54 protein-coding genes and 1 pseudogene (1 of these 55 running past the window's edge) are annotated in these 57,671 nt (G+C 56.6%); 47 read left to right on the forward strand and 8 right to left on the reverse strand.

Annotated features, from left to right (window positions below; translation table 11 throughout):
- Positions 1–244 precede the first annotated feature (244 nt).
- The 14 genes from C7459_RS03875 (at position 245) to C7459_RS03940 (ending at position 16,148) form a co-directional block, all read left to right on the forward strand.
- Positions 245–2,596 (forward strand): M4 family metallopeptidase, encoded by a 2,352-nt coding sequence (locus tag C7459_RS03875; RefSeq protein ID WP_109686557.1) that lies wholly within the window; start codon positions 245–247, stop codon positions 2,594–2,596.
- 264 nt (positions 2,597–2,860) lie between these two features.
- The gene (locus tag C7459_RS03880) at positions 2,861–4,528 is read left to right on the forward strand and encodes a ribonuclease J (RefSeq protein WP_109686559.1); all 1,668 of its coding nucleotides are present in this window, start codon (positions 2,861–2,863) and stop codon (positions 4,526–4,528) included.
- A gap of 110 nt (positions 4,529–4,638) precedes the next feature.
- On the forward strand, positions 4,639–5,430 hold the full coding sequence (locus tag C7459_RS03885) for a ClpP family protease (RefSeq protein ID WP_425450715.1): 792 nt from the start codon (positions 4,639–4,641) through the stop codon (positions 5,428–5,430).
- Positions 5,430–5,648, forward strand: a complete 219-nt coding sequence (locus C7459_RS03890) for a YlzJ-like family protein (RefSeq protein WP_109686561.1) — start codon at positions 5,430–5,432, stop codon at positions 5,646–5,648. Before C7459_RS03885 ends, C7459_RS03890 begins: the two co-directional genes overlap by 1 nt.
- A 25-nt stretch (positions 5,649–5,673) precedes the next feature.
- Entirely contained in the window at positions 5,674–5,889 is a 216-nt protein-coding gene (locus C7459_RS03895) for a hypothetical protein (RefSeq protein ID WP_109686563.1), read from the forward strand.
- Positions 5,890–6,013: 124 nt separating this feature from the next.
- Positions 6,014–8,650, forward strand: coding sequence for a DNA translocase FtsK (locus C7459_RS03900; RefSeq protein ID WP_245884384.1), 2,637 nt, complete (start codon positions 6,014–6,016; stop codon positions 8,648–8,650).
- Positions 8,651–8,842: 192 nt separating this feature from the next.
- On the forward strand, positions 8,843–9,532 hold the full coding sequence (locus tag C7459_RS03905; RefSeq protein ID WP_109687057.1) for a GntR family transcriptional regulator: 690 nt from the start codon (positions 8,843–8,845) through the stop codon (positions 9,530–9,532).
- Between the two features lie 124 nt (positions 9,533–9,656).
- Positions 9,657–10,718 (forward strand): BMP family lipoprotein, encoded by a 1,062-nt coding sequence (locus C7459_RS03910; RefSeq protein ID WP_109686565.1) that lies wholly within the window; start codon positions 9,657–9,659, stop codon positions 10,716–10,718.
- A gap of 81 nt (positions 10,719–10,799) precedes the next feature.
- Positions 10,800–12,317, forward strand: coding sequence for an ABC transporter ATP-binding protein (locus C7459_RS03915; RefSeq protein ID WP_109686567.1), 1,518 nt, complete (start codon positions 10,800–10,802; stop codon positions 12,315–12,317).
- 14 nt (positions 12,318–12,331) lie between these two features.
- Positions 12,332–13,381 carry an ABC transporter permease gene (locus C7459_RS03920; RefSeq protein ID WP_109687059.1) on the forward strand — a complete coding sequence of 350 codons (1,050 nt, stop codon included), beginning with the start codon at positions 12,332–12,334 and terminating at the stop codon, positions 13,379–13,381.
- A 4-nt stretch (positions 13,382–13,385) separates the two neighbouring features.
- On the forward strand, positions 13,386–14,354 hold the full coding sequence (locus tag C7459_RS03925; RefSeq protein ID WP_109686568.1) for an ABC transporter permease: 969 nt from the start codon (positions 13,386–13,388) through the stop codon (positions 14,352–14,354).
- 130 nt (positions 14,355–14,484) lie between these two features.
- Entirely contained in the window at positions 14,485–15,570 is a 1,086-nt protein-coding gene (locus C7459_RS03930; RefSeq protein WP_109686571.1) for an HD-GYP domain-containing protein, read from the forward strand.
- 62 nt (positions 15,571–15,632) lie between these two features.
- Entirely contained in the window at positions 15,633–15,836 is a 204-nt protein-coding gene (locus C7459_RS03935; protein ID WP_170119247.1) for a helix-turn-helix domain-containing protein, read from the forward strand.
- A gap of 126 nt (positions 15,837–15,962) precedes the next feature.
- The gene (locus C7459_RS03940; RefSeq protein ID WP_109686574.1) at positions 15,963–16,148 is read left to right on the forward strand and encodes a hypothetical protein; all 186 of its coding nucleotides are present in this window, start codon (positions 15,963–15,965) and stop codon (positions 16,146–16,148) included.
- Between the two features lie 163 nt (positions 16,149–16,311).
- Here C7459_RS03940 and C7459_RS03945 read toward each other — a convergent pair whose 3' ends face one another.
- The 3 genes from C7459_RS03945 to C7459_RS03955 form a co-directional block, all read right to left on the reverse strand.
- Positions 16,312–16,662: a hypothetical protein gene (locus C7459_RS03945; protein ID WP_109686576.1), complete on the reverse strand. Its 351-nt coding sequence runs from the start codon at positions 16,660–16,662 to the stop codon at positions 16,312–16,314.
- Between the two features lie 224 nt (positions 16,663–16,886).
- On the reverse strand, positions 16,887–17,858 hold the full coding sequence (locus C7459_RS24075; RefSeq protein ID WP_342766655.1) for a peptidylprolyl isomerase: 972 nt from the start codon (positions 17,856–17,858) through the stop codon (positions 16,887–16,889).
- A gap of 252 nt (positions 17,859–18,110) precedes the next feature.
- Positions 18,111–19,346, reverse strand: coding sequence for an MFS transporter (locus C7459_RS03955; RefSeq protein WP_170119248.1), 1,236 nt, complete (start codon positions 19,344–19,346; stop codon positions 18,111–18,113).
- Between the two features lie 190 nt (positions 19,347–19,536).
- Here C7459_RS03955 and C7459_RS03960 point away from each other — a divergent pair, with 190 nt between their 5' ends.
- The 3 genes from C7459_RS03960 to C7459_RS03970 are packed head-to-tail and all read left to right on the forward strand — an operon-like array spanning position 19,537 to position 22,220.
- Entirely contained in the window at positions 19,537–20,550 is a 1,014-nt protein-coding gene (locus C7459_RS03960; RefSeq protein WP_109686580.1) for a type 1 periplasmic-binding domain-containing protein, read from the forward strand.
- Positions 20,551–20,588: 38 nt separating this feature from the next.
- Positions 20,589–21,362 carry a DUF3388 domain-containing protein gene (locus tag C7459_RS03965; RefSeq protein WP_245884386.1) on the forward strand — a complete coding sequence of 258 codons (774 nt, stop codon included), beginning with the start codon at positions 20,589–20,591 and terminating at the stop codon, positions 21,360–21,362.
- Positions 21,363–21,398: 36 nt separating this feature from the next.
- Positions 21,399–22,220 carry a helix-turn-helix domain-containing protein gene (locus C7459_RS03970; RefSeq protein WP_170119249.1) on the forward strand — a complete coding sequence of 274 codons (822 nt, stop codon included), beginning with the start codon at positions 21,399–21,401 and terminating at the stop codon, positions 22,218–22,220.
- 37 nt (positions 22,221–22,257) lie between these two features.
- Here C7459_RS03970 and C7459_RS03975 read toward each other — a convergent pair whose 3' ends face one another.
- Both C7459_RS03975 and C7459_RS03980 read right to left on the reverse strand, forming a co-directional pair.
- Positions 22,258–22,623 (reverse strand): hypothetical protein, encoded by a 366-nt coding sequence (locus tag C7459_RS03975; protein ID WP_109686584.1) that lies wholly within the window; start codon positions 22,621–22,623, stop codon positions 22,258–22,260.
- Entirely contained in the window at positions 22,620–22,976 is a 357-nt protein-coding gene (locus C7459_RS03980) for a YhjD family protein (protein ID WP_109686586.1), read from the reverse strand. The genes C7459_RS03975 and C7459_RS03980 overlap by 4 nt, the downstream gene beginning before the upstream one ends.
- A 160-nt stretch (positions 22,977–23,136) precedes the next feature.
- Between C7459_RS03980 and C7459_RS03985 the strand changes: the two genes are divergently transcribed.
- The 18 genes and pseudogenes from C7459_RS03985 (at position 23,137) to C7459_RS04070 (ending at position 40,608) form a co-directional block, all read left to right on the forward strand.
- Positions 23,137–23,628 (forward strand): YajQ family cyclic di-GMP-binding protein, encoded by a 492-nt coding sequence (locus tag C7459_RS03985; protein WP_109686588.1) that lies wholly within the window; start codon positions 23,137–23,139, stop codon positions 23,626–23,628.
- 140 nt (positions 23,629–23,768) lie between these two features.
- Positions 23,769–25,115 (forward strand): 30S ribosomal protein S12 methylthiotransferase RimO, encoded by a 1,347-nt coding sequence (rimO, locus tag C7459_RS03990; protein WP_109686590.1) that lies wholly within the window; start codon positions 23,769–23,771, stop codon positions 25,113–25,115.
- A 1-nt stretch (position 25,116) separates the two neighbouring features.
- Positions 25,117–25,698, forward strand: a complete 582-nt coding sequence (gene pgsA / locus C7459_RS03995) for a CDP-diacylglycerol--glycerol-3-phosphate 3-phosphatidyltransferase (protein ID WP_109686592.1) — start codon at positions 25,117–25,119, stop codon at positions 25,696–25,698.
- A gap of 64 nt (positions 25,699–25,762) precedes the next feature.
- Positions 25,763–27,016 (forward strand): competence/damage-inducible protein A, encoded by a 1,254-nt coding sequence (locus tag C7459_RS04000; RefSeq protein ID WP_245884387.1) that lies wholly within the window; start codon positions 25,763–25,765, stop codon positions 27,014–27,016.
- A gap of 10 nt (positions 27,017–27,026) precedes the next feature.
- Complete coding sequence (locus C7459_RS04005) at positions 27,027–28,610, forward strand: DEAD/DEAH box helicase (protein WP_109686594.1); 1,584 nt, start codon at positions 27,027–27,029, stop codon at positions 28,608–28,610.
- A 100-nt stretch (positions 28,611–28,710) separates the two neighbouring features.
- Positions 28,711–29,427 carry a metallophosphoesterase family protein gene (locus C7459_RS04010; RefSeq protein ID WP_109686596.1) on the forward strand — a complete coding sequence of 239 codons (717 nt, stop codon included), beginning with the start codon at positions 28,711–28,713 and terminating at the stop codon, positions 29,425–29,427.
- A gap of 53 nt (positions 29,428–29,480) precedes the next feature.
- Complete coding sequence (locus tag C7459_RS04015; RefSeq protein WP_146200939.1) at positions 29,481–30,494, forward strand: hypothetical protein; 1,014 nt, start codon at positions 29,481–29,483, stop codon at positions 30,492–30,494.
- Between the two features lie 194 nt (positions 30,495–30,688).
- Entirely contained in the window at positions 30,689–31,729 is a 1,041-nt protein-coding gene (gene recA / locus C7459_RS04020) for a recombinase RecA (protein ID WP_109687068.1), read from the forward strand.
- 15 nt (positions 31,730–31,744) lie between these two features.
- Positions 31,745–32,575 carry a regulatory protein RecX gene (locus C7459_RS04025; protein WP_109686600.1) on the forward strand — a complete coding sequence of 277 codons (831 nt, stop codon included), beginning with the start codon at positions 31,745–31,747 and terminating at the stop codon, positions 32,573–32,575.
- A 129-nt stretch (positions 32,576–32,704) separates the two neighbouring features.
- On the forward strand, positions 32,705–34,246 hold the full coding sequence (gene rny, locus C7459_RS04030; protein WP_109686602.1) for a ribonuclease Y: 1,542 nt from the start codon (positions 32,705–32,707) through the stop codon (positions 34,244–34,246).
- Positions 34,247–34,369: 123 nt separating this feature from the next.
- A complete protein-coding gene (locus C7459_RS04035) occupies positions 34,370–34,876 on the forward strand; it encodes a hypothetical protein (protein ID WP_146200940.1) in 507 nt (168 codons plus the stop codon).
- Between the two features lie 18 nt (positions 34,877–34,894).
- Entirely contained in the window at positions 34,895–35,692 is a 798-nt protein-coding gene (locus tag C7459_RS04040; protein ID WP_109686606.1) for a TIGR00282 family metallophosphoesterase, read from the forward strand.
- 136 nt (positions 35,693–35,828) lie between these two features.
- Complete coding sequence (spoVS, locus tag C7459_RS04045) at positions 35,829–36,089, forward strand: stage V sporulation protein SpoVS (protein ID WP_109686608.1); 261 nt, start codon at positions 35,829–35,831, stop codon at positions 36,087–36,089.
- 115 nt (positions 36,090–36,204) lie between these two features.
- Positions 36,205–37,146 carry a dipeptidase gene (locus C7459_RS04050; protein WP_109686610.1) on the forward strand — a complete coding sequence of 314 codons (942 nt, stop codon included), beginning with the start codon at positions 36,205–36,207 and terminating at the stop codon, positions 37,144–37,146.
- Positions 37,147–37,158: 12 nt separating this feature from the next.
- On the forward strand, positions 37,159–37,992 hold the full coding sequence (locus C7459_RS04055; protein ID WP_109686612.1) for a PHP domain-containing protein: 834 nt from the start codon (positions 37,159–37,161) through the stop codon (positions 37,990–37,992).
- 121 nt (positions 37,993–38,113) lie between these two features.
- Positions 38,114–38,677 (forward strand): annotated as a pseudogene (pduL, locus tag C7459_RS04060) (phosphate propanoyltransferase); the annotation flags it as partial.
- A gap of 111 nt (positions 38,678–38,788) precedes the next feature.
- Positions 38,789–39,868 (forward strand): tRNA 2-selenouridine(34) synthase MnmH, encoded by a 1,080-nt coding sequence (mnmH, locus tag C7459_RS04065; RefSeq protein ID WP_109686616.1) that lies wholly within the window; start codon positions 38,789–38,791, stop codon positions 39,866–39,868.
- A complete protein-coding gene (locus C7459_RS04070) occupies positions 39,865–40,608 on the forward strand; it encodes an MBL fold metallo-hydrolase (protein WP_109686618.1) in 744 nt (247 codons plus the stop codon). Before mnmH ends, C7459_RS04070 begins: the two co-directional genes overlap by 4 nt.
- Positions 40,609–40,698: 90 nt before the next feature.
- Here the strand turns inward: C7459_RS04070 and C7459_RS04075 are convergent, their stop codons facing one another.
- Positions 40,699–40,887, reverse strand: a complete 189-nt coding sequence (locus C7459_RS04075) for a hypothetical protein (protein WP_109686620.1) — start codon at positions 40,885–40,887, stop codon at positions 40,699–40,701.
- A 133-nt stretch (positions 40,888–41,020) separates the two neighbouring features.
- On the opposite strand from C7459_RS04075, the gene C7459_RS04080 reads away from it, so the two are divergent.
- From C7459_RS04080 to C7459_RS04100, 5 genes are all read left to right on the forward strand, one after another.
- Positions 41,021–41,881: a GNAT family N-acetyltransferase gene (locus C7459_RS04080; RefSeq protein ID WP_109686622.1), complete on the forward strand. Its 861-nt coding sequence runs from the start codon at positions 41,021–41,023 to the stop codon at positions 41,879–41,881.
- A 118-nt stretch (positions 41,882–41,999) separates the two neighbouring features.
- Complete coding sequence (locus C7459_RS04085; RefSeq protein WP_109686624.1) at positions 42,000–43,946, forward strand: IucA/IucC family protein; 1,947 nt, start codon at positions 42,000–42,002, stop codon at positions 43,944–43,946.
- Positions 43,943–45,997, forward strand: a complete 2,055-nt coding sequence (locus C7459_RS04090; RefSeq protein ID WP_109686626.1) for an IucA/IucC family protein — start codon at positions 43,943–43,945, stop codon at positions 45,995–45,997. Before C7459_RS04085 ends, C7459_RS04090 begins: the two co-directional genes overlap by 4 nt.
- 121 nt (positions 45,998–46,118) lie before the next feature.
- Positions 46,119–46,739 carry an NUDIX hydrolase gene (locus tag C7459_RS04095; RefSeq protein WP_109686628.1) on the forward strand — a complete coding sequence of 207 codons (621 nt, stop codon included), beginning with the start codon at positions 46,119–46,121 and terminating at the stop codon, positions 46,737–46,739.
- A gap of 142 nt (positions 46,740–46,881) precedes the next feature.
- Complete coding sequence (locus C7459_RS04100; protein ID WP_109686630.1) at positions 46,882–47,286, forward strand: sporulation protein; 405 nt, start codon at positions 46,882–46,884, stop codon at positions 47,284–47,286.
- 55 nt (positions 47,287–47,341) lie between these two features.
- On the opposite strand, the gene C7459_RS04105 is transcribed toward C7459_RS04100, so the two are convergent.
- On the reverse strand, positions 47,342–48,394 hold the full coding sequence (locus C7459_RS04105; protein ID WP_170119250.1) for a CobW family GTP-binding protein: 1,053 nt from the start codon (positions 48,392–48,394) through the stop codon (positions 47,342–47,344).
- A gap of 384 nt (positions 48,395–48,778) precedes the next feature.
- On the opposite strand from C7459_RS04105, the gene cotE reads away from it, so the two are divergent.
- From cotE to C7459_RS04135, 6 genes are all read left to right on the forward strand, one after another.
- Positions 48,779–49,312 carry an outer spore coat protein CotE gene (gene cotE / locus C7459_RS04110; protein WP_109686634.1) on the forward strand — a complete coding sequence of 178 codons (534 nt, stop codon included), beginning with the start codon at positions 48,779–48,781 and terminating at the stop codon, positions 49,310–49,312.
- 94 nt (positions 49,313–49,406) lie between these two features.
- Positions 49,407–50,825 carry a YheC/YheD family endospore coat-associated protein gene (locus tag C7459_RS04115; protein ID WP_109686636.1) on the forward strand — a complete coding sequence of 473 codons (1,419 nt, stop codon included), beginning with the start codon at positions 49,407–49,409 and terminating at the stop codon, positions 50,823–50,825.
- A 30-nt stretch (positions 50,826–50,855) separates the two neighbouring features.
- On the forward strand, positions 50,856–52,244 hold the full coding sequence (locus C7459_RS04120; protein ID WP_109686638.1) for a YheC/YheD family endospore coat-associated protein: 1,389 nt from the start codon (positions 50,856–50,858) through the stop codon (positions 52,242–52,244).
- A 21-nt stretch (positions 52,245–52,265) separates the two neighbouring features.
- A complete protein-coding gene (locus C7459_RS04125; RefSeq protein ID WP_170119251.1) occupies positions 52,266–53,792 on the forward strand; it encodes a putative amidoligase domain-containing protein in 1,527 nt (508 codons plus the stop codon).
- A gap of 29 nt (positions 53,793–53,821) precedes the next feature.
- Complete coding sequence (locus C7459_RS04130) at positions 53,822–55,195, forward strand: YheC/YheD family endospore coat-associated protein (RefSeq protein WP_109686641.1); 1,374 nt, start codon at positions 53,822–53,824, stop codon at positions 55,193–55,195.
- Complete coding sequence (locus tag C7459_RS04135; protein WP_109686643.1) at positions 55,192–56,523, forward strand: YheC/YheD family endospore coat-associated protein; 1,332 nt, start codon at positions 55,192–55,194, stop codon at positions 56,521–56,523. The genes C7459_RS04130 and C7459_RS04135 overlap by 4 nt, the downstream gene beginning before the upstream one ends.
- Positions 56,524–56,564: 41 nt before the next feature.
- On the opposite strand, the gene C7459_RS04140 is transcribed toward C7459_RS04135, so the two are convergent.
- On the reverse strand, positions 56,565–56,978 hold the full coding sequence (locus tag C7459_RS04140; RefSeq protein ID WP_109686644.1) for a PilZ domain-containing protein: 414 nt from the start codon (positions 56,976–56,978) through the stop codon (positions 56,565–56,567).
- Positions 56,979–57,133: 155 nt separating this feature from the next.
- Between C7459_RS04140 and C7459_RS04145 the strand changes: the two genes are divergently transcribed.
- Positions 57,134–57,671 carry the 5' portion of a PhzF family phenazine biosynthesis protein gene (locus C7459_RS04145; RefSeq protein ID WP_170119252.1) on the forward strand. The gene runs 371 nt beyond the window's last position, so the window shows 538 of its 909 coding nt (coding positions 1–538); its start codon is at positions 57,134–57,136; its stop codon lies off the right edge, out of view.

Consider the following 57,671-nt stretch of genomic DNA (forward strand, 5'->3'; position numbering starts at 1 on the left):
CAACTTAAACTAAACAAGCTGACGCCTGTCGAATACAGGCGCCAGCTTGCGGCTTAGGGTCTTTTTTCACTGTCTACAAAATGGGGTCTTGACCATGCTGTGGTTGGGTGTTTTTTTATACGAATTCTGAAAAAAGAGTAAAAATCTTCGAAAAAATCTTTACATATCATTTGTTTTATCATATATTTATAACAATCAGATTGAGCAACTAAAACGATAGCTAAAATCAAAGGGAGGTTCATTCATGAACACAAAACGTTGGACAGCGCTGGCCGTTGTCTCGGCACTGGTATTTGCAGTGGCGACGACCGGTTCCTCCGCAACCGCAGCTGGGCTTGGCAAAGACAAAGCAATCGACAAGAAACTGAAACAAGGTACCGTGGTAGCGAAGATCTCTGCCGACTCCAAAGGCAAGGAAAGCATCTCTTGGAACAACGAAAAAGGCGTTCCGAGCTTTGTAACGGGTAAAGTATCCGCGAAAAAACTCAACAATGCCAGCGATGCTACTGCGATTCTTGAGGAAAACAAAGACCTGTTCGATATGCAGTCTGTCGTGGATGAACTGAAACTGGACGTTCAATCCACCGACACCTTGAACACCAAGATGTTCAAGTTCCAACAAGTCTACAAAGGCGTCCCGGTCTTTGGCAACGAGCTGATCCTGCACGCTGACAAAAACGGCGATGCTTCCTCGATCAACGGTTACTACGACCCGGAAGTCAAAATCAAGGGTCTGAATACGAAGGCGAAACTCTCCAGCACCGATGCGCTGAACAAAGCGAAGGCTGACACCGGCCTGACGGATGTGAAAAACTTCGACCTCTCGTCGTCGGATCTCTACATCTACCAAGCGCCTGACAAAGCCCACCACCTCGCGTACCTCGTCACGCTCTCCACGCTGGAGAACAACTCCCCGGCGTACTGGCAAGTGTTCGTCGACGCGCATGATGGTTCGATCCTGAACAAAATCGACAAAGTCGAATTCGCAGCAGCTGTCGGTTCCGGCACGGGTGTACTCAACGACACCAAGTCGCTGAACACCGATTCCTATGCGAGCGGCTACTACCTGCGCGACCTGACCAAGCCGATGTTCGCGACCGGTGGCAAGATCGAAACCTACACCGCAGCGAACGGCACCACGTTGCCGGGCACACTGATGACCGACACCGACAACGTCTGGACGGACAAAGCGGCTGTTGACGCGCATTACTACGCAGGTGTGACCTATGATTACTACTACAACAAACTGGGCCGCAACTCGTTTGACAACGCGGGTGCCACGATGAAACAAACCGTTCACTACAGCTCCAGCTACAACAACGCGTTCTGGAATGGTACGCAGATGGTGTATGGGGATGGCGACGGCTCGACGTTCATCGCGTTCTCTGGCTCTGCTGACGTTGTCGGCCACGAAATTACGCACGCTGTCACCGAACGCAGTGCAAACCTGGTCTACTCCTACCAATCCGGCGCGCTCAATGAGTCCTGGTCGGACGCGATGGGCAACCTGATCGAAAACAAAGCGGACAACAACTGGCTGGTCGGTGAAGATATCTACACACCGGGTACGGCAGGGGATGCGTTGCGTTCGATGTCCAACCCGGGCGCTTATGGCGATCCGGCGAACATGTCCCAATACGTGAACACCTCGTCTGACAACGGCGGCGTGCACACCAACTCCGGGATTCCGAACAAAGCGTTCTACAACTTCGTAACCTCCGCAGGCGTCACTCGTGACAACGCGGGCAAAGTCTGGTACCGCGCTCTGACGCAGTACATGACCTCTTCCTCGCAGTTCACGGATGCACGCAGCGCGACCATCCAAGCAGCAACCGATCTGTTCGGCGCAGGTTCCACAGAAGTGACCGCAGTTACTGCTGCTTGGGACAACGTCGGCGTCGGCGCTTCGATTCCGAACACCGGTGACGCGTATGAGCCGAACGATTCGCAAGCGACCGCTTACGGCCCGATCACCTCTGGCACCGCGTATGCAGGCAAGATCAGCACCACCAGCGATAACGACTGGTTCAAATTCACCACGGCAGACGTAGGCACGATCTCGCTGTCGCTGTCCGGACTCCCGTTGGACTACGACCTCTACCTGTACAATTCTGCTGGTACCCAAGTCGGTAGCTCCACCAACGGCAGCACCACGGCTGAAGCGATCTCCTACTCTTCGACTGCTGCGGGCACGTACTACGCAAAAGTCATCGGTTACAACGGCGCGAACAGCAACACCGCCTACTCGCTGACCGCTACGTACCCGAACTCCGCTCCGACTGGCTCCTGGAAATACGAGACGCTGGCGTTCAACACCCCGCATCCGTACACCAATAGCTACACCGGCGCAACCCACACCTACACCAAACCGGGCGCAACCAAAGTCGGTCTGCACTTCTCCCGCTTTGAAACCGAGTCTGGTTACGACTTCGTGTACATCAAGGACAAAGCAGGCGTCACCAAGTACACCTACAGCGGTACCAAAGCGGCATTCTGGATCTACGTTGATGGGGACACGATCTCTGCGAACCTGAAAACCGATGGCAGCGTCACCGCTTGGGGCTACTCGATCGACCAAGTTGAGTACTACAACTAATACGTTTTGACCAAAAAGCCGCCTCATGCTTCCAATTTGGAAGCAGAGGCGGCTTTTTTCTATATAAATCACCACGGTGCGGGACATAGTAAATCTAACAGCACTAGTAAGGGGGAGGCGACGCGGAAATACTGGGTACAGGTTCTCTTGTAACGAAAGATGGGTTCATGTATAATATTTACCAAGTGACTGGTACGGGTTTCTGGTGACACGAACTAGGACAAGTGGTAGAAATACGGTTTTTTTCATAACGGAGGTGTAGATTTGAGCAAGACGAACAACAAATTGTCGATTATTCCGTTGGGCGGCGTAGGGGAAATCGGCAAGAACATGACAGCCTACGTATTCGGTAATGACATCATCGTAGTAGACACGGGGCTCAAGTTCCCAGAGGAAGAAATGCTCGGGATCGACATCGTCATCCCGGACATCACGTATTTGATCGAGAACAAAAACAAAATCCGCGGGGTCTTCCTGACCCACGGCCATGAGGACCACATCGGCGGTCTTCCGTACTTCCTGAAGCACATCAACGTTCCGGTGTACGCAACTCGACTGACGCTCGGTCTGGTAGAGGGCAAGCTGCGGGAACACAATCTCTTGGATGTCACCAAGCTCATCACCATCACCCCACGCGTGGGGATCAAGGCGGGGGTCTTTACCGTCACTCCGTTCCTGAACAATCACTCCATCCCGGACACGGTCGGTTTCGCAATCGACACGCCGGAGGGGATTATCGTACACACCGGGGACTTCAAGTTCGACTTCACTCCGGTTGACGGCCAACATGCGGATATGTACATGCTGGCTGCACTGGGGGAGAAGGGCGTCCTCGCGATGCTCTCCGATTCCACCAACGCAGAACGCCCGGGCTTCACCATGTCCGAGCGTGTCGTTGGGCAAACGATCGATGACGCGTTCCGCCAAGCAGAACGCCGCATCATCCTCGCGACCTTCGCATCCAACCTGCACCGGATTCAACAAGTGTTCGAATCCGCTGAGAAGTTCGGCCGCAAAGTCGCCGTGGTCGGTCGTTCGATGGTCAACAACATCAACGTCGCGATGGAGCTCGGCTACTTGCATGTAGTCAAGGGCACGCTGATCGACGCGGATGACATCAACAAACTCCCGGCAGATAAAGTCGTGATCCTCTCGACCGGTTCCCAAGGTGAGGCGATGTCCGCACTGACCCGTATGGCGCGCGCGACCCACCGCAAAGTGGAGATCATGCCGGGCGACACGGTCATCATCGCGTCCTCTCCGATCCCAGGCAACGAAAAATACGTATCGCGCACGATCGACCAACTGTTCAAGATCGGTGCGAAAGTCATCTACCAATCCGTTTCCGGCGTCCACGTCTCCGGTCACGCCAGCCAAGAAGAGCTGAAACTGATGCTCTCGCTGGTTCGTCCGAAGTACTTCGTCCCGGTACACGGTGAATACCGGATGCTCAAAAAGCATATCGAGCTGGCGGTTGGCACGGGTGTTGATCCGGACAATTGCTTCATCGTCGAAATTGGCGATCAGATCGAACTGCAAAATGGCAAGGCGCGCATCGGCTCGAAAGTTCCGTCTGGCACCGTCCTCATCGACGGTCTCGGGGTCGGCGACGTCGGCAACATCGTCCTGCGTGACCGCAAACTGCTGTCCCAAGACGGGATTCTCGTCGTGGTTGTCACGCTGTCCAAGCAGGACGGCACGATCCTCTCCGGTCCGGACATCATCTCGCGTGGTTTCGTCTACGTTCGCGAATCTGAGCAACTGCTCGAAGAAGCGAACAAGATCGTCACCGGCACCTTGCAACGGATGGTCTCGGAGAACGTCAGCGAATGGTCTTCGCTCAAAACAGGCGTGCGCGAAGCGCTCAGCCGTTTCCTCTATGAGCAAACTCGCCGTCGTCCGATGATCCTGCCGATCATCATGGAAGTCTAATTCAATCGTGTAATTCAATCCGGCTCCTCTCTGTGAGGAGCCGGATTTTTTTGCATGAACAGGGGCGAGGTGGTCATACTACTCACGAGAACGATGAGGAGAGTGGTCACATGCAAGAATGGTTGAATGGGAAGATGGATATGCCCCCCGGCATCATCCCGCCGGCTGGACCGCAGACACCGCCCCCAGGCATGCCTCCTATGGACATGCCGATCGTGAAAGGGCCGGTAGACAACATCGAAGCGCTCGGCACCCCGACCGTCCCAGATACGGGGGCTTCGAATATTTACTGCATCTCGGTGATCGGGCAGGTCGAAGGGCATGTCGTCCTCCCGCCGCAAAACAAAACCACCAAGTACGAACACGTCATCCCGCAACTGGTTGGTGCGGAACAAGATAAAAAGATCGAAGGCGTACTGATCATCCTGAACACCGTCGGCGGCGATGTCGAGGCCGGTCTGGCGCTGGCAGAAATGATCGCCTCGCTGAGCAAGCCGACCGTCACACTGGTGCTCGGTGGCGGTCACTCCATCGGTGTGCCGATCGCGACGGCATCCGACTATTCGTTTATCGCGGAGACGGCGACGATGACGATTCACCCGATCCGCCTGACCGGTCTGGTCATTGGTGTGCCGCAGTCGTTTGAGTACTTAGAACGCATGCAGGAGCGCGTCGTGCGCTTTGTCACCACCCATTCGGGGATCACCGAACATCGATTCCGCGAACTGATGCTGCGAACAGGTGAACTGGCACGCGACATCGGCACGACCGTCGTAGGACGAGACGCCGTGGAGTATGGGCTGATCAACGAGATCGGCGGGATCGGACCGGCGTTGCGCAAACTCAACGGATTGATCGGCCAAGCGCGTGAAGGTTCGTACAACAAAGGGGTGATCCAGTGATGTTGATCTGGTCTGCGATGCCGGAGGAAGTCATTTTTGAAGGTATGGACACCGTGCAATACAACTGGATCGAAACGGAAGTACAGGGAGTCAAAATGGTCGTCGAGCCGCTCCCAGAGCTCCCCGGCAACGGTCGAATCGTGCGATTGCTCTGCCCGAAACCTGCATCGTACCTAAACCCGGCGTTTCAACCAGGGCAGACGATCAACCTCTTTTAACTAAACGCAACAGGAGGTAGCTACCATGTCAACAGAATCCAAACTTCGCGAAGTGACCGACAGCGGCCAGACCGTGAACATCACGCTCTCGAACAACAAGCCGCATCTCTCCGACGGAGAGGGTGTACAAGTGGTAACCGGTCGAATCGTATCGACGAACTCCCCGGATGTGGTACAAGTACAGCAGACTGACGGGGCTCCGGTGCCCGTTCCGGTTTCTCGTATCTTGATCATCGAGTAAGTGCGTGTAAAAAAGTCGTCTGCCACCTTGCAGACGGCTTTTTATTTCGCGCGTGTTTGGAGGAAAATGGGGGTAGGCGGGAGAAATGGTAAGAGTGATTCTGAAAGTGGAACGAGGCGAGTTCATGGCAAGAGCGAAAGTCAAAACCAAACCGAAAAATCAAGGCGGGAGCAAGATCGACCAGGCCAAGAACTTTCTCAAATACGAAATCATCGGTCTCGCGCTGATCGCGATGGCGATATTGGGATTGGCCGCCTCCGGGTCGGTTGGACGCATTATCGATTATGTGTTCATCCTGCTAGGGGGCAACTGGGATTGGTTGCTCGAATGGTACTTGATCTATTGTGCGCTCTACATCATGGTCAAGCGTGAACGGATCAAGTTGACAGCCCGGCAGTGGGGCGTCGCGCTGTTCATGGTGGTGATCTTGACGTGGTCGCATCTCAATTTGTATGACACGTTGAACAAAGGGCACTTCAAGGAACCACCGAACATGTGGAGTGCCACGATCGACCGGATCTCCGCACAAGCGAATTACAACACAGAGGTGCCCGTCAATAAAGTCGGCGTCGCCCAACCGAAGCCGTCTGCGGGCGGTGGGCTGACAGGCTATGTCGTGTTCCAGTCGACACACTACCTCTTTGACACGGCGGGCACGCTCTTCGTACTGGTGATTGGCGGTCTGATCTCGATCCTGCTCGTCACCAAGCGATCGCTGGTGCAAATGCTTGGGAGCGGCAAGAACCGTGCAGCCAAGCGCATGTCTGGCTATTGGGAAGCGGTGCGGGATTGGCCGAGCCTGTTGCGCGAACGCCAAGAAGCGCGCCGTGAGGAAAAAGCGGAGCGTGACGCAGAGCGTGCGGAGCCGAGCTCAGAAGTCGACGACAAGCCCCAAAAGCCCAAGAAAAAAGACAATGTCATCTCGATTCGACAAGACACGCCGCCTTGGGATGTTGGCGAGGACGAGCATGCGGTCGTCGCAGAGGTTGACGTGCAAGAGATCGCGTCCTCCCCGAAGCTTTCGGAGGCAGCCGATGCAGAACTCGGCTTCACCGTGCGCAGTTTTGCCGACCAACTGATCCGCGAGCAGCAGTGGGAGACCGATGCGACTCCTGATGAGTCCTCGTCGATCGAACTGCCGCGCTTCATCCAAGCGACAGACTCACCGCAGATCAAGGTGCAATTCCCGACGGAGCCGTTCGCGAAACCGACACCGGACGCACCGAAACTACCGACCGTCCCGACGATGCCTGTCAAGGGCGTGCCAGGTGAAGTGGAGTCGGACGCTGCTGTCAAACTCGATTTCACCCCGGCAGTCGAGGACCCTTACGAGGTCCCGCCGATGTCACTGCTCGATCTGCCAAAAAACGGCCCCGCCCGCGTAGGGGTCAACGCCGTCAAGTCGAACGCGCGCAAGCTGGAGCAGACCTTTGAGAGTTTCGGCGTGCAAGTCAAAGTGATCAACGCCCAGATCGGCCCGACTGTCACCCAGTACGAAGTGCAGCCGGCTGTCGGGGTCAAGGTCTCGAAGATCGTCAACCTCTCCGACGACATCGCGCTGGCGCTGGCGGCGAAGGACATTCGGATCGAGGCCCCGATCCCTGGCAAGTCTGCCGTCGGGATCGAAGTGCCCAACTCCGAAGTCGCGATCGTCACGTTGCGCGAAGTCTTGGAGACGCCGGAATTCCTGCAGAGCGACAACAAACTGAGCGTCGTGCTCGGTCGCGACATCTCTGGACAGCCGATCGTCGGCAACCTCGCGAAGATGCCACACGTTCTCGTCGCCGGAGCAACAGGGTCTGGCAAGTCGGTCTGTGTCAACGGGATCATCACCTCGATTCTCTACAAGGCCAAACCGTCCGAAGTCAAGTTCATCATGGTCGACCCGAAAATGGTCGAGCTGAACGTCTACAACGGCATCCCGCACCTGATGGCACCGGTCGTCACCGACCCGCGCCGTGCGGCGTATGCACTGAAAAAAGTCGTAGCGGAAATGGAGCATCGCTACGAGCTGTTCTCGAAAACCGGCATGCGCAACATGGATGGCTACAACGCGATGATGGTAGAAAAAGGCGCGCAACCGCTGCCGTACATCGTCGTGATCGTCGACGAGTTGGCCGATTTGATGATGGTCGCACCAGGGGATGTCGAGGATGCGATCTGTCGTCTGGCGCAGATGGCGCGGGCGGCGGGCATCCACATGATCATCGCCACCCAGCGTCCGTCGGTCGATGTCATCACGGGCGTGATCAAGGCGAACATTCCGTCCCGCATCGCCTTCGCCGTCTCGTCGCAAGTGGACTCGCGCACGATCCTCGACGGATCGGGTGCTGAGAAACTGCTGGGGCGCGGGGACATGCTCTATCTGCCGGTCGGTGCGTCCAAGCCGGTGCGGGTGCAGGGCGCATTTCTCTCCGACTCCGAAGTTGAGCGCGTCGTCTCCTACGCCAAAGCACAGGGCGAGGCGAACTACACGGTCGATTTGAGCGGCCCGACTGCGGAGGAGGACAAAGCGCAAAGCGATGCCGATCTCGACGATCTGTTCTACGACGCGGTCACGCTGATCACCGACACACAACAGGCGTCCGTCTCGCTGTTGCAACGCAAACTCAAAGTCGGCTATGCCCGCGCAGCGCGGCTGGTCGACCAGATGGAAGACCGTGGATTTGTCGGCCCGTTTGAAGGCAGCAAGCCACGCGAAGTGCGCGTCACCCGCGATCAATGGGCGATGATGCAGCAAGGAGGAGCGACTTCCGAATGAATCGGAAGTCGCTTTTTTTGCGAGAATATGTATGGGAAGGTAAAGATTAGTATTTAGAATTTTTCTTTTTTGTAAAGATGCTAAAAATATCTGGCGTACTAAGGTCGAAACTTGTAGAATAGGTATGGTGTCAGACATCTGACCGGAGGGGTTACTGTGAATCATATACGTCCGGACACACGTCCACTGTACATGCTGGTCATCGATCGCATCAAGGAACTTTCAAGTAGTGGGGAATGGTCACCAGGAACCCGCTTGCCCTCTGAGTTTGAACTTGCCAAGCAGTTTGGCGTCTCGCGTGCTACGTTGCGCGAAGCGTTGCGGGTGTTGGAGGAGGAAGGTCTGGTAGTGCGACGTCACGGGGTCGGCACGTTCCTCGCGGAACGTTCGGTCGTGCGGGCGGGGATTGAGCAACTGTTCAGTGTCACGGAGTGGATCGAACGAGCCAACCGTGTGCCGGGTACTGTCGAGAAGCAGGTCGGGGAGATGTTGCCCACCGAGCAAGATCGCGACCGACTCGGACTCAGTGAGCGGGAATCGATCCTGTGTATGACGCGCATCCGCACCGCTGACGGCGATCCTGTCGTCTACTGTGAAGACCGCATCCCGACCCGGGTGCTCCGCCACGGTTGGAGAGGGTTTGACGGTTCACTGTTTGAGTTGTTGGAAGCGGCCGGTCGTCCGATTGCATACGCGCAGACGGAGATCAAGCCGGTAGCGTACCACGACACCGTGTTTCCGGCCTTGGATGTTCCTGCAGGCGAGGCGTTGCTGTTGCTTGAGCAATTGCACTTCGATGCGAACGACCAACCGGTGCTGTTGTCCTCGAATTACTTCCGAACCGACACGTTCCATTTCCATGTTCTACGCCGCCGTCCTTGACGGGTAGAGAGAGAGAATGCAAGATTAAGGCAAGACATGGGAACCCTACTTTCAAGTACATACGCGAGAGATGATCTGAACCAAGCAAGCCACTATACCACGTAAAAGTGAGGGACAAAACAGGATGAAAGCGAAAAAAGTACTAGGCCTTGCAGTGACAAGCGTTTTGGCGGCGTCTCTGGTAGCCGGTTGTGGCACTTCCGACAAGAGCACAGACAATGCTACGGGTACTGGCACGACCGGAGCAGGCGACAAAAAAATGACCGTTGCAATGGTAACCGACGTGGGCGGCATCCACGATAACTCCTTCAACCAATCGGCCAACGAAGGTCTCGTCAAAGCGGAGAAGGAACTCGGAATTACGAAAAAAGTCGCTGAATCCCATCGCGCCGAAGACTACACACCGAACTTGACATCTTATGTAAAAGGCAACGCGGACCTCACCTGGGGCATCGGCTTCCTGATGGCAGATGACATCAAAAAAGTCGCACAGGCAAACCCGAATTCCAAACTCGGCATCATCGACTCCGACCTCGGCGGCGAGATCCCGAAAAACGTAGCAGCGATCACCTTTAAGGAAGAAGAAGGTTCCTTCCTGATGGGCGTCCTCGCAGCCAAGATGTCCAAATCCCACAAAGTAGGCTTTGTCGGCGGCGTGAAGTTCGCGCTGATCGAGAAGTTCGAATATGGTTTCAAAGCGGGTGTCAAAGCGGTTGACCCGACGGCCGAAGTTACCGCCGTTTACGCAGACGCATTCGACAAGCAAGACAAAGGGAAACTGTTGGCTTCCCAACTCTACCAACAAGGCGATGACATCATCTTCCACGCAGCGGGCGCGACCGGCGACGGCGTATTCTCCGAAGCGAAGGAACGCGGCAAAGGTTTCTGGGTCATCGGGGTTGACCGTGACCAATACGAACTGGCGCCGGCGAACACGCTGTCCTCGATGGTCAAGCGCGTAGACAACGCAGTCTTCGCCGTCACCAAAGACTTGGGCGCCAACAAGTTCGAAGGCGGCAAAGTGACCGTTCTCGGCTTGAAGGAAGGCGGCGTCGATTACGCTGCGACCACCGAGAAAAACACGCCGAAGGACGTCATCACCTTGATGGATTCCTACAAAACCAAAATCATCAACGGCGAAATCAAAGTTCCGGCGACCGCTGATGAGTTCAAAAACTTCAAGTAAGCTGTGACTCCAAGACAAGGCTGGTGGGCAAACACTGGCCTTGTTTTTGGATCATGCCCCGTAAAGCAGGGAGGGAATGCTATGCCGGCTGTCGTCGAAATGCTGGGGATCACCAAGCGATTCAATGGTTTTACAGCAAATGACAACATCAACTTAGTCGTAGAAAAAGGTGAGATTCACGCCCTGCTCGGAGAGAATGGAGCGGGCAAATCCACCCTCATGAATACCTTGTTCGGGCTGTACCAGCCAGAGGAGGGCGAGATCCGCATTCGTGGTGAGCGGGTCAAGATCACCGACCCGAACATGGCGAACCGCCTCGGGATCGGCATGGTCCACCAACATTTCATGCTGGTGGAGCCGTTTACCGTCACCGAGAACATCATCCTCGGCATGGAACCGAGAAAAGGCGCCAAGATCGACATCGAAAAAGCAGAGCGCCATGTGCAAGAACTCTCCGACCGCTACGGTCTGCGCGTCGATCCGCGAGCGAAGATCGAGGATATCTCGGTCGGGATGCAACAGCGCGTGGAGATTTTGAAAACGCTTTACCGAGGCGCTGAGATCTTGATTTTTGACGAGCCGACAGCGGTATTGACCCCGCAGGAGATCGGTGAATTGATGGAGATCATGAAAAACCTCGTCTCCGAGGGCAAGACGATCATCTTCATCACGCACAAGTTGAAGGAGATCATGGCGGTCTGTGACCGTTGTACGATCATCCGCAAAGGCAAGTACATCGATGCGGTTTCGATTTCGAAGACCAATGTCGATGAACTCGCGTCCAAGATGGTCGGCCGTCACGTCACCTTTGAGGTAGACAAGACCCCGGCGCATCCGAAGGAGCCGGTTTTGCAGATCAAGGACCTCGTGGTCGAAGGCAACCGTGGGGCTTCTGCTCTGCGCGGGCTGAATCTCGAAGTCAAGGCCGGCGAGATTCTCGGCATCGCTGGAATCGAAGGCAATGGGCAGACGGAGTTGATCGAAGCGATCACGGGTCTGCGCAAAGTCAAGTCCGGTTCGGTGCTGCTCAACGGCAAGCCGTTGGAGAACCGCAAGCCGCGCGAGATCGTCGAGTCGGGCGTCGGGCACATCCCGGAGGACCGCCACAAGCATGGGCTCGTCCTCGATTACTCGATCGGCGAGAACATGGTTTTGCAAACGTATTACAAGTCTCCGTTCGCCAAGCGCGGTGTCCTGCGGTACAACGCGATCTATGAATATGCCCGCAAGCTGATCCAGCAGTTCGACGTGCGCACACCAAGCGAATTCACGCCGGCGCGCGCTTTGTCTGGCGGGAACCAGCAAAAGGGGATCATCGCTCGCGAAGTCGACCGCAACCCGGATCTGCTGATCGCGGCACAACCGACGCGCGGTTTGGACGTTGGGGCCATTGAATTCATTCACAAAAAGCTGATCGAGCAGCGCGATGCAGGCAAGGCCGTGTTGTTGCTTTCGTTGGAACTTGACGAAGTTCTCAACGTCAGCGACCGCATCGCGGTCATCTATGAAGGCGAGATCGTCGGCATCGTGGACCCGGCAGAGACCGACCACGACCAACTCGGCTTGATGATGGCCGGCGGCGGCAAAGGAGGGAAATAACCATGATCAGCTCGATGCAAACCTCGCGCTGGAACGCGATTCTCGTTCCCGTGCTGGCCGTCATCCTCGGCCTTCTCGTGGGCGCGGTGCTGATGCTGCTCATGGGCTATGACCCGATTGCTGGCTACAGTTCCGTTTTCCAAGGCATTTTTGGTAACTCGTATTTTATTGGTGAAACACTGCGCGCGGTGACGCCGCTGATTTTTGCAGGTCTGGCGGTCGCGTTTGCGTTCCGCACTGGACTGTTCAACATCGGCGTTGAAGGTCAGTTTATCGTCGGGCAACTCGCGGCTGCGTGGGTGGGGGCGTCGTGGGACTTGCCACCAGGGCTCCATGCAGCAGTCGCGGTGCTGGTGGCGATGGTCGCAGCCGGTGTGTACGCAGGGATCGCCGGTTGGCTCAAAGCCCGCCTCGGCGTGCATGAAGTGATCACGACGATCATGCTCAACTATGTGGCGCTGTTCGGTTCCAACTACGTGATTCGCACGATGCTCAAGGGCGCAACAGAACGTTCCAAGGACATCCTGCCTTCTGCATCGTTGCAATCGGAATGGCTGACCAATCTGTTTGAAGGGGCGCGGATCAACTGGGGTCTGTTGCTCGCTCTGATCTTCGTGTTGATCTCCTACTGGTTGCTCATGAAGACCACGACTGGCTATGAATTGCGCGCCGTGGGCTTCAACCCGCACGCGTCCGAATATGCAGGGATGAACGTGCCCAAAAACATTTTCCTCGCGATGCTCGTCTCCGGGATGTTTGCCGGAATTGGCGGGGCGACCGACGTGCTCGGGGTCAATGGGAACATGGCGATCTCCGCCGGCTTTACCGGCATCGGGTTTGACGGGATCGCAGTCGCATTGATTGGCAACAACAACCCGTTTGGGGTGATCTTTGGCGCGTTGTTGTTCGGGGGCCTGTCGTTTGGCGCAGACAACATGCAACGGGTCGAGGGCATTCCGACGGAATCGATCCAGATCGTCATCTCGATGGTTATCTACTTCGTCGCAGCATCTTCGCTGATCAAGTGGTTGCTCGGCAAGTTCCGTCGTCGTCAGGGGGTATAGAGAAATGAACTTTACCGATATGTTGACTATCATCATCAACGGAACGATCATTTTCTCCACGCCGTTGATCCTGGCGGCGCTCGGAGGGGTTGTCAATGAACGTGCGGGTATCGTAAACATCGGTCTTGAAGGTCTCATGATCATCGGTGCATTTGCAGCGGCTGTCGTGGCGATCTGGACGGGTGAGACGTTAGGCATGCCGGGCTGGTTGGCTCCGTGGTTGGGCATTCTTGCTGCGATGCTCGCGGGTATGCTGTTCTCACTGCCGCATGCGGTCGCCTCGATCGACCTCAAGGCCGACCAAGTCGTCTCCGGTGTGGCGTTGAATATCTTTGCAGGTGGGGTTGCGCTATTTGTCGTCAAGAAACTGTTTGAAGGAGCGGGGCAGACGACGACTGTGCAGAACGTTTTCCACAAAGTCAACATCCCGTTCCTCAACGACATTCCGATCATCGGGCCTGGTTTTTTGCAGATCTACCCGACTTCGTACCTGGCCTTCCTCCTCGTCGGCATCGCCTACTGGGTGATGTACAAGACTCCGTTCGGTTTGCGCCTGCGCGCTGTTGGGGAACATCCGCGCGCGGCTGATACCGTCGGGGTCAACGTGCGCAAGATGCGTTACATGGCGGTGATCATCTCGGGGGGCCTTGCTGGACTTGGCGGCGGTACGCTGTCGATCGCGATGTCGCAGAGCTTCCAGCACTCGACGGTCTCCGGTCACGGTTTCATGGCGCTGGCGGCGATGATTTTTGGTAAATGGCACCCGGTCGGTGCGATGGGCGCAGCGCTGTTCTTTGGCCTCGCCACCGCGTTGGCCGCTTCCGGTCAGGTGCTCGGATTGACCCAATATGTGCCGAGTGAGTTCTTGAACGCACTTCCGTACCTGTTGACGATCCTCGCGCTGGCGGGCGTTGTCGGCCGCGCACAAGCACCTGCTGCATCTGGCAAACCATACGAAAAGGGCAGCCGATAAAAAAAGGGGTACGCGATAACGCGTACTCCTTTTTCTATTAACGGTGGTTAATTTCTGTCTATACACAATTTAGCGGCAATGGTATAATTCTTCTGGATAGCTTGTCATACGGTGTCGGGAGGGGTAGCGCATGATCGTTCAGGAGCGCAAGGTATACGTCACCCGTTTACAGCCCGGTGCAGTTCTGTCACGGGATGTCTACAACGAGCGGGGGCAACTGATATTGCCGCAAGGAACTGAGATGACCACCTCATTGATTGTGCGGCTCAAGCAGATGGCCACGATTGAAGTCTGGGTGGCGGAGCATATGGTGGGCCCCTCAGCGCCGTTGCCGACAGAGAGTCCGGTGCCTACGATCATCACCACGCAGCCGAAGCCTTCCTTGATGGATTGCTACAGCAATTTGATCGGGTCGGTGGAGAATTTATTTCTAGAGGCGCGGGCCGAACGGCGCATCAATTTCGAACCAACCAGACGGTTGCTCAGGGAATTGGCGGAGATCTCCTCCAAGGAATCCAATTTCCTACATCTCATCATCAATTTGCGCACGATAGACGAGTATACGTTTCAACACTCGATTGGGGTGGGGTTGCTCAGCATGCAGATTGGCGAGTGGATGGGGTTGGGCCCTTTAGAGCGTCAGGAACTGTTGATCGGCGGAACGCTGCACGATATCGGCAAGTGTCAGATTGACGCTGCGATTTTGCAGAAGCCTTCGCGCTTGACGATGGAGGAGTACGAGATCGTCAAGCACCATGCGCGGTACGGCTATGAGATCCTGCGCAATTCCGGGGTGGACGAGCGGGTTGCGGTGGCGGCCTATGAACACCATGAGCGCAATGATGGCAGTGGGTATCCGCGTGGCTTGCAACACGACCAGATCTCGCGGATCGGCCGGATCGTCGCCGTGGCCGACGTGTTCAACGCCATGACATCGCGTCGGGTTTACAAGGACGCGCTGAGTTATTATCGTGTGTTGGACGAAGTGCAAAATAACGCATTTGGAGCGCTCGACCCAGCTGTCGTCGCCCTGTTCGTGCGCAAGATGACCTCGTTTTTCGTGGGCAATCAAGTGGTGCTCAACGATGGGACAGACGGCATCGTCGTGCTGGTGCCCAACGACCGTCCGACACGACCCTTGGTGCGAACAGCGACCGGATTCGTAGATTTGCTGCAACGATCGGACTTATACATCCAAGAAGTGAGGGCGATCTAGGTCGCTCTCTTTTTTGTGGTATAATGTGGGGAACTTGTGTACTTAGGAGGAACACCATCCCCATGACCTCGCCAAACGCGTTGGATCAACTGATGAAGGAGCAACGGCTGACTTTGCAAAAAGTCTCCGAATTGACCGGCGTCTCGCCGCTCGCTCTCGAATACATGATCGAGCAAAATTCTCAGCCCAAAGCCCATGTCGCGCAGAAAGTAGCGAAGGTGCTGAACGTGCCTGTCGAACAGATCTGGCCGAAACTGGGCAAGTGACGTACATAAAAAAAGCCCCTGAGACGCTCAGGGGCTTTTTTCGCGGTCGGGGCACCAGCATGCGTAAAATAGCAGGCGCTCGCTCATGCTATCTAGAAAGCGAACGCGAGGAGGGAGGTGCTACAGGTGCGGTCGGACAGTCAAAAGATGATCAACCTGTACGAAATTCCCGTCTCCGAAGTCAAACACTTGATCGATGTGTTGAGCAACGACTTGAAGGAATACGAACAGCTCGACCACGACTTCGGTCCGGGCACAGAACGAACCTTGAAACGGCTCGTCGAGGAATTAAGCAAACACTTGGAAGCGTAGAAAGGGGGGACCGTCGTGCCGCCGTCTTTGTGGTTTTTCGCCAATTGGATCTGGGTGGCGACGATCATTGCCACCGTGGGACTGGTCGTCTATCTGATGATGTACCGCCGCCAAAAACAAAAGTAACGCAAGAAAAGCCACCGAGGATTCCTCGGTGGTCTTCTCATTGGTTCCGTTTGTTGATCCGGCCGATCATCGCTTGGTAGTACCCGATGCCGTACTCGCGCGTCTCACGGAGCAACGCGCGCACGACCGGCTCGTGCCCGCCGCGCATCAAGGTCTCAATGATGGTCTGGGTCGTAAACGGCTCGCTCATACCTTCGAGGACACCTGGATCTTGTTCCAGATCGTCCAGCCAATCGTCACTGTAGTGGGGGCCGAGTCGCTCGTGATAGGCTTTGCGATACAGGTCTTTGACCGTGAAGGGGACTTCCAAAGTTTTGAGGTAGAAGTCCAGCTGATACAGGGCTTGATCCGGCGTGTACTCGTAACGTTTTCGATGATTTTGAGCCATTCGACTACACTCCCTTCATGGCCAAGAGTTACTGATATACATATTCAGCAAAGGTGGCACACTTGCGTCTAATTCCTTGTTCGCCTCACTTGTAAAAAACTCCTGCAGAACACGATGGAATCGTAAGGTTTCCGTTTTATCGTGCGAAACGACATCGAGGATGGGCGGAGATGGGTATGAAAAAGAACCGGGTTTGAGCCCGGTTCTTTTTTGCGTATCCGCGATTACTTCTCTTCGATGATAATCGAGTCGATCGTGACGACTTCAATCGGGGAAGACTTTTCGTCGCCCCACTGCTTTTCCTGTACAGGAGTGGCTGCGATCGCCTTCACAACGTCCATGCCTGCGCTCACTTCACCGAACACGGTGTAGAACGGGGCTTTGTTCAGATATTGAACATCATCTCCGGTGCCGATGAAAAACTGACTTCCGTTGGTGTTCGGACCCGCGTTCGCCATCGCCACGATGCCCGGCGTGTAGGGTTTTTTCGGGGGCAATTCGTCTTGGAACGAATACCCTGGACCTCCAGCACCGCTACCTGTCGGATCGCCCGTCTGGATCATGAAGCGCTCGATGATCCGGTGGAATTTGACATGGTCATAATAGTGGTCGCGCGCGAGGAAGACAAAGTTGTTGACGGTGATCGGCGAGTCGTTATCAAACAGATGAATTTTAAACGTGCCTTTGTTGGTGTTCACGACAGCGGTGTAGTCCTTTGCCGTGTCGATCAACATCGCAGGTGCTTTTGGAAATTGCTTGCCGATGTAATTCGCGGTGCGAATGTCAACCGACTGGGTGTCCTCGTTCCAATACACATCTGCACCGAGCGCTTCGGCAACGAAACGCACTGGAACCATCGTGCGGTCATGCACCACCTGTGGAGCGACCGAGAGGGTGAGGTTTTGACCGTTTTTGGTGGCTGCAGAAGACCCAATCTGCAGTTTGATCGTGTCCGACCCCTTGACGGCGGTGACCGACTGCGTCATTTCCTCCCAGGTGATGGTGGCACCGAGCGTTTCAAAGATCCCGCGCAACGGCACCAGGCAGCGATCTTGGACCAGCACTGGAGATTGATCATATTGCTGAACTTTTCCGTCAATCAGGACTGCGATATCGGTTGCAGCTGTAGCTGTAGCGGACGGAGCAACGGCGAGGAGCATGCCAGTTAGGAACAAAGTGGTGGTTTTACGAAACATTGGAGTTCCTCCCTTCTTCTACTCCTATTAAAAGGGGGAACTCGTATTTTCGCAAGAAGGAAAGGAATGATACAATAGAGCAGTACGACGAACACGAGGAGGAATTACAAAGTGGGAATGGATTTTTTCATGGCGGTTATGTTTGTGTTGGTGATGGTCATCGCCTTCACGCTGGCCGTTGTGTTTGCGAAACGCAAGACCAAACGCGATAAGAACCAAAAGTAGGAACTTCGATCATATCGAAGTTCCTTTTTACAGTTTGGGTTTCAGGAACGTTTCTTGGTATTCGTTGGAAGATCGTCGGAAGTAGATCATGCCCAGCAAGGGAGAGAACCCGACGATCAAGAAGGCAATGCGATTGGAGAGCGCATCGGGCAACCAGAATTCGCAGGCGATCAGCGCTCCTAGTGACAGACAGCGTCCAGCGTTGATCGCCGCCTCGCGAACGACGAGGTACTCGACTTTGCGGTGTTCCGCCTCTGGTAAGCGACCCATGATGTCGTAGGACAGGCACGAGTAGGGAATCATCAGCAACGGGCTGAACAAGCTGTTCAGCAACCCAAACGTGAACAGGGACAACGTGTTGACACGGTAGAGCAACAACACCACCGATCCCGCCAACATCAGGGCGGAGAGCGTTACGAAGAACAGCCGGCGTTCGAAGGTCAGGAATTTTTTCATGACATAGTAGGCAATCAGCGAAGCCACCGAGGTCATCAGCAGGTAGCGGCTTGCTGTCAACTCATTGCGCGTGACCAAAAACACCAGCAGGAACGGCAGGAAGACCAACACGCCCTCACGAAAGCCGAGGAAAAACGAGACCAGCAGCTTGCGTCGCCAGAGCGGGCCATAGGATTCTGGGTTGAAGCCTAGCCGCAGGTCGTAACAGGGAGGGCACTTGCGCTTTTTCAACCGCCATGTGCAGAGCACCGCCGCGAGAAAGAGCGCCAACGAAATCAAAAATAGGAAGTGGTAGCCACGTTCCGGCAGGGTGGTGAGCACCTTGCCTGCGAGCAAGGGGGCAATACCGCTCGCCACAGCGAACAGGAAGCCGTTGGCACCGTTGAAGGAGTCCCGTGTTTCCGGTTCCGTCACTTCGAAGACGAGCACTGACATCGAGAGCCAATAGAACCCCGCTCCGGTCCCGTGCAGACAGCCAAGCCATGCATAGGTTTGTCCGACTCGCGGACCCAAGATGAGGATCAACACGTAGAAGACCGCCAAAAACAGAACGCCCAGCCGTAACGTATAGAGACGGTCTGTCCGTTTCGCCAGCCAACCGGCGGCTAGGTACCCGAGTGCGGTGAACAGAAAGATCAGCAAGTTGTACAGCGCGATCTGTTCCAATCCCCGCACCAATTTCCACAGGTAGATGTTCAGGAATGTGCTGGATAGGGCGCTCGCACCTGCAAAAAGGGCGTTGACCGCGAGCAGCCACCGCCCGCTAGGTGGCAGCTTGTCATGCGGGACTCTTGCGTTGCGATTCATGGATTCCTCCTCGTTAAGGGATAGACGAATCGTATCGTTCCCTATTTTGAAGGAAGCTACGACTGGAAAAAATCGCATCCGCGAGGAATCTGTCGAATCAGTGCGCGAAAGCTGTGTGGCGTATGCTATACTACTGATAAGTATTTTGGAAATTTAGTTATTTTACAGGCAGGAGTGTAAGACATTTCCTATGAAGTTTCCACGACGTTTTGCGGCCTTGGCCGCCGCAATCGCTGCATTTGTAGTGTTGACGACCGGCTGTCACCAGCCGACATTTGATCAATTACAACCGGCCAAGCTCAAGTGGTCTGTTTCTGTGATCGCTGTCGCCGAGAGCGACGAGCAGAAAAATTCAATCCAAGAGCTGGTTGGCAAACTCGCAGGCGAGCACGCGATGGCGACGAACGTCACATGGCTGGACAAGCCTGCCGATGCCGCCGCCACGCTTGAGCAGGTCGCCAGTACGCCAGGTGTGGATCTCGTTTTGCTGGGTGCAGACGCGGACAACCTGCAAACGGTGGCCCAAAAGCACCCGAATGTGCGCTTTGGCGTGCTAGGGGAGGGCAGCGCCGCCGGGTTGGCGAACGTGCGGGCGCTGACGACCGATCACAAACGCAAGTTGTTCCTGGCCGGTTTCTTGGGAGCTGAAGCAAACAAGGAATCAAGTGCGCCGTTCAGCGTATATGTAGACAAGACCCGCAGTGCCTCCGATGACGACTGGCAATGGGTGCTCGCTGGCGTGCGTTTCGCCGGACGCAAGGACACGCCTGTACAGGTGACCACGAGTGGGTTGTTGCCGACCACAGGCAGCACGACGACCGAACGAGCGACACTGTCGGGGCGTGCGCTGGTGTTGCTCGACGAGATGCCTGACGAAGTGTGGGCAAAAATTCGCGATCGAGGTATGAAATTGATACGTACAGATCAAAGTACGAAGGGACTGGCAGTTCAATCCAATCATGTAGCGCAACCATCGAACCTGTTGGTGGAAGCGTTTGACGAGGAGAGCCGCTTGCTACATGACGGCAAGTGGACAGCAGGGCAGCAGGTGGAATTGGCGGCGAAGCACATCTACCGTCTAACACAGCCAGGCCTGTTCCTCGACAAATCGCTGGCAACACGCTTGGAGTTGATCGAAGACCAGCTCACCACCGGTGCGCTGAAGCCGGAGACCTACCTAGCGGGCCAAGTGAACGCGAGGTAACTTTGATCCTACCCATGAGAGAATAGGGGTTGTGAACGTTGGAAGATTGGTATCTGGAATATCACATTCACAAGGATCGCCCAGGTCTGCTCGGCGACATCGCGTCGTTGCTTGGGATGCTCTCGATCAACATCTTGACCGTGAGCGGCGTAGAGGAGAAGAAGCGTGGCTTTTTGTTGCGAACCAGCGATCGGCAGAAGATTTCTGCGCTGCGTTCGATGTTGCGCAAAGTCGAGAACATCACCGTGACGGCGTTGCGTCAACCGACCTTGCTCGACCGTTTGGCCTTGCGTCATGGTGTGTTTATCCAACGGGAATCTTCGGAGAACACCAAGACGTATAAATTTACGAGGGATCAACTTGGGATTCTCGTCGATTTTTTGGGGGAATTACTAAAAAAAGAAGGAAATCAGGTCATCGGAATTCGAGGGATGCCACGCGTCGGGAAAACGGAATCGATCGTCGCCGCGTCTGTCTATGCGAATAAGCGGTGGTCGTTCGTGTCCTCGACCCTGTTGCGCCAGACGGTTCGGACGCGCCTGGATGAGGACGAGATGTTTGCGGACAACATGGTCTTCCTGTTGGATGGTATCGTATCCACGCACCGCGCCAACGACCAACACCGCTCCCTCGTCCGCGAGATCATGCGCCTCAACGCGCCCAAAGTGATCGAACACCCGGATATCTTCGTTCGTGAGACGGAATACGGCTGGGAGCACTTCGATCGCATCATCGAACTGCGCAACAATCCCGATGAGGAGATCTCCTACCAGATGATTCAAACCGGATTCTCATCCTTCGATATCAGTTAGAACTGACAGCAGAGACTTTCGAAGGAGGTAGTGCACGTGCAGGAACTCGGAACAGAACTCAAACAGGCGCGCGAACAGCAAGAATTAACGCTGGAACAGGTACAGCAGGATACCAAGATTCGCTCCCGTTATCTCGAAGCGATCGAGCAGGGTGATCTGTCTGTGCTGCCAGGTCTTGTGTATGCGCGTGGATTTATCAGGAGCTATGCGGAGTATCTCGGACTGAACGGACATGAGTTGTTGGAGCGTCACGGACTGCTGGCGGCGACTGAGACGGTGCAGGGGGACGCGATGCGTCGAGCGGGCAAGAAACCGGCCTCTGTCGATGTCACGAAACCTACGCTCGGCAACTCGCGCTTGTTGCCGCAACTCGTCGCGGGTATCGGGGTGTTGGCGATCTTGATCGCGGCGTACGTGTTGCTGGTGCGCAAAGTAGATCCTGCACCGACACAGGACCAGGCGCAGACGCAAGCGACAGCCAATGCGCAGAACCTGACCCCGACGGCACAAGTGACTCCCGTTCCGGCACCTGTGCCGCAACCTGAACCGCCGAAGCCGCAGGTTACGGTCACACAGTCGGCCAAGGAAGCCAACCGCACGCTGTACGCTGTACAGGGTGCAGAGAACCTTTCGCTCGTACTCACCGCACAGGACAACTGCTGGGTACAAGTGACAGCGGATGGCAAGGTTGTTGAGAGCGGCATCATCAAGGTTGGCGAATCTCGAACCTGGTCTGCAACCAAGGACATCGCGGTGCTGACCGGCAAGTCGAAGTTCATCACCTTGAAGCTCAACGAGCAAGCGGTTACGTTCGAGCCGCAGCTGCGCGGCTACACGTATGAATTTCAAAAGTCGTAAAGGGTCACGCCCCGGCTTGTCCGGGGAGGGGCCTTTTTTATGCCTCCGGATCTTCGTCGCGGCGGCGTAGGAAAAAGTTGCTGTAGAAGCCAGGCTCGGGCACGCCCCATTTGATGCCATGATGTGCAGTTTCCTCATGGATGACTTCGAGGAGCAGGGCGAGCCCGGAAGTGTCCATCGTCTCGAAAATCGTTTTGAGCGTATAAAACTCATCTCGTCCAGCTAGGACATACTCGTCCGAAGCCAGATGGTCGAGCCACAGCGCGCCGGGCATCTCCTCCCACAGTTCGCCATATGCGATGCGGTAGAGGTCGCCAAGCGTGAAGGGCAGATGGAGCGATTCCAGGTAAATCGTCAGTTGATACAGGGCTCGGGCGAGCCGCAGTTCGCGTTTGCCGTTCATGTTGTTCCTCCTTCGAGCAGGGTTTTAAAGAGAACCTGTGCTTCTGCTTGCAGGGTGGCAAGCAAGAAACAGTGCTGGACCCGATAGCCGCGTTCCATGTAGGCGATCTGGAAGTCTAGGCTGTTTTTTTGCTGTTCGACGATGCGCACACCGTAGCGGCGCAACAGCCGCTTGTGATCGGCCACGCGGTTCAAGAGCAGGCCGTGGATGCCTTGCAACCGCTCGACAAGACATTGCGACAGAAGCAGGGGAGCGGACGCCAACAGGTTCAGATCTGCTTCGACCTGTTGGCGTAGCAGGTGCATGATCAGAACGGCCTTCACTGCGCTGAGCGATTGGAACGAGTCTGTCATCCGCGATCCCTCCGTTTCTCATTTGCGAACAATTGTTCCCCAGTACGTTTGTTCGTATTCTAAACCCGAACATATATTCGTGTAAAGTGCTTTTTGCAGGAAACTGTTGGCATGGTATAATAGGGGTCGAACCTGAGGAGCAGATAGGAGGCGATTCTCTATGGCGAAGGATGCGTCGTTTGACATCGTCAGTGAGATTGACATGCAGGAGATGGACAATGCGGTGAACCAAGCGGTCAAGGAGATGGTCGGCCGCTTTGACTTTAAGAACAGCAAGAGTTCGATTGATCTCGGGGAGAAGGATTTGACGATCGCCAGCGATGACGAGTTTAAACTCAAGTCGGTGATTGATATCCTGGAGACGAAAATGATCAAGCGCGGTATCTCGTTGAAGTCACTCGACTTCGGAAAAGTGGAGCCAGCGTCTGGCGGCAGTGTGCGTCAGGTGGCGAAACTCAAGCAAGGACTCGATCAAGACAACGCCAAAAAAATCGTCAAGATCATCAAGGACGCCAAACTCAAAGTCCAAGTGACGATCCAAGGCGATCAAGTGCGCGTCACGGGCAAGAGCCGTGACGATCTTCAAGCTGTGATTCAACTGCTGCGACACTCCGATCTGGCGGTCGATCTGCAATTTACGAACTACCGCTAGTGGAGAATGCAAAACAGGGCCCCTCAACGAGTGAGGGGTCCCTGTTGTTTTTTTGACACCTAATCTCGCATGGTTTATACTGTGGACAGCATGTCTATATAGGTCAGCGCCTGTAGGCGATAGATGGAGGATACAGCACTGTGACGCAAAAAACTGCACAAAAGATCCATTTCGTTACGCTTGGTTGTGAAAAAAATCTCGTAGATTCAGAAGTTATGATGGGGATCGTCCAAGGCAAGGAATACACGATTGTTGACAACGCAGAGGATGCGGATGTCGTCGTCGTAAACACCTGCGGCTTTATCGATGAAGCGAAGGCGGAATCGGTTGAGACGATCTTGCAAATGGCTCAACTCAAGGAATCTGCACATGTCAAGTCCGTGCTCGTCGCGGGTTGCATGGCGCAGCGCTACAAGGACGAACTGATGACTGAAATTCCGGAGATCGACGGGATCGTCGGCACCCAGGATTTCATTCAGATCACCGACCTCATCGAGGAATCGTTGACCGGTTCCCGTCCGCAGTACTTCTCGGCGGGCAACCCGATCTATCTCTACGATGAGAACACCCCGCGCGTACACACGTCGGGCAACATCTCCGCGTATCTTAAAATTGCAGAAGGCTGCAACCACGCGTGCACGTTCTGCATCATCCCGACGATGCGCGGCAAACTGCGCAGCCGGACGATTGAATCGATCGTGACCGAAGCAGAACAACTGGTCGCCCAAGGCGTGAAGGAAATCATCCTGATCGCACAAGACACCACCGATTACGGGGTCGATGTCTACAAAAAGCGCCGCCTCGCAGATCTGCTCGAAGCGCTGAACAACGTCGAAGGTCTGCATTGGATTCGCCTGCATTACGCCTACCCAGGCTTTTTCACCGACGAAGTGATCGACGCGATCGCTCGTCTGGATCGAGTAGCGAAGTACATCGACATGCCGCTGCAGCATTCCGAAGACCACATCCTCAAAGCGATGCAGCGTCCAGGTCACCAAGCGGGCGTTCGCAAGCTCGTGCAAAAAATCCGCGATCGCGTGCCGAACGTCGCTCTGCGCACGTCGATCATCGTCGGTTTCCCTGGCGAGACGGATGAAGACTTTGAGAACCTTTGCGGGTTTGTGCGCGACTTGCAGTTCGACCACGTCGGCGTTTTCACGTATTCGCCGGAGGAAGGGACGCCGTCCGCACAATTCGAAGCGCAAGTCCCGGTCGAAACCAAGGAGCGCCGCTCGAACATTTTGATGGAGGTCGCACGCGAAGTTGCGTCCCAGCGTCAAGCACGTCATGTCGGGGAAGTGCTCGATGTGTTGATTGAGAAGTTTGACGAGGAGGACCCGTCCATCCGCGTCGGTCGGACCCAATTCGACGCTCGCGACATCGACGGTCTCGTCTTTGTGGCAAACTCCGACGCAGCAATCGGGGATATGATCAAAGTTCGCGTCACGCACGCGTTCGACTTCGACCTCTCGGGGGAGGCTGTCTAAGGTGAAGTTCAATCTGGCTAACCGTATTACTTTAGCCAGGATTTCCTTGGTACCTATCGTGATGTTTTTCTTGTTGGTGCGCTTGGACCTTGGGAAGTTTACCTTCTTTGGGCACCACACGTCCGTCTCAGACCTGATCGCTGCGTTGATTTTCATCATCGCAGCGGTCACCGACGGTCTGGATGGCTACATAGCGCGCAGTCGCAAAATGGTAACCAATTTCGGGAAGTTCCTGGACCCATTGGCAGATAAATTGTTGATCTCCGCCATTTTGATCTCGCTCGTTGAGATGGGGCGACTGGATGCTTGGGTGGCGATCGTCATCATTTCCCGCGAGTTTGCGGTGACGGGTTTGCGTCTCGTCGCGGCGGCCAACGGCACGATCATCGCCGCTTCCAACCTCGCCAAATGGAAGACCACGTTCCAAATTATCGCGGTGGTCTTGCTGATCCTCGACAATTTCCCGTTCTATGTGTTTGATTTCCGCTTTGATTTGCTGATGGTGTATGCGATGGTGTTCATCACAGTCTGGTCAGGCGTCGACTATTTCGTCAAGAACAAACAAGCGATACAAGAAGCCTAGAGACACAAGTAGTAGCCGGTGGAGCCTATCCTCTGGCTACTCTTTTTCTAAGGAGGAGAGATTGATGATGAACGCGGAACTGGTCGCGGTTGGCACCGAGCTGTTGATGGGGCAGATCGCCAATACCAACGCACAATACCTCTCGCAACGCATGGCAGAGATTGGCATCGCTGTATATCACCATGCCGTCGTGGGCGACAATTTGGAGAGAGCCCAGAACGTCCTGCACCAAGCCAAGCACAGAGGGGCAAATGTCGTCATCCTCTGTGGTGGACTTGGTCCGACAGAAGACGACTTAACTCGCCAAGTGGTCGCTTCCACACTCGGAAAACCCCTGATTTTGTCAGACGAAATTGTTGAACATATTCGGAGCCTTTATACATATCGTGGCAGAGAGATGCCTGAGAACAACAAGCAGCAAGCACTGGTGATCGAAGGGGCCACTGTGCTCGACAATCCGCGCGGCACCGCACCGGGCCAATACATCGAAGCGGACGGCGTCCACTACTTCCTGTTGCCAGGGCCACCGGCGGAATTGAAAGGCATGTACCAGGAAAAGGTCTTGCCGATTCTGCAGCGCGTGCAAGGAGAGGTCAAGCAAGTCTTCGCATCGCGCTACCTGCATACGTTTAACATCGGCGAGTCGGCCTTGGAGCTGAAGATCCTCGACATCATCCAAGCGCAATCCAATCCGACTGTCGCGCCCTATGCTTCGGAGGGCGGTTGCACGATCCGTCTGACGGCAAGTGCCGCGACTGAACCGGAAGCGCTGGCGTTGATCGCGCCTGTAGAAGCGGCGATTCGCGAGCGCATCGGTCACTACATCTACGGTGTGGACGATGAAACCTTGCAGGTTAAACCGGGCAAACTGCTCCGGGAAAAGGGCCAGCGCATGGTGACAGCTGAAAGTTGCACCGGTGGCCTGATCGGGCAGATGGTGACCGACTTGCCAGGCAGCTCTGAGTATTTCTATGGTAGCGTGGTTGCCTACGACAACACGATCAAGGAGCGCGTCCTCGGCGTAGACCCGGCAGTGCTCCGCGAGCATGGCGCTGTCTCTGAGCAGACCGCGCAGCAGATGGCAGAAGGCGCGCGTAAACTGATGGGTGTGGACTGGGCGGTCTCGGTCACCGGCATCGCAGGACCGGGTGGCGGCACAGCCGAAAAGCCGGTCGGACTGGTTTACATCGGCATCGCTGGACCGGACGGCACGACAGTTGGCGAGCACCGCTTGTTTGGCGATCGCACCCAAGTTCGCCTGCGCGCCGCACGTACCGCGCTGCACAGCTTGATCCAACGCATTCAAAACGAAAGGTGATTCCTCCTATATGACGACTTTTTCCGATCTGAATCTGAACAAGAAAGTGCACCAAGCGATCAGTGACATGGGGTATGAGGAACCATCCCCGATTCAGGTACAATGCATCCCGAAAGTGCTCGAAGGTATCGATTTAATCGGTCAAGCACAGACCGGTACCGGCAAGACAGCCGCCTTTGGCATCCCGATTATCGAGTTGGTCACCACCACCAAACCGGTGCAAGCGCTGATTTTGACGCCGACCCGCGAGTTGGCGATCCAAGTCGCAGGTGAGATGCGCAAGATTGCCAAGTACAAACGCGTGAAAACCCTTCCGATCTACGGCGGCCAATCGATTGGCTCGCAGATTCGCGCCCTGCAACAGGGCGTGCAGGTTGTGATCGGAACCCCTGGCCGCGTGCTTGACCACCTGCGCCGTGGCACGCTCAAACTCGACAAAGTCCGCACCGTCGTGCTCGACGAAGCGGACGAAATGCTCGACATGGGGTTCATCGAGGATATCGAATCCATTCTGCGTGAGACGCCATCCGATCGTCAGACGCTGCTGTTCTCCGCCACGATGCCGCCCGAAGTCAAGCGCTTGTCCGCTCGATACATGAGGGACCCTGAAAGCGTGTCGATCAACCGCGGTGAAGTGTCCGTCCCGCTGATCGAGCAAGTTTTCTACAAAGTGTTGGAGCGCACCAAGCTGGAGAGTTTGTGCCGCATCGTCGACAGTGAAGAAGTCGAGCTCGGCATCATCTTTTGCCGCACCAAGCGCGGTGTTGACGAGTTGTCAGACGCCCTGATGGCGCGCGGTTACCTCGCAGATGGACTGCACGGCGACCTCTCGCAGGCACAGCGCGACCGCGTCATGCGCAAGTTCCGCACCAACGATATCCAACTGTTGATCGCAACCGACGTGGCAGCGCGTGGGATCGACGTCGAAAACGTCACCCATGTCATCAATTACGACGTCCCGCAAGATCCAGAGTCCTATGTACACCGCATCGGACGAACGGGCCGTGCCGGCAAAAAGGGCCTCGCGCTCACGCTCGTCACACCCCCGGAGTTCAAAATGCTCAAGTTGATCGAAAAAGAAACGAAGTCCAAAGTGACCGCACGTGATGTTCCATCGTTGGCTGACGTTGCGGAGCGCCAAGCGGAAGTCTGGCGTGACCGTCTCGTGCGCACGGTGCAAGAAGGCAAACTGGCGACCTACCGTGCCATCCTCGCCAACCTGATGGACGAATTCGATCCGATCGATCTCGCATCGGCAGCATTGAAGATCGCCAGTGGCGAAGACTTCGAGCAACCGGAGAAGGATTACAACTTCGGTGAGACCGGCGGAGCGCCGGGGATGGTGCGTTTCTTTGTCAACATCGGCCGTTCGGCGAAGGTTGGACCTTCCGAACTCGTGCGCTTTATTTCGGAGGAGTGCGGGATTCCGGGCAATGCGGTCGGCAAGATCGATATCTTCGAAAAGTTCACCTTCGTGGAAGTGCAGGAGGAATCCGCACCGTTCGTCTACGAAGCGTTGCGCAAATCCCGCCTGAACGGGGCGCGTGTCAATCTCGAACCGGCACGCCCGCGTGAACGTTCTTCTCGCAAATAAATGATTACGACCTGACAAGTGGAGGGCTGTTGACATATTCTATACGTCAACAGCCTTTTTGTTGAACTGAATTTGTTGAATTTTGTAAGGAGTTGTAGCCATGATAACCAATACAAATACCTATAAAGTGATCAGCGATATCCACGGTTGTGACGCAGAATTTGCTGACTTGCTGCGCGTGGCCCACTACAACCCTGACAACGAGCAGTTGATTTTGTTGGGCGACTATGTGGACCGAGGCCCGAACGCACGCGGTGTCGTGGAGCGTGTGATGGGGTTGGTGCGCGACTACGGAGCGGTGGCGTTGGGTGGCAACCACGAGGACTTGTTTTTGGACTGGCTCGATGAGGTGGAGGGGTCGGAGCGATTTTTGTGGGAGGTCGTCGGCGGACGCGAGACGATCCGCAGTTTCAGCGGGATCGAGGACTTGGACACCGCACGGAGCTTGATTTTGGAAACTCGATCTGAGCAGATCGAGTTTTTGCGGGCATTGCCCGACACCCATGAGATCGACGGTTATCTCTTCGTCCATGCGGGCATCGACCCGATGGTCGCCGACTGGCGCGCGACGACCCGGCACTTGTTCCGTTGGATTCGCAGCGAGTTTCATCTCACGCCGCACCAAGCAGACGCGGTTGTGGTGTTCGGACATACGCCGACGACGCGCTTGCACGCGGATGAAACCTGCGCGGACATCTGGTACGGCGAAAAAATCATCGGCATCGATGGCGGTTGTGTGTTTGGGAACCAACTGAATTGCTTGGAGATCGGCCCCGACGGTCACAAGACCTACGCCGTGGCCCGCAAAGGTATGTAATTCCTGCCGTTGAGTTACCTTACAGGAAAACACTCACCTAAGGAGACACGACGATGTGGAAACGTTCTGGGCTTCGAGTTGCAGGAGTTTTGCTTGTGGCGCTCCTGTGCAGCGGCTTCGGAAAAGCGGAGCCGACGTTATTGATCGCCTTCACCGATGAACGTGAGGCTGTGCACCACTTACAGTTCCAGCCGCCGGCGGCCGAGGCATCGCTGCTCGACCTCGCCGATCAGGGCGGGGGGCAGACCGCGGTGTTGGCAGCAGATGGCAAGCGGCTATATGAAGCAGGTCGCGATGCCGAACAGCACTTGCAGCTGTACGAAGTGGACCTCCGCACCCAGTCGCGCCGTCAACTGACCACGCAGTTCGTCCGCATCGACAACCTGCGCTTGGACAAAAAGCACCGCCGTCTCTACTTGCGCGTGCTGCAAAAAGGCCACCAGAACGCGCAGGTCGCCGCGTATGACCTCGAAAAAGGGACCGTACAGGTCTGGAGCCCGGAGGAGTTCGACACCAGCGTGCAGAGTTTTGACGTCAATCCAAAGTCGGGTGATCTGTTGGCGTGGGTGTATTCGCTCCGGGAGGAGCAGGAGCACGTCGAGGAGGGTCACCAGATGGAAGCCCCGATGGAGCCACCGCACTACAAACTCCAGTTGCACAAGGACGGGGGAGCGGCTGCAGGGCAGCAAGTGGGTGAGTCGGAGAAGCAGCCGCTCGATGTCTCGCTGTCTGAGGACGGTCAGCATGCGCTGTTCGCTGCGGTGCAGTGGCCGCATGAAGAACGGATGCGCTATTCGATCGTACACGCCGATCTGAGGACTGGTAATTCGCACACCGTGTTGGTCGAACAAGGACGAGTTGCCGAGTTGAAACAGCCGCAGTACGCTCCGGATGGGCGAGGGTTCTACTTCACCGCCGCTGCCGCCGACCAGCCGATGCAGACGGACAAGCAAGGTGACCAGAGCCGTCCGCGCGCTTTGTACCGCTATGATTTCAAATCAAAAGCGGCCGTCGAGGTCTGGAAACGAGCAGGCGGCAAGCTCAACCAATACTTGCTACAACGGTAAAAAAGCCCCGGTGAAAATCCGGGGCTTTTTTTGCGAACAAACGTTTGCTTTTTATTTTGAATCATTATATAATAAAAGGGCAGGGATTGGAGAAACCATCACGAAACTAGTAGCTTGGGAATGGCTAGTACTTTCGTGAGTGTAGATAAAGGGGAGTGTAACCATTGGCAAACGATCGCAAAGCGGCGTTGGATATGGCATTGCGCCAGATCGAAAAGCAATTTGGGAAAGGTTCCGTCATGAAGCTCGGAGAAGCAGCGTCTTCGATGAATATCGAAGTGGTATCATCCGGCTCGTTGGCGTTGGATATTGCGCTCGGAGTCGGCGGTTACCCGCGCGGGCGAATCATCGAAGTTTACGGTCCGGAATCCTCCGGTAAAACCACCGTCACGCTCCACGCGATTGCTTCTGTGCAACGCAATGGCGGCATGGCGGCGTTCATCGACGCGGAGCACGCGCTCGACCCGACCTATGCGGCTAAGCTCGGCGTCAACATCGACGAACTGCTGATCTCGCAACCGGACACCGGAGAGCAAGCGTTGGAAATCGCAGAAGCGCTCGTGCGCTCGGGTGCGGTCGACATGGTCGTCGTTGACTCCGTTGCCGCACTGGTTCCAAAAGCTGAGATCGAGGGCGATATGGGCGATTCGCACGTCGGTCTGCAAGCTCGTCTCATGTCGCAAGCGCTGCGCAAGCTCGCGGGTGCGATCAACAAGTCGAAAACCATCGCGATCTTCATCAACCAGATTCGTGAAAAAGTCGGCGTCATGTTCGGGAACCCGGAAACCACGACCGGTGGTCGTGCGCTGAAGTTCTACTCCACCGTGCGCATCGACGTGCGTCGTGCCGAAGCGATCAAGCAAGGGAACGACACCGTCGGGAACCGTACCCGTATCAAGGTCGTCAAAAACAAAGTTGCGCCGCCGTTCCGTCAGGCGGATGTCGACATCGTGTTTGGCGAAGGCATCTCCCGTGAAGGCACGATCATCGACTTGGGTGCTGAGCACGATATCGTCGCCAAATCCGGTGCGTGGTACTCCTTCGAAGACGAACGCCTCGGCCAAGGCCGCGAGAACGCCAAGCAGTTCCTCAAAGACCACCCGGCGGTCGCGCACAAGATCGAGTCCAAAATCCGCGACTACTACAACCTCGGCAAAGTAGACGCGGCAACCTTCACAGCATCGGATGAAGAGCTCGCTGACCAAGAAGCGGACGGGGAACTGCTGGAGTTTTAAGCCAGCACCCTACCCATGATGAACGGATATAAGAAACGCGGCGGCAACCGCAATCAGAAGGGCTCCTGGGTTCGTTCCAGGGGCTCTGACGATTTATCAGGACAGGACGAATCATCAGACAGCCGAGAGTCTGCTACATCTCGTGAACCCGCGAACGCACTCGACGAGCGACAGGAGCGTCAACCCCCCGATTTCAAAGCAGGTAAACTCACCTCGCTCACCGTGCAAAAGGGCAACCCTGACCGCCTGAGCATGTTTGTGGACGATGTATTCCTGATGGGGGTTCGACGTGAAGTCGCCTACAAGTATGGATTTAAAAAAGACCTCGAAGTCACCGTCGACTTCCTGCAGGAAGTTTGGCGGGACGAGGAGGGCTTTCGAGCGCGCGATCTGGCGGCGAAATACCTCGGCACCAAGTCGCGCACAACAAAGCAGATCCGCGACTATCTGCTCGGCAAATTCTTTGACGAGGAAGTCGTCGAGCGAACGATCGACTGGTTGAACGGGTTAGGCTACCTCGATGACGGTCAGTTTGCCCGCCAGTGGGTAGAAAACCGGACGCGTTTTCGCCCGCGTGGCAAGTCGATGCTGCGCTGGGAACTGCAACAAAAGGGAATTGCCCGCGCCGACATCGAAGAGGCGCTCACCACGGAGCTGGAGGGCGATGCGGAGATTCAAGCGGCGGTGCAACTTCTGCAAAAGAAAGTCGGTCATAAATCAATCGATTTTACCTCTGCAGAACGCAAAAAGTTGTCAAATCACTTGGCGCGACGTGGGTTTTCCGGGTCTGTGATCAGTGAGGCGATGCGCCGTTTCCGCGAACTCGCCAATCTTGACAATGATTGACACAACGGATACAATTATAATTGCGTATAAACAGCTTGATTCAATCTCACCCTACTGTAACTTTCGCATACCGAGACCGCTCGTCACCTCGCTCAGATCATAATAGACTGGCAAGGAGGCGTCACCTCGATGGATTATTTGGTTATGATCCTATTGTCTCTTATTTTCTTGTTTGTAGGTGGTTTTATCGGCTATCTGGTGCGCCGCAACATTGCGGAAGGCAAGATCGCCACAGCGGAAGCGCAGGCGGTGCAAATCGTCGACAATGCCGCGAAGGAAGCCGAAGCCAAGAAAAAAGAAGCAGTGTTGGAAGCGAAAGAAGAAGTTCACCGTTTACGTTCCGAAGCTGAAAAAGACATCCGCGAACGTCGTAACGAGGTGCAGCGCCTCGAGCGTCGGATCCTCCAAAAGGAGGAGACGCTTGACCGCAAAACCGAGCAGATCGAGAAACGCGGAGAAGTCTTATCGAATAAAGAACGTAGTATCGAAGAAATGAAGGATAGTGCTGAGTCACACCTTCGTGAACAAGTGGCTGAACTTGAACGGATCTCCGGCCTCAGTCGTGACGATGCACGTCAGTTAATCCTGACCAACGTCGAGAATGAGTGCCGTCATGAAGCAGCGATCATGATGAAGGAGATCGAGAATCAAGCGAAAGACGAAGCTGAGAAGAAGGCGAAGGAAATCATCGCCACGGCCATTCAGCGTTGCGCAGCCGACCATGTCGCAGAGACCACCGTCTCCGTCGTGGCACTGCCGAACGACGAGATGAAGGGCCGCATCATCGGTCGCGAAGGCCGCAACATTCGTGCTTTGGAAACCTTGACCGGTATCGACCTCATCATCGACGACACGCCGGAAGCGGTCATCCTCTCCGGGTTTGACCCGGTACGCCGCGAGATCGCACGTGTGGCACTGGAAAAATTGGTCGCCGACGGTCGGATTCACCCTGCTCGTATCGAGGAGATGGTGGAAAAGGCTCGTCGCGAGATCGACGATCGCATCCGCGAGGAAGGCGAACAGGCCACCTTCGAGACGGGTGTACATGGGATTCACCCCGACTTGATCAAAGTTCTGGGCCGACTCAAGTACCGCACTTCCTACGGTCAGAACGTTCTCAAACATTCGATCGAAGTCTCACACCTCGCCGGCCTCATGGCAGCCGAGTTGGGACTGGATGTTCAACTTGCCAAGCGTGCAGGTCTGCTGCATGACATCGGCAAGGCGATCACTCATGAAGTCGAAGGTTCGCATGTGGAGATCGGGGTTGACCTGGCCAAGAAGTACAAGGAGCACCCGATTGTCATAAACGCGATTGGTGCGCATCATGGTGACATTGAATTTACGTCACCGATCTCGATGTTGGTCGCAGCTGCAGACGCATTGTCCGCTGCTCGCCCAGGTGCGCGCCGTGAAACGCTTGACATCTACATCAAGCGTCTGGAGAAATTGGAAGAAATTGCCGAATCGTTTGACGGCGTGGACAAGTCCTACGCAATTCAGGCTGGACGTGAAGTACGTATCATCGTGAAGCCTGAGCAGATTGATGACGCAGAATCGGTACGCGTGGCACGTGAAATTTCCAAGAAAATCGAGAGTGAACTCGATTACCCTGGACAAATCAAAGTTACGGTCATCCGGGAGACCCGAGCCGTCGAATACGCAAAATAAAGTAGCCTTTTGGCTGCTTTATTTTTTTGTTGCTAGAGCCCCTACTATTTACCTGCAGGAATTCCTCTAAACAGAGGCGAATAGGTCACAAGACTCATTATGTGTGAAAAAGGTGTTGATCTCGTGGCGAAACCTCGCTTGAAGGAATCTCCGGGCACGAATCTGTTGATTTCGTTCTTGATTCGCTATCCGGAACTGTCATCTCTACGGTATAACCAAGCTACGAAGACGTTGTCGTTCACCGTCTTGCTCAAGGGCGAGATTGCAACCGAACGGCAAACGGAGTTTGTCGAGTTTCTCGACAGCTACCACGAAGCTTGCCAAATGGTCGACCCCAAGTTCCCGACACGGGGACGCGTTGAGCATACGGTGCTCGACGGTGTGACGGTGTTGGTGTATGAGCAACGCGTCGAAGCGTTGAACATCGTGGAAGTCCGGCTGCTTATGCAATTGTTCGTGGAGTTCTACGGCAGCATGATCGGAGCGGAAGCGCTCCCGTTGCAAGAAGAGGAGTTGTACGCCCAGGAGGAGATCATCGAATCGATCCTCGGCGCGAAGGAAACGTGGCGTGAGGAAAAGTCGATCGTCGCGTACCGCGATGGTGGCCGCGTTTTTGTTTACAATAAATAGTTCGGAGGAACATACAGCGTGCGAATATTGTTTCTAGGAGATATCGTCGGACATCCAGGCAAGCAGATGGTGGAGACATGGATGCCGAAATTGTTTGATCACTACCAGCCAGACCTCGTCATCGCCAATGCGGAAAACATCGCACCCAACGGTCGCGGGATTACACCACGACTGGCGGAGGCGCTTTTTGACGCGCAAGTTGACATCCTCACGATGGGCAACCACGTCTGGGATCAGAAGGAATCGCTTTCCTTCATCGACATCGACCGCCGCGTCGTGCGCCCGGCTAATTTCCCAGAGGGCACGCCAGGTCATGGCTACACGCTGTGCAAGGTCGGTTCCGTGCAAGTAGCGATCGTCAACGTCCTCGGCCGCGCCCTCATGGGTAGCGACTACGATGATCCGTTCCGCGCGATGGATCGGATTCTCGAGGAGATTGGGACCAAGGCGAAGCACATTTTTGTCGATGTGCACGCCGAGACCACTTCGGAGAAGTACGCAATGGGCAACTACCTCGCCGGTCGCGTCTCCGCTGTTGTTGGCACGCATACTCATGTGCAAACTGCCGATGATCGAATCCTTCCAGGTGGTACCGCCTACCTGACTGATGCCGGCATGTGTGGTCCATATGATTCGATCATCGGGTTCTCCAAAGACCTCGTGCTCCAGAGGTTCCTCACCCAGATGCCGACCCGCTTTGAAGTGGCACAAGGGGCGGGACAACTGCACGGGGCGGTGATTGACCTGAACGAACAAGGTCGTGCTCAGAAGATCGAACGCATCTCGATTACGCCCGATCGTCCTTTTATCATGTAAATCATTTGTTTGTCTCCTTTGGGTCTTTCTGGTCGAATTTTGAGAAAATTGGATCGTTTAGAGAAGGAATAATTTTGCATAGGGCGAATATAGATAAAGTGTCCTAGCGATCCAACCCTTAAGGAGGTACGAACAAATGGATATATTAAAAGTTTCAGCAAAATCCAATCCTAATTCTGTAGCCGGCGCACTTGCGGGAGTCCTTCGGGAACGAGGGCGTGCTGAGATCCAGGCGATCGGGGCGGGCGCATTGAACCAAGCAGTAAAGGCAGTTGCAATTGCTCGAGGATTTGTGGCACCCAGTGGTGTGGATCTGATTTGCGTTCCAGCATTTACCGATATCATGATCGACGGGGAAGAACGTACTGCGATTAAATTGATCGTAGAACCTCGTTAAGCGATACGGCACTCATACCTCATTTTCAGTGCGCACAGGCCTGTTTATCACGTGATAAGCAGGTTTTTTTATTCTGTAAAGCGAAGTTTCCTAGAGAAAAGGAGGAGATCCACTCATGGAAAAAACCTTATTGATCGACGGTCACGCCGACATCCTCTGGCGGATGGAGAAGGAAGGTCATGACTTCCACGACCCGAACTCCGCCTTGCATCTTAGCTATGATCGGATCGCCAAGGCGGGGATCGACCTGCAGTTTTTTGTGCTGTTCTCGGGACCTCCATACACGCCTGAGGAACAGTTGACGATGATCCTTGGCATGATCGACACCTTTTATGAACGCGTGTGCAACCAAGGCATCCGCCCTGTGTTGTCCCGCGTCGACCTTTCCAAAAACCTCGACCGCGGCGTTCGTTCCGGCCTGCTCTCCATCGAGGGTGGCGACTGCCTACAGGGTGACATCCGCATCCTGCGCATGATGTACAAACTCGGCGTTCGTGCGATGGGGCTGACTTGGAACCACGGCAACTGCATTGCAGACGGTGTTGGCGAGCCGGAAGATCGCGGCTTGACGGCATTTGGCCGCCAAGTGGTGCAGGAGATGAACTCGCTTGGCATGGTCGTCGATGTTGCGCACCTCGCCCCGCGCGGTTTCTGGGATGTGATGGAATTGGTGCAAGCGCCAGTGATCGCTTCGCATGCCAACGCACGGGCGATCCATGATCATCGCCGCAACCTCGATGATGACCAGCTTCGAGCTCTGTTCAAAACGAACGGTCTGGTCGGCATGACGTTCGTGCCGATGTTCATCTGCAACGGGGAAGCGTCGATTGCACATCTGATGCGTCACGTCGATCATATCCTCACGCTCGGCGGGGAGAATCACCTCGGCTTTGGTTCCGACTTTGACGGCATCGAGACCACGATGATCGACATGGAGCATGGCGAGCATTACTACCGCCTGATCAACGCCTTGACCAAGGCATACGGGGATGACGTTACGCGCAAGATATGTGGTGGAAACTTCAAGCGCGTGTTGGAAAGTATCCTGAAGGACTAGGAGTAGGTGTACATGGCAATCGCAGATCTGCATGCCCATACGACCGCCAGCGACGGTACGTTTGCACCGCGCGAATTGGTGGAGTTGGCGAAAAAAAACGGCCTCGCCGCCGTTGCGATCACCGATCACGACACGACGGACGGTCTTGCAGAAGCAGAGGCCACCGGGCGTGAACTCGGCGTGGAAGTCGTGCCTGGGATTGAACTCAGCACGGTGTTTGAAGGCAAGGAAGTCCATGTGCTCGGCTATTTCTATGACCCAGAGCACCCGGAGTTGTTGCGTCTGACCCGCATGATGCGTGACGACCGCATCAACCGGATGGACAAAATGATCGCCCGCCTGCAAGAAGCCGGGCTCGACATCACCCGCGAAGAGGTACAAGCAGAGGCACAGGGCGCGATCGGGCGTCCACACTTCGCGCGCGTGTTGATGAAAAAAGGCTATGTCTCGACGATGCCTGAGGCGTTCGACAAATACTTAACGTATGGCAAGCCGGGCTATGTGGCACGGATCAAAGTCGCCCCGGAGGAAGCGGTGCGTGTGATTCTCGCGGCGGGTGGCGTCCCGGTCGTCGCACATCCAGGTCTGCTGGACAAAGACTACCTGTTCGACAGCTTGGTGCCCGCAGGTCTGATCGGGTTGGAGGCGTTCCACCCGGATCACAGTGAGGAAAAGCGCCGGCATTACCAAGCGCTCGCCGCCCAGCATGGCTTGCTGGCGACGGGCGGTTCGGACTTCCACGGCGCTGGAGCGGAACATCGCGGGGAATTGGGTTCTGTGAACGTGCCGCTCGACATCGTGCGCCAGTTGCAAGCGAAAAGCGCCTACCTGCAAAACCAGCACTAGTTGTTTAGATGCTTGACAAAATGTGTGTCGACCACCTGTTTCTAACAGGTGGTCTTTTCTGTTTTTGAGGAAAACTACTGAAAGGTATTTCCGACTTCGCTATAATGAGGAGGAGAACTGGATGCAAATTCCGGTCGGTGTTTCGGCGAGACATATCCATTTGAGTCAAGAGCACCTCACCGTGTTGTTCGGTGCAGGTGCCCAATTGCACCCGAAAAAAGACCTGTCGCAGCCGGGCCAGTTCGCTGCACAAGAGACGGTGGATGTCCAAGGCCCGCGTGGCAAGATCGAGCGGGTTCGCGTACTCGGGCCAGTGCGCCCGGAGACGCAGTTGGAAATTTCCCAAACCGATGCGCTGAAACTCGGCATGCAAGCCCCGGTGCGCGAGTCGGGGCACATCGAGGGGACACCGGGTTTGACGGTGATCGGGCCACAGGGACAACTCGACTTGCAAATGGGCGTGATCGTGGCGAAGCGACACGTTCACTTTTCGCTGGACGAGGCCCGGAAGTATGGTGTTCGAGACGGGCAAGAGTTGGCGTTGCGGACCAAGGGCGAGCGCGGGTTGATTTTTGAACATGTCACGGCGCGGGTGAGCCCCACGTATAAACTAGATTTCCATCTCGACACCGACGAGGCCAATGCGGCCGGCCTGCACACCGGTGACGAGGTGGAAGTGATCGAGTTGGAACATGAACATGGACAGGAGCATTTCCACGGAAATGAGATCATTCGCGTGGATTCGAGCCCTGATGTCGGAAAAACACCTGAATCTGTCAGGTAATGGAGATGGAACATGGGATTTCAAGAGATTGAAGCCAAAGAACTATATGACGTACAAAGTCGGATCTTGGTCGACGTTCGTTCACCTGGTGAATTTGCAGAAGGCTCGATCCCTGGCAGCGTGAACGTCCCGCTTTTTACCAATGAAGAGCGTGCCTACATCGGGACGGTGTACAAGCAAGAGAGCCCGGCAGCTGCCAGACGTTTGGCGATGTTGACGGTCTCCCCGAAGATCCCGCAGATTGTCGAGCAGATGGAAGCACTGATGAAGCAGGGCGAGATCGTGGTGTTCTGCTGGCGGGGTGGCATGCGCAGTTATGCGGCGTGTACGTTTATGCAGTTGTTGAAGTACCCGGTCAAGCGTCTGCGCGGCGGGTACCGAGCGTATCGCCAGTTGGTGTTGGAACAACTTGATCTCTACAAGGGGCTACCAAGCCCGCCGATCGTCCTGCATGGGATGACAGGCGTGGGCAAGACGCGGTTGTTGCTGATGTTGAAGGAACGCGGGCACCAAGTGCTCGACTTGGAACAGATGGCGAATCATCGCGGGTCGGTATTTGGCTGGATTGGGTTGGGGAAACCGAACAACCAGAAAATGTTCGATTCCTTCCTCTGGGAGTCGGTGCGGGAGTTTGACCCATCGCGCCCGATCTTCATGGAAGCGGAGAGTCGGCGCATCGGGCATTCGGTGATGCCACAATGGTTGGAGCAGGACAAGATCCACGGTGTACACGTGCTGGTCGAAGCCGGACTTGAACACCGGGTCGAGCGTCTGATGGACGATTACCTCGCCCAGCACGACCCCGCGCTTTTGAAAAAGGAGCTCGGCGATGCGTTGCAATCGATTCAAAAGCGCATCCCGCGCGTGCAGCTGCTCGAACTGCAAGCGCTGTTGGAAAGCCATGCCTATGCGCAGTTCTGCGGGCAGTTGCTGGAACTGTATTACGATCCGAAATACCTGCACAAATTGACCAGCTACAAGTCAGAAATGCTCAACATCGACGCTGATGACCTCGACCGGGCGGTCTTGCGCTTGGAAGTGTTGGCGGATCAGGTGATGAGAGAGCGAGAAAAGGGAGAGATCATGTCATGACGATGAAATTGCGTATTTTGGGCGAGACCGGCCCGTACCCAGCTCCAGGGGGAGCGACCACGGGTTACCTGCTGTCGACGGAGGAAGGCAATGTCCTGATCGACTGTGGCAGTGGCGTCGTATCCGAACTGCTGAAGCATGTGGAGGTGAAGGACATCGACGCGGTGATCGTCACCCACCATCATGCCGACCATACGGTTGACATCCCGGTGCTGCGCTATGCGGTGATGATCCATCGCTTGCACAAGCGCCGTGAGGAACCCTTGACGATCTATGCCAACAAGGAACCGGCAAAAGACTTTGCGGAGCTTCCGTTGGATGGGCATGTGACCGCAGAGCCGCTCGATGCGCAAACGGAAGTCACGCTGTGCGGCATGAAGTTCACCTTCGCCAACACCGTCCACGCGATTCCGTGCTTGGCGGTATCGGCTGAGTACCAAGGCAAGCGCTTTGTGTTTTCCGGCGACTCCGGGATGTCGGAGGAGTTGGAGCAGTTTGCAGAGGGCGCCGACTTTTTCCTCTGTGAAGCGTCTTGGTTGCATGCGGACAAAGGCCCGGACTTCATCGGCCATCTGACGTCCAAGGAAGTGGGCGAGATCGGCAAGCGCCGCCACGTGAAGACCCTGTGCTTGACGCACATCTACCCGGACTACGACCGCTCGTTGCTCAAAGCCGAGGCGGAGGAAGCGTTCGGGCGCGAAGTCTTAGTCGCGTACCAAGGTGATGTACACGAGATTTAAACGAGATCCAAGTCCAAACGAGATCCAAACGGGATACAAAAAACCCCGCGTCTCCGTGGGAGACGCGGGGTTACCCGTTGTGGGGCCTTGTTACAGGCCGATCTTGTCGTGGAAATTGCGTTTCCGTGACTTGTGGGTCAGACTGTACTTCGGCTGTTGACCGGCCTGCGACTTGTATTCACGCGGGCGCGGTCTCCCAGCGGGCTTGTACAGTTCGGTGGCGAACTCTTCGTGACCGAAGTCGATCTTGTTGCGGAAGATGTCCTTGTGGTTCGGCATGTGCATTCCCCACCTTTCACCGGATTGGTCTGTACTCGTTTCGTAGAATGCCCGCAAACTGCACAGGACATGCAGGCAAAAATGTGCTACCGTAGGAGCACAAGCAAAACCCGTTGTTTGGAGGAAGTACCGCATGATTCGACAGTACCGAGCCAGCGACCACGACGCGGTCGTGCAACTCGTTCGAAGCAATGATCCGCACATGCACCCACAGGAGATTCAGCAGTTGCTCGCCCAAGGCGAACGCTATGTCTGTTCGGAAAAAGGCGAGATCAAGGGCTGTGCCCTCGTCATCGCCCACCGGAGCCCACTGGTGGGCAAAACGTGCGAACTGTTCCTCCTGACCGCCTTGGAACAACGCAAGCGCGGCATCGGGCGTGCCTTGTGGGCCAAGGCGTGGCCGGCTGTGCTCGCCACCGATTCGGATGTCGTCACCGCCCAGTACCGACTGGATGCGGGCGACACGCGCGCTTTTTTTGCGAAGCGGGGGTTTGAACGGTGGTTGAGCATGCACCAGATGCAGTACAGCGGCCCCCCGTTTCCGGAGCCAGATGTGACGGCACGCCACTATGAGGATCGGGACTTTGCGCAATACATCGAACTTCTAAGCGCTGCGTATTACGATCTGCGTCGGAAAAACGACTGCCAGCCCTATGCGCTGACCGAGTCGGTCACACCACAATCGCGCCGTCTCGTGGAGCAACATGCGGAGTTCATCTATGTGTTCACAGCCGGGGAGGAACTGATCGGCTCGTTTGCGATCAAAGGCCCGGCGGAGATCGATGACCTGTTCGTGGCCCCGTCCCACCAAGGGCGCGGTATGGGCCGCCGCATCACACAGTTTGCCGTCAACCGGCTGCTCGAACGCGGAGCCGACCCGGTCACGCTCACCGTTGTCACGACCAACAAGCGAGCGTATGAGCTGTATCTGGACGTAGGCTTTCAGCTTGTTCAAACCTCGGAGATCAGCCGGATGGCGTTTACATCCTCTTGAAAAGAGCCCTTGACGTGGAGGGCTCTTTTTATTTTCAGGGCGTAGAATACGGGGAAGGCTTGACGTTGAACTCCTTTCAATTGAGAATTGTGATAAGACCCCAAGATGAGGTGAACTCATGATCGAAGAACAACAGATCTTGTCCTACATACGCACAGCGCGTCCTGAGTTGGTGGAAGGGTTCCAACGGATGATTCCCGCCGGGCGGCGTGGCATCCTGCATCGCTTGTTGCAAGCCATCGTGCGGGAGAACATCGCCGGGCTGGGCATCCGCAGCCGTTGGACAGAGGCAGGGAACGTCCTCTGCCTCGCCCTGAGCGCGGGAAAAACGCTCCGCATCCCCGTGGCGCGTCGGCACTCGATGGGCCGTTTTGATCTCGGGGCCGGGCCGGTTTGGTTGCTGTCTAGCACAGGGCAGCCTGTGGAGATCGAGCACCCGGCACAACTGGTCGACTTGCTGGGAGACGAAGGTGTGGCGCAGGACACAGCCGGTCGTGAACGCCTCGCCCGGTTCCGTCATGAGATGGAGAACTCCGCCGCCAACCTCGCGCTGGCACTGGCGGGGGCACAGGTGAGCGGAGCAAAACTTGCAGGTCAAGCAGCGGCCCTCGGCGTTTCGAACTCGCTTGCGTTCGCGGCGTGTCAGAAAGCGGTGGACGCGACGTTCAGCCCGCTGGCGTTTTTTGAACAGGCGGTGGTCGAAGGCCATCCGTTGCATCCAGGGGCCAAAATCAAGATGGGGCTCGAGGTAGCTGACGTGCTCCGCTACTCGCCGGAGTGGGGGGCGACACCCGCTGTGGTGCTGGTCGCCGTGCGCAAGGACGTCTGTCGCTACACATCCTGTGCCGACAAGACCCCGTCCGGTCTCCTCTACGCGGAACACCCCGATCTGCAAGAGCGGGTGGAGGAGCTTTTGCTGAAAAAGGGTCTGCGTGCCGCCGAGTACGAGCTGATCCCCGTACACCCGTGGCAACATGATCATACCTTGCCTGCGCTGTACGGTGCGGCGCTGGCCAGGCAGGAGATCGTGCCGTTGCCAGAGGTGCGGATTCCGACACAAGCCTTGATGTCGTTTCGCTCGTTGGCTCCCGTTCAGAGCCAGGGGGAGTGGAGACATCACATCAAGACGGCGGTCAACATCCAGACCACCGGGGCGGTGCGCACCGTCTCCCCGAACTCGGCACAGAATGGCCCGTTGCTCTCACGGATGTTGCAGACGATCCAAGACCGTGAGCAAGGGTTTGCTCGGCGCTTCCGAATCCTGCGTGAGGAGGTCGGCGTCTACTACCGTCCGTCTGGTGGCGACGATCCAGTCCTCGGGAAAAATCTCGCCGCGATCCTCCGTGAGAACCCGGAACGGCATCTCTTGGCAGGCGAGCTGGCGATGCCAGGGTCGGCGATGCTTGCGGTGTCACCTGTCAGCGGCAAGTTGATCGTGGCGGAGTTGATCGAAGCGTTTGCGGTGACGCGTGGGCTGACCGACCTCCACGCGGCGGGCGTTGGGTTTCTCAGCGAGTATGCGGAGGTGGCAGTGCCCGGCTTCCTGACGCTGATGAGCCGCTATGGGATCGCGCTGGAAGGGCATCTGCAGAACAGCATCGCGGTATTTTCCGAAGGGGTGCCGTCGCAAATGATCGTGCGCGACTTTGGCGGGGTGCGCATCCTGCGGGAGCGGATCGCACGCGTTGGGTTGCAGGCCGAATTCTACCCCGGTTCAGCGACGATCATCGACGATGTACACGATATGCGCAACAAAATTTACTACCCGGTGTTCCAAAACCACTTCGGTGAGTTGATCCTGAGCATCGTTCGCGCCCTTGGTGTGGAGGAAAAAGAGCTCTGGCAACCTGTCGCCGACGTGTGCAGACGCGTGTGGGCGGAATTAAAACAGGACGCGGAGATCGGACAGCAGGCGGCAGAGGATGAGGCGGCGCTGTTCGCCTCGACGCTCGACTTGAAAGCGATGGCGACGATGCGCATCCTCGGCGACGTGACTTCCTATACTTTTGCACAGGTGCCGAACCCGTTGGCAGATGTGCAGTCTGTAGAGAGGGCGCCAGTATGACGATCGCTCTCTATGCGGAGGAATTGTACGAAGCGTCACAGCGCCTGAGCCGCGGGGAGTTGGATGCGGACGAGGTGCGGGTGTTGGAGTTTCTGCAAGCAGAGCATCCGGCACGGGTGGCGGAATTTCACGCTCAACTTCCAGCGGCGCGGGCCTCGATCCTGCGGCGGTTGGTGGAGTCGCTCCTGCGCGAGGATGTGTTGGGGTTGCTCTCGCGGGCGCGTGTCGTTCGGGAGGATGAAAAAACGTCGCTGCACATCTTGCTTGACAGCCTCCCCAACGAGGAGTTGGTGATCCCGGTGGGAGGGACGTTTGCGTTTCGTCGCTTCGAGGTCAGCGGTGAACTCGTACATCGCCAAGGAGCAAAGGTCAGACCTTTGACACATGCCGTCGAACTGTTGCAGCTCTTGCACCGCTTGGAACTTGCCGAGGTGGGCGACGTGCGGCACGACTGGGGGCGATTGGCGCGGGAGTTGCAAAATGGGACAGCGAACCTCGCGCTCGCGCTGGTCTATGCAGCAGACGATGCCAAGCGTTTGCAGTCGATGGCTGCCCAGCTCGGTGTGCGAACGTCCTTAGAACTGGTGGAGCATGTCCAGCGGGAGCAGGCGGACTTCGATGCGGCGCTGTTTTTTGAACAACTGTGTGTGGAGGGACACAACCTGCACCCCGGTGCCAAAACCAAAATGGGCATGTCGGCACGCGATGTGCTCGCCTACGCGCCCGAGTTTGGCGGACGACCACACATTCGCTGGGTGGCCGTGCATCGCGAGCGGGCCGGTTGGTCGTATCTCGACGACGGGGAAGCGGAGCTGAACGCGGCGCTTTTTGCCGAATTGCCCAGGGTGGCGGAGTCTGTCAGACGGGAGATGAAGCGGCTCGGGCTGGTGGAGCAGGAGTTTCTCGCGATCCCGGTCCACCCGTGGCAGTACGAACAGGTGCTACCCGATCTCTACAGACAGGAGCTGGCGGCAGGGGTCGTAGTACCGCTTCCCTATGTGGAGACGGTGACTGCGGCGACCTCATCGTTTCGCACCGTCGTGACCGAGCAATTGCCTCGCTTGGCGATCAAAGTCGCGGTGAACAGCCAGATGACGTCCACCGTGCGATCGATCTCGCGCCACACAGCGTATAACGGTCCGCGATTCACCCGTTTGATTCGTGAGGTGATGAGTCGGGAGCCACAGGTGGCGCAGACGTTCGTCCCGCTCTGCGAGGTGGCGGGCTTGTACTTTGAACCAGATGCCGCGGAGCCGGACGCGGAGTTGCGCACGTTGAAAAGCCGCAACCTCACCGCCGTCTGGCGCGAGGATGTCGGTCGCCATGTGCGCGTCGGGGAGTTGGCGATCGTGGGAACCGCCTATTACGCGCAATCGCCGGTCAGCTGGCGCACCGTATTGGAAGAACTGGTGGAAGCGTATGCCGAGTCTTTGGGAGAGACGAACATGCAGCAACAGGACCTTGAGCCGGGTTCGGCCCCCCGCTTGCAAGCCGCCGCACGACGATTCTTGATCGAATACGCCGAGATCGCGCTGCCGGGCTTTTTGACGCTGATGGTCAAGTACGGGATCGGGTTAGAAGGCCACTTGCAGAACAGCGTCGGTGTGTTTCGCGCTGGACGCCCTGTGCGGCTGTTGTTCCGCGATTGGGGCGGGGTGCGGATCTGTCAAGAGCGCTTGGCGCAACAAGGGCTGGCGGTGGACTTTGCACCCGGGTCGGTCGTGCTGAACGACGATGTGCGCGAGATGCAGAACAAGTTGTTCTACACCGTGTACCAAAACCATCTCGCGGAGATGATCCTGCTCTTGTGTAAACGCTACGAATTGCGGGAAGCGGAGTTGTGGCGCGAGATTCGGCAGATCAGCGAGGCGGTGTTCAGCGACTTGCTGGCCTGTCCTGAGACGCAGGCCAACGCGGTGCTGGATCGGGCCGCGCTGTTCCAGCCACAGGTTGAACACAAGGCGTTGACCTCGATGCGCCTCGCGACGGAGGAGCGTGGCTACTGTTATGCGGAAGTGGCGAACCCTTTGCATGTGGAGTGTAGGGGCTGAGCAGGCTGGTGGCGTTGTTGGAGCTGAAAAAAAGCAGTGTCAGGGGCGGGACCTGACACTGCTTTTTTTGACGGAATGTGGTAGAATGACAGAAATTTGCAAACTCAGGAGTGTAGCCGAGATGGAACCGAAATGGCTGGCGTGGGCGCAACAGTTGCAGGCGATTGCCCAGACGGGCCTCACCTACGTGAAGGATGTGTATGACCGTGAACGTTACGAAGAGATCTCCCGCTTGAGCTGTGAGATCCTCGAATCCTATACGAGCGAGCCGATGGAGCGCATCGAGCAGTTGTTCACGCTTGACAGCGGGTACGCGACACCCAAAGTCGATGTGCGAGCCGCTGTATTTCGCGAAGGCAAGATCTTGATGGCGCGGGAAAAAGCGGACGGTCTGTGGACCGTGCCGGGCGGCTGGGCGGATGTCGGCGTCTCGCCGAGCGAGTCGGTCGTGCTGGAAGTGTTGCAGGAGACGGGGTATGAAGTGAAACCGGTGCGGGTGATCTGCGTATTAGATAACAAGAAACAAAAACAACCCCCGCACCCCAACCACATCTACCGCTTGTTCTTTCTGTGCGAGCTCGTCGGAGGCGAGGGGTTGCAGGAGACGCTGGAAACGGCTGGTGTGGGCTGGTTCAACGTGGACGAGCTGCCGGAGCTGTCGACCGATCGGATTCTGGAGTCACAAGTGCGGTTGATGTTTGCTCACCACGAAGATCCCTCGCGAGCGGTTGATTTCGACTAAGTGTCGAGCCGCGTGCGTTTAGCTGTTCCTTTAATGATTCTAAAAGTAAATTCTAACTAACGCATCCTTGAATCGCGTTACGGCGGGTAGTATAATCAAATTGATTAAATTTGATGGTGTCATATCGAAAGGGGCTTTTCTCATGTCTTTGCTAGGTCGCGCACTTGCTAGTTTTGGTGTCGGTTCCGCGAAAGTAAACACCCACCTCGAATACAGCCAATACCGCGTCGGTGACGAAGTCCGTGGTGTTGTACACATCCAAGGCGGCAACCTCGAACAGGAAGTCGACGAAATCTACCTCTATCTGCTGACCACCCATACCGGTCACCAAGATGGCGAAGAAAAAGAAATCACCCGCATCCGTCTCACCGAATCGTTCACCGTCGCTCCGAACGAGACGAAGGAGATCGGCTTCGCATTCCTGCTCCCGGAAAACACCCCGGTCACCGGCGACGGTCGCATCGTTTGGGTACATACCGGTCTGGACATCGACAACGCGCTCGACCCGAGCGATGATGATCGGATTACGATTCTGCCGGCAGTCTAATACTCATGATCCAGAAAAAGCCTTGGTTCGCATCTGCGACCAAGGCTTTTTTTGTTTACTCCTCGCAGGCGGTAAGCTGTTGCACCAACTGCTCCTCATCCAAATTCTCACCGATCACCACCGCAAATGCCTTCACACCCTCGACTTCCGGCCATTCCGTGACCAGCGGGGTCGGGGGAGCGTACTGAAATTCGTGGAGCTGGCCGTTCTCCGCATCGAGGTAGAAGCCTTTGGCGCGCAGCACGCCCTCGGGGAGCGAGTACAAGAACTGGTACATCCGTTCTGCAACCACCGGGCGGGTGAATTCATAGTGGATCGTTTGCAGACTTCCGAAACTCGTCTTGGTGCGCGTGGTCGGCACCACTTTTGCCACCTGCTCCACGGGTTCGCCTGCAGTGCGTTCGGCGACACGGCGCATGAGGCCCTTGGGCCGAGGGGGCGTTTTTTCCGCAACGTCCGTAGTGTCGGCAACGTCCGAGAGACTGCGCGGCAGATACTGGGTTCGCACGTCCAACAACTGCTGAACATCCACCGCACCGTGGGTCACCGTCAGGAGCTGCGCCTTGGCGTTCAACTCCCGCACGACACTCTCGACGGCGAACTTGCGCCCGAAATCGGCAACGTCTGTTTTCGAGAGCAAGATAACATCTGCATACCGCACTTGATCGAACATCGTGCGCTGCATCTGCGTCTGTGTGAACTCTGGCGGTACGGCCAGCGGGAATCTCGTCGCTCCGACCAGCGTGAAGACACCGCCAAGTTCCACCACACCTTGCAAGTCTGGCTCTAGCAAGGCATCCACGATGTCAACTGGATTCGCAACACCTGTCGCTTCGAGGAAGATCACATCCGGTCGAGCCAATTCGATCAACTGCAACATCGTCGTCGCCAAACTGCCGCGCACGGTGCAGCAGACACAGCCTTCGACCATGTCTACGATCGGGACTTGTGCGCCTTGCAGAGCGAGCGAATCCACGCTCTCCATGCCAAATTCATTCATCAAAACGGCCGGACGTCGCCCGTCCTGTTTCACGTAGGTCAACAAGTTCTTCAATAATGTCGTCTTGCCCGCTCCGAGGAAGCCGGTCAATATATAGACGGGGATCATGCCACCCACTCCTTTCCGAAAAACACATCCTTCACATGATACCATACCGATCATCACCAGTACTTTCAAACCCTTCCACACCATACATATAATACTGCCTGCACGCAGGCCCTCGACCAAAATGGGCGGGCGAACATCCAGAGTGGGCGTCACGATACGAGGGCAGGCGCATAGGATATAGGGACAGATGACCCCATAACCTTTTTACAAACAGACAGGGTCGTGCAGACGTCGGAGCCTACAAGATCATATTCGCACACAAGGCGAATGTCCCGCATAGTTATGGTACTACTTGCGGCATCGGCCCACTTTTCACGACGTCGCAACGTGACAGAATCACCCGATAGGCCTGCACGTTCTGTTAACCTAAGAGGAGGTAGCGAGATGAGCACAGAGAAAGACTATCGCGCCCGGGAGATTATCACCAACGCGGTCTGTGGCAAAGGCAGCAAGTACTCCCAGACCACGTTCACGATCTTTCCGGCCAACCGTCCTACCACCATCGGTGGCTGCTGGGTGATGAACCATTCCTATGAGGCTCAGTTGGTGGGAGACGCGGTCGAAGTATCTGGTAACTTTGACATCAACGTTTGGTATTCTTACGATGGCAACAGCGAGACGGCAATCGCCAAAGACACCGTTTCCTACAGCGAGAGCATCCCGCTGCGCGACCTCGACCCGCATTGCACCCGCGACGGGCTGCGCGTGACCGTGAAAGCGGTCCAGCAACCGAACTGCCTCGATGCGAACGTCGTCGACAACGGCAGTGAAATCTTGGTCCGCGTAGAGAAAGAACTGACCGTTGAAATCATCGGCCAAACCAAAGTTTGGGTGCTGACCGTCGAAGCCCCGAATTTCAAAGATGTAGAAGATGACGGCGAAGACGACGTCTACGAAGACGACGAGTTCGAAGACTAATCAGGCGACGCCTCGTGCGTCGTCTTATTTTTTTTGCCCGAACGTGGGACAGCCCGGTCACATACAGTAAAAGGGGAAAGGAGGTGCTCACCCCATGGCCGACATTGCGCTCGGCACCACCCGCATCGCGTCGTGGCCGGGTACTCACGAACACATTCTCAGCCTCCCAGGGAATTGGCATGAACATCTCACCCTGCACGCACGCGACCAGATCACCGTTCGAGTTGGCAACCGACAGACGAAGGCACAGGCGGTTTTTACAGACGAGGGGGAGGTGCAGGCGACAGATCGTCTTCGCTTGGCGTTGCATCTGCCACTCGGTGCGATCTCGGTCAAGGTCGTGGACGGTGTCCTGAACTTCGGCCCGTTTGTCGGCCTCTATTGTGCGCCAACGCAAACGCCCGGCAAACCGTATGGCGGTCTGACTTCGCTGGTTCGCGATATGTTGCTGCTCGCCCAACAGGAGGGCGTGGCGCTGTACGTGTTTACCCCCGGTGATGCGCGATGGAAGGAAGGCTGGGTCAACGCCTCGATCTACAACCCGACCACCCAGACGTGGCAAAAAGCCAAGCGCCCGCTGCCCGACCTCGTCATCCCCAAAATCCTCGGCACCCCCGCCATCTGGCGCGAGGAAGTCCGCCACGACCAGTCGCAATTTCGCCGCTTGGTGCCCTTTGGAACCTTCAACAACGCCACCGGCAACAAGTGGACGGTGCATCAACAATTGTACGCGGAGGCCGCGCTCCGGCGCTGGCTCCCGGAAACCCAACTGATCTCCCGCCCGCAGGACGTCGACGGGCTGCTCGAACGCCACAACTCCGTCTACATCAAGCCAGCCCTCGGCACCCAAGGGATGTCAATCTACAAACTCGACCTCGAAAAAAAACGCGAGCCCGCGCCCGCGAAGTCCGCTCCGAAAACGTCAGCGCCACACCTGCTCGTCCAACATCGTTCCGCCTCCCAATCCCTCCACCGCCGCTTCCGGCTCGGCAGCCCAACGTTTCACAGCTTTGTTCAAAAAAAATTCCTCGCCCGCCGCAAGTTTCTCGTCCAACAGACGCTGCAGCTGCTCACGTTGCGCGGGGGTCGTCCCGTCGATTTCCGCTGGTTGGTGCAAAAGGACGGCTCCAACAGCTGGTGCATCACCGCCCGCATCGCCCGCGTCGGGGCCGCGAACGGGCTGACCACCAACCTGCACACCGGCGGGGAGGCGGTGCTGGCCGAGACGCTTTTGCAAAAAAACGGCTGGCGCGATCCAGCATCGCGCCGCCGTCTGCTCACAGAGATCGACGATGCTGCCCTCGCGATCTGTCGCACGCTGGAAGAAAACGCCGGACGGATCGGCGAACTCGGGCTCGATTTTGGCATCACCCAACAGGGGGCGGTCTATCTGATCGAAGTCAATCCGCGCCCTGGGCGGCAGATGCTCCTCGACACGTCACCGGAAGCCCGTCGATTGTCACTTCTGCGCAACCTTGAATATGCTAGGAGCACAACAGGGTATCAACCCTGAAAGTGACAAGCACAGGAGGAGGCACGGGAGATGGCGAACCCCGCCCGCATTCGCATCGATACCGTTACCTCGCTGCCCGATGGGTTGATGTTCTTGCCGCGCAGTCTGATGAAGAGTCTACAACTCAGCATGGGGTCGTACCGGGTCGCGTATGGCGGGAGGGAGACGCAGGTGCACGTGCGCGAACTGACGGGGAAAGTAGACCACGGTTATGCGCAGATCGCGGAAAGCGTGCGCCGTGAGCTGCTTTTGCCCGAAGGGGTCCGCGTCGAACTGCTGTCCAAAGGTACCCTCCTGCGCCTCGGCTACGTATTGGGCGTGCTCGCCAACGTGAAGGCAGAGGGCGAGACCGTGCTCGGACAGCAAGCGCTGGTGTTTAAACATCTCTTGACAGCAGCAGAGGAACAAGGAATGACCGGCTATGTATTTTCCCCGCTCGATATCGACTGGAAGGAACGCTTCGTCACCGGCTACAGCTATGACACCCGCAAACGCGTGTGGCGTCGGCGCCGCATGCCGCTGCCCGATGCGATCTATGACCAGGTCATCTCCCGAACGTACCACAACCGCGCCGACGTCGCCGAACAGCGTGAACGGCTGTTTGCCCACGTGCGTCCCCGCGCGTTCAACCCGGACTACTTTGACAAATCCCTCGTACACAATTGGCTGGCGGGCAGTCCCCGCACGAAAAGCCTCGTGCCTGATGCGATCACGTTCAAATCGATCACGCAGGCCAGCCAATTTCTCTATCGCTACCCAGATGTGTACATGAAACCGATTCACGGCAGCCTCGGCATCGGCATCATGCGCTTGCGACGCAAGCCAGACGGCCAAGTTTACTACCAGATGAAGAAAGCAACAGGTAGCTTGACCCAAGGCACCGCAGGCTCGATCTCGGAGTTTTTGAAAAAATTCGCCAAACGCCTGCGAACGGGACCGTACCTGATCCAAGAGACACTCCACCTGAAGACGTGGCAAGGTCGACCGTTCGACATCCGCTTGCTCTTGCAAAAAGGCAGTACGGGCAAGTGGAACCGCACCAAGACATTTTGTCGCATCGCGCAGGATGGCGATATCACCAGCAACCTCTCCACAGGCGGAGATGCGATCGCAGTCAGGGCCTTGCTCAAAGAGATCTTGCCCAGCGTGAAAGCGGTCAATCGCGTGATGCGCGACCTGATCCAGATCGCCGAGGACGTTCCCGCCGTGCTTGAAGCCACGGTGGAAGGCTCGATCGGGGAGCTGGGGCTTGATCTAGGGCTGGACGAAAACGGCAAGATCTGGGTCATCGAAATCAACGCCAAGCCGTGGAAGAAACCAAACATCGAAGAGGGCGAATGGCGCGAGTTGTCGTTGCTCGCGTTTCAACGCCCTGTGCAATACGCAAAATTTTTGTGCCAAACGACCCGCGATCACTAATCGCAGAAAGGAGACATGGCTATGGGGTACCTGCTGTTGCATTCGGGTCAACCGTCCGCCAAGCGTTTGCTGAGACGCGTGGTAGAGTGCACCGGCGTGGAAGGCCTGGACCCGGTGGCCAGTCAAGATGTTGTCATTCGCTTTGGGAACACCAACGGGGACGATAGCCGGGCTGCCTGGACATTGAATCCCCGCCAAGCGATTCTAAATACAACGCAGCGCAAAAACATGCTGCGGATCTTGAAGCAAAACGGTGTCTACACCCCCTCCATCACCGTGGAGAGCGGGGCCGAATTTCCAAGCGAAGTCGTCTTGGACAATGGCAACCGCGTCAAAGTGATCCGGCACTACCGGGTGCCGATTTTTGATCTGCAGCCCTTGGCCGTTTTTCGCGCCGATAGCAAGGACGTCTGGTTGCAAGCTAGAGTGAACCGGAACCAAACCGATCGCTTCCGTGAAGTGGCGTTCGATGAGGATGTTTATGCAACCCGCGCTGTTCGATTGGCGATGCGGTCATTGCACGCGCTGGGCCTCGACTTCGGCGTTGTCACGCTTGGCATCACCGCCCGCGACCGCACGATCTGCTTGAACGTCAACCCGGCCCCGATCTTGCACGGACGGATGGTGGAACTGTTCGAGGAAGCCGTAAACGCGTTCATCACACGCGATCGCGCAGAAACGAGCTCGTGGGAACGCAACGAGCGTTATGACGGAGAGTTCAAGATGGGCACCGACCTCGAATTCATGTTGCGCTCTGCGCAAGGGCGGATGGTGTTGGCCTCGAAGTACTTGCCCCGCGCAGGGCGCGTCGGCTGTGACGACCGCAGTCTGGAACTGGACGGTGAGCGCTTCCCCTTGGCGGAAGTGCGGCCCGACCCGGCCACCACGCCGGAGGAACTGGTCGCAAACATCCGTGAAACGCTGACTGAAGCACAAGGGTTGATTCGATCGCGCAACGTCCAGTGGCTGGCCGGAAGCATGCCGTTCAAAAACTTCCCGCTCGGCGGGCATATCCACTTTTCCGACCTGACGTACTCGTCGCGGTTGGTCAAAGTGTTCGACACCTACTTGGGGCTGCCGATCATGATGCTGGAAGCGAACACCACAGCCACGAAACGGCGCCCCAAGTACGGGTTCCTCGGCGATGTGCGGTTCAAATCCCACGGGGGGTTCGAATACCGCACGCCAGGCTCTTGGTTGGTGTCGCCGGAGATCGCGCTGGCGGTCAGCGCACTGGCTTATGTGGTCGCTGTCCATCATCGCGACCTCACCGAGAGTTTGTTCATCTCGCCCGCCAAGCAGCGCCAGTTCTACCTCGCTGACAAGCACGAGTTGAATGCAGACTTCCAACGCATCTGGTCGCAGATCGAGGCGACGACGACGTACCGACGCTACCAAGGGGCGTTGCGCATCTTCCCAGAGATGGTCGCCCAAGGGATCTCGTGGGACGAGGCGGTGGACATCCGTCGCTCCTGGGGACTGCCGATCGAAAAGGCAGCGGCGTCGCGTCCGAACATCTCCACGTCGAAACGGAAAAAACGCACCTAAACTTATCTTACGAAAAGGGGGCGGGTCCCATGAACCAACCCAGTACATCCCTCGTTCTGTCCGTCCCCCGCAGACGGTTAGAGGATTGGGGCGTGCAGAGCGGTCAAGTGGTCGACCTGCACGTCGGCGCTCTGCGTGGTCAGGCGGTCATCAGAACGCTGGCTCAGAGCGGGGACGGAGAGCGGGCGAAACTGCGCTATGCAGGTGGACTGCTCGACTGGGGAAGTCAGAGCCTGTCTGGGAACCTGATGTACGCGGCCGATGCAGGCGTGCGGATCGGTCCCATGCTGGGGATCATGACCCTCGGGGTCAAGGACGATGCCCAACGGCCGATTGGCGGCCGCACCAAATTGCTCGGCGACTTCGTGCGAGCGGCCCGTGAACAGAACGTGCTCTGCTACCTCTTTAACGCATCTGATGTCGATTGGGGTCGAGGTCTTGTCAAAGGCGTGACCTTGGTCCAGGCCGGCAAAGGCACGACGATCTGGAAGATGCAGACGTTCCCGCTGCCAGATGTCGTCTACAACCGCATCCCGCACCGCAACGGCGAAGTTACCGACAACGTCGTTCGCGCCAAAAAAGAATTCCGCACGCGCGGCATCCCGCTGTTCAACGAGCGGTTTGTCAACAAGCGCGAGATGTATAGCTACATGCTCAAGCAAGACAGCACCAAAGCGTTGATCCCGCAGACGGATCGCATGCGCTCCGTGGACAGCTTGGAGCGCTTTTGCCGCACCCATCCTTACGTCTACTTGAAGCCGATCGGTGGGAGCCTCGGCATGGGCATCCTCTCTGTCAAACGCAGCGCCGATCAATTTGTGACGCGTTATCGCAAGCAAGGCCGGCACCAGACCGCGAAATTCCGCGAGGCGCGGTCGCTCTATTCGTTCGTCAGGCGCTACAACCCCAACCGCGTCTACATGATGCAAGCGGGCATCCAACTCAAGCAACATCATGGCAGCCCGACCGACTTCCGCGTACACATGCACAAAAACGGTGCCGGCCAGTGGCAAGTCGCCGGCATCGGGGCCAAAATCGCGGGCAAAGGTGCCGTGACCACGCATGTCCACAACGGTGGACATGTGCTCTCTGGGGAACAGGTGTTGCGCGATTGGTATGGGGAACAAGCCGATTCGGTGCGCGAACAGATCCACGAAGCGTCGATCCGCGTGGCGGAGACGATGGAGGGCATGCTCCAAGGCCCGGTCGGAGAGTGGGGGCTTGATGTCGGCCTTGACGACAGCCGCCGAATCTGGGTGTTCGAAGCGAACGCCAAGCCGGGTCGGGCGATTTTTGACCATCCAGATCTGCAGGCGGCGGGACGGCGCTCGGCGCGGTATGTGGTGGAGTATGCCTCCTACCTCGCGAACTTCCCGCTGACCCAAGGAGGGAAGGAGGGATGATCCGGCGACGGAACCTCATCTACCTCGGTGTGCGCGAGTCTGGGAACTGGTATCTCTCGATCTCCGACGAGGCACGAAGACAGGTGCAACTGCCGAGCCATCGACATCTGCGCGTGCGCACGCACCCGCATGCCGATCCGATCATCCTGCCTGTCGTGTCGAACCCGCGCCATGCAACCACAGAGCGCGACGTGCTGATCCCGGTCGGCGTGCAGAAAAACAAACAAGGCATCCTGCTCGGGCCGATCATCGGCATCCTCACCGTCCGTCGTATAGGTACGAACACCTTTCGCGGCAATCGTGACAATTTCCGCGACATCTGCGAGATGGGCCGGCGGCTCGGGTTGACGGTGGTCGTGTTCACACCGGAGGGCGTGAACGGGAGCCACCGCATCGTCGGCTATCTCGATAAAAAATACAGCAGCGGCAAGCGCGTCTGGAAACGAGTGACCCTCCCGTTCCCATCGGTCGTCTACAACCGCATCCCGGATCGGGAAGCAGAAGCCAAGCCTGCGATTGAATCTCTGAAAAAGCAGTTCGCAGAGCTCGGCATCCCGATGTTCAACCACAATTTTTTTAACAAACTTCAGCTCCATGAGTGGATGCAGAAATCGCCCAGCACGAAGGGCTATCTGCCAAAGACAGAGCCGCTCACCGACACCCGGCAGATTCTGCGCTGGATGGAGCAGCACGATCTCCTCTATGTGAAGCCGGTTGATGGCAAAGCGGGCGACGGCATCCTACAGGTGCGGCGGGAGGGCAAAGGCTGGCTGCTCGTCGCGCAACAGTATGGCAATCGCACGCGAATGCGCTTTGCGACCCGCGGGGAAACGGCACAAGCGGTTTGGAAGCGTGTGAAGGGCAGGCCGTATCTGCTCCAGCAAGGCATCGAGTTGGCCTCGTTCAACGGACGATTGTTCGACCTGCGGATGCTCGTGCAGAAAAACCGCTACGGTCGCTGGAAGGTGACCGGCATTGGGGCGCGGGTTGCGGATGTGGATGGCATCACCACGCACGTGCCCAACGGCGGTGAGATCGCCAGCGCCAGCCCGGCGTTGCGCGGGGCGTTTGGCACCACTCGCGGCGCTTCGATCTTGAAACGGGCGCAGGAGGCGGCGCTGTTGCTCGCACAGACGCTGGAGCGCAGTGTGCGCAGCGAGGGCGGATTGCTTGGCGAACTGTCGCTGGATGTGGGCGTGGATCGCGAGGGGAACCTGTGGTTTTTCGAAGCCAACGCCAAACCGATGAAGTTCGACGAGCCGCGCATCCGGGCGAGGTCGCTGATGCGGTTGCTGCAGTACTGTGAGTATCTGGCGAGCACGCAATAAAAAAAGCCCTTGGGCGTCCTGTGTGACGGCCAAGGGCTTTTCTATGCAAGCGGGTTGCGAGTCGTCCGTTCGCGAATGCGGCGGATGATCTGGAAGCGATTCAGCATGTTGATGAGGCGTTGCTGATCGTTGTGTTCGGTGAACAAGAATTGTACGCCATAGTAATAGGTGTCGCCGTTGGCGGTGCGCTTCCATACGATGCGCCCCAGCAGGTTCAACACTTCGGTATCGAATTCGATCATAAATTGCCAAGCCAACATCTCGCTGTCTGGCAGGTCGCGTCTTGAAATGAAACTCAAGCCGCCTCCTGAGAGGTTCTCGATGAAGCCATCCAGCAGTTCTCCGGTCCGAAACGTTTTGTTCCCGAGCGTGCGCAACCGGAATCGACAGGGTGTTCGAACGTCGACTCGGTGGTATTGCCGCCCGTTAAACTGTTCGTTGTTCTGTGGTAGCATGTCTGTTCAAGTGCCCCTCTTTCGTCGATTCACTACAGGTATCATACTGTAAGAGCTAAGCTCCCGTCTATTCTATGCGGGCAAGAAGGGAAGTTTTCCTTAGACGCAGAACTAAAGTACATACAGGATTGCGCAGGGAAGAGAGGATGAGCTCGATGAGAGAGGTTCGAATCTACCAGATGGACGCGTTTACCCACATCCCGTTCGGAGGCAATCCGGCGGGCGTAGTTCCGGAGGCTGACGGGCTGACGGCAGAGGAGATGCAAAAAATCGCACGCGAGATGAACTGCTCGGAGACGGCGTTTGTGATGAAGTCTGACAAGCCTGGCGCGGACTTGCGCGTGCGCTTTTTCACCCCGACAGAGGAGATCGACCTCTGTGGGCATGCGACGATCTCCACGTTCGTGGTGCTGGGGATGGAGGAGCGGTTTGGCAGCAAACTGCCGCAGACGGTGGTGCAGGAAACCAATGTCGGGCTGCTTCCGGTGACGATCTCTCGCGATGGGGAAGGTCGCATCCAAGCGTTCATGACGCAGGCCTCCCCCGCGTTTAAACCTTGTGAGGTCAGCCGGGCAGACGCGGCGAACTTGCTGGGCTTGCAGGAGCAAGACATCGACCCGAACCTGCCGATCGGGCTCGCCTATACAGGGCTGTGGGATCTGTTCGTGCCGATCAATGGGCTGGAGCCGTTTG

This window comes from Tumebacillus permanentifrigoris, assembly GCF_003148565.1.
In the GTDB taxonomy this organism is placed as follows: domain Bacteria; phylum Bacillota; class Bacilli; order Tumebacillales; family Tumebacillaceae; genus Tumebacillus; species Tumebacillus permanentifrigoris.

Coding starts and splice junctions, on each gene's coding strand:
- C7459_RS03875 (WP_109686557.1), top strand. CDS start 245: ATGAACACAAAACGTTGGACAGCGCTGGCCGTTGTCTCGGCACTGGTA.
- C7459_RS03885 (WP_425450715.1), top strand. CDS start 4,639: ATGCAAGAATGGTTGAATGGGAAGATGGATATGCCCCCCGGCATCATC.
- C7459_RS03890 (WP_109686561.1), top strand. CDS start 5,430: ATGTTGATCTGGTCTGCGATGCCGGAGGAAGTCATTTTTGAAGGTATG.
- C7459_RS03895 (WP_109686563.1), top strand. CDS start 5,674: ATGTCAACAGAATCCAAACTTCGCGAAGTGACCGACAGCGGCCAGACC.
- C7459_RS03900 (WP_245884384.1), top strand. CDS start 6,014: ATGGCAAGAGCGAAAGTCAAAACCAAACCGAAAAATCAAGGCGGGAGC.
- C7459_RS03905 (WP_109687057.1), top strand. CDS start 8,843: ATGCTGGTCATCGATCGCATCAAGGAACTTTCAAGTAGTGGGGAATGG.
- C7459_RS03910 (WP_109686565.1), top strand. CDS start 9,657: ATGAAAGCGAAAAAAGTACTAGGCCTTGCAGTGACAAGCGTTTTGGCG.
- C7459_RS03915 (WP_109686567.1), top strand. CDS start 10,800: ATGCCGGCTGTCGTCGAAATGCTGGGGATCACCAAGCGATTCAATGGT.
- C7459_RS03920 (WP_109687059.1), top strand. CDS start 12,332: ATGCAAACCTCGCGCTGGAACGCGATTCTCGTTCCCGTGCTGGCCGTC.
- C7459_RS03925 (WP_109686568.1), top strand. CDS start 13,386: ATGAACTTTACCGATATGTTGACTATCATCATCAACGGAACGATCATT.
- C7459_RS03930 (WP_109686571.1), top strand. CDS start 14,485: ATGATCGTTCAGGAGCGCAAGGTATACGTCACCCGTTTACAGCCCGGT.
- C7459_RS03935 (WP_170119247.1), top strand. CDS start 15,633: ATGACCTCGCCAAACGCGTTGGATCAACTGATGAAGGAGCAACGGCTG.
- C7459_RS03945 (WP_109686576.1), bottom strand. CDS start 16,662: ATGGCTCAAAATCATCGAAAACGTTACGAGTACACGCCGGATCAAGCC.
- C7459_RS24075 (WP_342766655.1), bottom strand. CDS start 17,858: ATGTTTCGTAAAACCACCACTTTGTTCCTAACTGGCATGCTCCTCGCC.
- C7459_RS03955 (WP_170119248.1), bottom strand. CDS start 19,346: ATGAATCGCAACGCAAGAGTCCCGCATGACAAGCTGCCACCTAGCGGG.
- C7459_RS03960 (WP_109686580.1), top strand. CDS start 19,537: ATGAAGTTTCCACGACGTTTTGCGGCCTTGGCCGCCGCAATCGCTGCA.
- C7459_RS03975 (WP_109686584.1), bottom strand. CDS start 22,623: ATGAACGGCAAACGCGAACTGCGGCTCGCCCGAGCCCTGTATCAACTG.
- C7459_RS03980 (WP_109686586.1), bottom strand. CDS start 22,976: ATGACAGACTCGTTCCAATCGCTCAGCGCAGTGAAGGCCGTTCTGATC.
- C7459_RS03985 (WP_109686588.1), top strand. CDS start 23,137: ATGGCGAAGGATGCGTCGTTTGACATCGTCAGTGAGATTGACATGCAG.
- C7459_RS04000 (WP_245884387.1), top strand. CDS start 25,763: ATGATGAACGCGGAACTGGTCGCGGTTGGCACCGAGCTGTTGATGGGG.
- C7459_RS04005 (WP_109686594.1), top strand. CDS start 27,027: ATGACGACTTTTTCCGATCTGAATCTGAACAAGAAAGTGCACCAAGCG.
- C7459_RS04010 (WP_109686596.1), top strand. CDS start 28,711: ATGATAACCAATACAAATACCTATAAAGTGATCAGCGATATCCACGGT.
- C7459_RS04015 (WP_146200939.1), top strand. CDS start 29,481: ATGTGGAAACGTTCTGGGCTTCGAGTTGCAGGAGTTTTGCTTGTGGCG.
- recA (WP_109687068.1), top strand. CDS start 30,689: ATGGCATTGCGCCAGATCGAAAAGCAATTTGGGAAAGGTTCCGTCATG.
- C7459_RS04025 (WP_109686600.1), top strand. CDS start 31,745: ATGATGAACGGATATAAGAAACGCGGCGGCAACCGCAATCAGAAGGGC.
- rny (WP_109686602.1), top strand. CDS start 32,705: ATGGATTATTTGGTTATGATCCTATTGTCTCTTATTTTCTTGTTTGTA.
- spoVS (WP_109686608.1), top strand. CDS start 35,829: ATGGATATATTAAAAGTTTCAGCAAAATCCAATCCTAATTCTGTAGCC.
- C7459_RS04050 (WP_109686610.1), top strand. CDS start 36,205: ATGGAAAAAACCTTATTGATCGACGGTCACGCCGACATCCTCTGGCGG.
- C7459_RS04055 (WP_109686612.1), top strand. CDS start 37,159: ATGGCAATCGCAGATCTGCATGCCCATACGACCGCCAGCGACGGTACG.
- mnmH (WP_109686616.1), top strand. CDS start 38,789: ATGGGATTTCAAGAGATTGAAGCCAAAGAACTATATGACGTACAAAGT.
- C7459_RS04070 (WP_109686618.1), top strand. CDS start 39,865: ATGACGATGAAATTGCGTATTTTGGGCGAGACCGGCCCGTACCCAGCT.
- C7459_RS04075 (WP_109686620.1), bottom strand. CDS start 40,887: ATGCCGAACCACAAGGACATCTTCCGCAACAAGATCGACTTCGGTCAC.
- C7459_RS04080 (WP_109686622.1), top strand. CDS start 41,021: ATGATTCGACAGTACCGAGCCAGCGACCACGACGCGGTCGTGCAACTC.
- C7459_RS04085 (WP_109686624.1), top strand. CDS start 42,000: ATGATCGAAGAACAACAGATCTTGTCCTACATACGCACAGCGCGTCCT.
- C7459_RS04090 (WP_109686626.1), top strand. CDS start 43,943: ATGACGATCGCTCTCTATGCGGAGGAATTGTACGAAGCGTCACAGCGC.
- C7459_RS04095 (WP_109686628.1), top strand. CDS start 46,119: ATGGAACCGAAATGGCTGGCGTGGGCGCAACAGTTGCAGGCGATTGCC.
- C7459_RS04100 (WP_109686630.1), top strand. CDS start 46,882: ATGTCTTTGCTAGGTCGCGCACTTGCTAGTTTTGGTGTCGGTTCCGCG.
- C7459_RS04105 (WP_170119250.1), bottom strand. CDS start 48,394: ATGATCCCCGTCTATATATTGACCGGCTTCCTCGGAGCGGGCAAGACG.
- cotE (WP_109686634.1), top strand. CDS start 48,779: ATGAGCACAGAGAAAGACTATCGCGCCCGGGAGATTATCACCAACGCG.
- C7459_RS04115 (WP_109686636.1), top strand. CDS start 49,407: ATGGCCGACATTGCGCTCGGCACCACCCGCATCGCGTCGTGGCCGGGT.
- C7459_RS04120 (WP_109686638.1), top strand. CDS start 50,856: ATGGCGAACCCCGCCCGCATTCGCATCGATACCGTTACCTCGCTGCCC.
- C7459_RS04125 (WP_170119251.1), top strand. CDS start 52,266: ATGGGGTACCTGCTGTTGCATTCGGGTCAACCGTCCGCCAAGCGTTTG.
- C7459_RS04130 (WP_109686641.1), top strand. CDS start 53,822: ATGAACCAACCCAGTACATCCCTCGTTCTGTCCGTCCCCCGCAGACGG.
- C7459_RS04135 (WP_109686643.1), top strand. CDS start 55,192: ATGATCCGGCGACGGAACCTCATCTACCTCGGTGTGCGCGAGTCTGGG.
- C7459_RS04140 (WP_109686644.1), bottom strand. CDS start 56,978: ATGCTACCACAGAACAACGAACAGTTTAACGGGCGGCAATACCACCGA.